Genomic DNA, 57,671 nt, shown 5'->3' with positions numbered 1-57,671 from the left:
GCCCATGCCGATGATCGCGAACCGGCATCGTTCGCTGTCGGGCACCTCATGGCGGGCGATGGCCAATGCCCCTTCGAGCGCGGCGTCGGCGAGATCGGAAAGACTGCGGCTGATCGTCGGCTGCACGGTCAGCGGATCGTCGCTGGTGACGTCCTGGGCCATGATTGCGGCCAGCTGCTCGCGGTAGCAACGACGCAGCTGGGTGGCCGATTCGGCGATCGGCAGGGAACTGACCGGGGCCGTGGACTGCGGATCGGCGCCGATCCGCTCGAGCATGGCCGCCCGGCGCTGGCGGCCGTTCCACAGATGGGTTTCGTATCCCTCGCCGGTCACCGCACGGATCAGCTCCGGACGGCTGAGCATCAGACGACCCATTTCGTCGGATGCGCCGAGCACGCAGATCAGGCGGGAGAAGCCGTCCATGCCGACGAACAGCGATTCGAGACTCCGTCCCTCCTCATGGGACTGCCTGGCCAGTTCGGTCACATGACGCAGGGCGGTGTCCGGAGCGCAGGCCCGGGCCAACGTGCTGAGCAGTTCGTGGCGATAGTAGCCTTCGACCCCGTATTCGGCCAGCTGGGCGAACAGATCCTGTGCCTTGTCGAGATCGGCGATGCCTGCCTTGAGCAGATCGCGCATCGGCACGCGCGTCGTTTCATGTTCCATTCTTTCCATGATATCGGCAGCGCGGCCGAGCCGCCGATACGGTGTCCTCACATAGTGGGACGTGTCGGCGGCTCAGACCTCGCGGAACAGCGGAGCGACGTTGCGCCAGATGCGGCGCGTGGTGCCGGGATGGTTCATCGTGTACAGGTGGACGCCGTCCACGCCCTGTGCCACGAGATCGCTGATCTGCTGGGAGGCGTAGATGATGCCCGCGCGACGCAGCGACTCGCGGTCGTCGCCCCACTTCTCCAGCATGGCGTTGAGCGCCTTGGGGATGACGGTCGCGTTCTTGCGGGCCATGTTGCGTACGGACACCGCGCTGGTGACCGGCATGATGCCCGCCTCGATCGGCACGTCGATGCCGGCCGCGCGGGTCTTCTCGACGAAGCGCAGGAAGTCCTCGTTGTCGTAGAACAGCTGGGAGATCAGGTTCGTAGCACCGGCGTCCACCTTGATCTTCAGGTTGCGGATGTCCTCGTCCAGCGAGGGACATTCGATGTGGCCTTCCGGATAGCAGGCGCCGAAGATCTTGAGGTTGGGCCGGCGGTCGCGGATGTAGGCCACCAGATCGCTGGCGTGCTCGAACTCCCCCACCTCCTGCTGGCCTTCGATCACGTCGCCGCGCAGGGCAAGTACGCCGAACACGCCGGCGGCGTCGAACATCTCCAGCGCCTGATCGACCACCTCATGGTCGGAGTAGAGCGCGGTGAGATGGGCGACCGTGGGAATGCCGTATTCGGATCGGACGGTGTTGGCGATGCGGGCCGTGGCCGAACGGTCGGAATGGGTGCCGTGGCCGTAGGTGACGGAGATGAAATCCGGGTTCAGTCCTTCCAGGCCGTCAAGCGTGTCGTAGATGGTGCCCACCGGCGCGTTGCGCTTCGGCGGAAAGACCTCAAGGGAAAACTGCGGGGAATGCAATGGAATGCTCCTTGTATGTCCGTGGCTGGGTGATGCCGTGCGATCGAACGGACCATGACCGCACGGCATGGATCATGGCCAAACGAGCCGAAAACGCCGAGGGGTGAGGACCCGGCGGCGTTGCCACCGTTGGTCTTCACCCCTCAACGAGCGATCATTCGGTCATGCGATCGTCGCTATCGACGTATGCCGTCACTGGCGAGTCTCACTTGGCAAGCGTCACTTGGCGAGCTCGGCGCGAACCTGCTTGGCGGCGGCCACGAGATGCTCCAGGCTCGGCCAGGTCTCGGCGTTGCCACGGGTCTTCAGACCGCAGTCGGGATTGATCCACACCTTGTTCACGTCCATCTTCTTCAGGATCTCATGGATGCGGTCCACGATCTCCTCCTCGGACGGAATACGCGGGGAGTGGATGTCGTACACGCCGGGGCCGGCCTCGGTCTCGAAGTTGGCGTCGTGGATGGCATCGAGCACCACCAGATCGCCACGGCTGGCCTCGAAGGAGATCACGTCGGCGTCCATCGCGTCGATGTCGCGGATGATGTCGTTGAACTCCGAGTAGCACATGTGCGTGTGGATCTGGGTGCCGGGCTTGACACCGGAGTGCACCAGACGGAAGGCGGGCACGGCCCAGTCGAGGTACTTGACATGCCAGTCGGAACGACGCACCGGCAGCTTCTCGCGCAGCGCGGCCTCGTCGATCTGGATCACCTTGATGCCGGCGGCCTCGAGATCGAGCACCTCGTCACGGATGGCGAGGGCCAGCTGGGTGGTCTGCGCCTCGTGGGTGATGTCCTCGCGCGGCCAGGACCAGTTGAGGATCGTCACCGGGCCGGTGAGCATGCCCTTGACCACGTGATCGGTCTTGGACTGCGCGTAGGAGCTCCACTTGACGGTGATCGGGTTGGCACGGCTCACGTCGCCCCACACCACCGGAGGCTTGACGCAGCGGGTGCCGTAGGACTGCACCCAGGCGTTCTTGGTGAACAGGAAGCCGTTGAGGTTCTGGCCGAAGTATTCGACCATGTCGTTGCGCTCGAACTCGCCGTGCACCAGCACGTCCAGTCCGATCTCCTCCTGATGGCGCAGCACGTCCTCGATCTGCTTGCCGATGAACTCGTCGTACTCGGCCTGGCTGATCTCGCCCTTGCGGAACTTCGCACGGGTGGAGCGCACCTCACGGGTCTGCGGGAAGGAGCCGATCGTGGTGGTCGGCAGCAGCGGCAGGCCCAGCTCGTCCTTCTGGATGGCCTGACGTTCGGCGCGGGCGGGCTGACGCACGTACTCGTCGTCGCTCAGCGCGGCCACGCGGGCGGCGACGGCCGGATCGGCGGCCACGCGGGTGCCGTCGAACAGGGCCTGATTGGCCTTCAGCGCCTCGGATTCGGCGCGGGCGGCGTCGTCGGCCTCGACGAGATCGGCGATCTCGCGAACCTCGCCGAGCTTCTCGACGGCGAAGGCGAAGTGCTTGAGCACCTCGGGGGCGAGCTTGTCCTCGCCTTCGGTGCTGAACGGCACGTGCAGCAGGGAGTCGGAGGTGGAGACGGCCACGTTGGCGGCCTTGGTCTTCAGCGCGTCGATCAGGCCGAGGCTCACGGCGTAGTTGTTGCGCCAGATGTTGCGGCCGTTGACCACGCCGGCGAAGAGGGTCACGTTCTCGGGGGCGCCGTACTGCTCCACGGCGGCGAGGTTCTCGTCCTTGCCTTCGAGAAGGTCGAGGCCGATGCCGTCGAAGCCGAGGTCGAGGGCGGTGGCGTAGCTGTCGGCGATGTGGCCGAAGTAGGTCTGCAGCAGCACCTTGACGTCGCCCTTGGCGGCGAGGATGGTCTTGTACAGCGTGGTGAAGAGCTCGAGATCGCCCTCCTCCTTGTCGAACACGAGGTAGGGCTCGTCGAGCTGCACCCACTTGGCGCCCAGCTCGTTGAACTTCGCCAGCACGTCGGCGTAGGCCTTGGCGGCGTCGGCCACCAGCTCGTCGGTGAGGTTCAGCTCCTCGCCGTCGAGGCCGCGGGCGAACTTGAGGAAGGTGTAGGGGCCGATCAGCACCGGCTTGGTGTCGATGCCCAGCTCCTTGGCCTCGGCGTACTCGTCGAACGGCTTGGTGCCGGACAGGGCGAGCTTGGTGTCCTCGGTGATTTCGGGCACGAGGTAGTGGTAGTTGGTGGTGAACCACTTCTTCATCGGCTGGGCGGTCACGTCGCCCTTCTCGCCCTGGTATCCGCGGGCGATGGCGAACAGGGTGTCCTCCTCGTTCAGGCCGAGGTCCTTGTAGCGCTGCGGGACGGCGCCGAGCAGGATGGCGGTGTCGAGCATCTGATCGTAGTAGCTGAAATCGTTGCTCGGAATCAGATCGATGCCGGCGGCCTGCTGGAGCTTCCAGTGCTTGGCGCGCAGCTCCTTGGCGGTGGCGCGGACGTCCTCCAGCGAATTGGCACCCTTCCAGTACCCTTCGATCGCCTTCTTCAGCTCACGATTCTGTCCGATTCGGGGAAAGCCGATGACGGAAGTGGTGACAGACATAATCCTCCAATATGGTTATGCAATGGTTATGCAAACAACAGAAAAACCGCATAAAGGCTAACAAAGTTTTCCTTATATGCGGTTATCCAGCAAGCTTGCATGTCGCTATAAACGGCGTTTATGGAGAGGTGGGACGGCGATTTGACATCCCGGCCCGTTCCGCTACACCCCGGATGGCCCTTGGATGGCCTCGAACGGCGCCGGTGCTACTCGCAATCCTTGGGCGTCAGTACGGCGAGCAGCATCGCGTCTCGTACCTGCCACTGGTCGAAGGGCTTGTCGCTACCGAAAATCACAACCGAAGCCGTGGACAATCCCAGATTCAGGATGTTCAGCAGCGCCGGATCGGAGCTCGGATCGGCCAGCCACTGGCTGGTCACCGACACCGTGGGCTCGTGGCCGACGATCATGAGCCGCCTGGTTTTCGGCCGCACATGCGTCATCTCGTCGAGGATCGCCTGCATGCCGCCGGCGTACAGGCTCTGCCGCATCTCGACTTTGGGCCGGTCGCCGAAGTACTTGAGCAGACGTTCCGTGGTCTGCCTCGCGCGGGTGGCCCCGGAGCAGATGATCTGATCGGGGATCAGCGAGGCGACGGCCAGCGCCTTGCCCACCTTCGTCGCCTGCTTAAGTCCCTTGTCGGAGATCTCGCGGCTGATGTCTCCCTCGGCTCCGGCGCTTTTGGCGTTCGCATGACGCATGATCATCAGCTGGTACTTGTATTTGCCCGCCTTCTTGGCGACCTTGTTCAGGTTGACCACCATGTCTGGCCCTTTCTCCGGCGGCTGCTTCGCCGGCTACCGTACAGTCATTCTATACTGCCTCGGTCATCCTGCGCACCGCTCACAATGGCAATATTTGCCACCTGCTGGTCAAGATCGTGCAGTACCTTGCGCAGCTTGCGGTCGGAGATGTCACGCAGCTCCAGTTCGGCCAGCCGCTCCCGCTGCTGCTCGGCGGTCAGATCGTCGATGTCGGAATAGACATCCTTGGTGGGCCGTTCGCGCTTGTGCAGGGCGTCGACGCCGGAGGCCATGGCCCGTGCGGTGATCAGGAATCCGGTGTGGCCGATCATCTCGTGGTTCGGCCGCACCGCCAGCCCCTGCGCCTTCCAGCCGCGCTCCAGGGTCTCGGTGATCTCCGGCTCGGTCCAATGGCCGGATTCGCGCATGGCCTCGGCCACGCGGCTCATCTGGGTGGTGGTGGTGACGTAGCAGGTGATCACGCCGCCGGGGGCGATCACCCGCCATGCCTGATCCAGCCGGTTCCACGGGTCGAGCATGTCGAGGAAGATGCGGTCGAAATGGTCGTCGGGCAGGCCGGGGGCCACGGAGTCGAAGTCCCCCACCATGAGGTTCCACCATGCCGGGCGGATACCGAAGTACACGGTGGCGTTGGCCTCGCAGACGCGGGCGAACTCGGAACGCATCTCGATGGTGGTCAGCTCGCCGTCCTCGCCCACGGCGTCCAGCAGGTGCAGGCCCATGGCGCCGCTGCCGCCGCCGGATTCCAGCACCCGCATGCCGCGGCGGATGTCGCACACCTCGATCACCTGGGCGATGTCCTTCGGATACATGATCTGCGCGCCGCGCGGCATGGACAGGATGAAGTCCTGCAGTCGCGGCCGCATGACGGTGTACTGCCATCCGCCGATCCTTCTCGCCGTCTTCCAGGGCTTGCGCGGGTTGCGACGATACGCCTCCGCCGCGGATTCGGACTGTCCCTCGGCGGTGACCGTGGTCACCACGCTGCCCTCCGGCAGTCCGATGATGTCGTCGTGGAACAGCACGCCGCGTTCGGTCTGCACCGTGCCTCCCGGCACCAGCTGTTCGGTGATCCTCTTGCCCTTGCGGTCGGTGAGCTGCACCTTCTCCCCCGCCTGCAGCGGTCCGCGTCGCACCATGTGGTCTCCTCCATGCGTCAGTCAGCGTGTTCGTGCGTGTCGATACGTGATGCCGTGGCCATGCCGACGGTCATGCCCCACCATAATAAACGATGCGAGGCAACAGTGACGGTCATCGCCGGCCGCCACCGATCCGTCCCGATATCCGGCTCCGATACGATGTCCGACTCCGCCGGCTCAGCGGTGCGCCGATCCGGCGAACGCCTGCCACCGGCCGTCCCGGTGCTCCACGGTCAGCGGCAGACCGAAGATGGCGGAGACCCGCTCCTCGGTGAGCCCATGCTCCAGATCCCCGGTGTAGATGATGGTGCCGGGTGCCGGGTCCCCGCCCTTCACCCTGGTTTCGTGGGCCTGACGTTCGTCGCCGGACAGCCGGCCCATGATGGCGATGTGGTCGAACCCCTCGGGGATCTCCTCCAGACGGTGCGTGACGAGCACCATGGCCCTTTCGTCGGACTCCGCGCCGAGTTCGGAGAGCGCCCCGACCACCAGCTCCCTGCCGCCGAGGTCGAGTCCGGTGGTCGGCTCGTCGAGGATCGCCAGTTCGGGATCGGCCATCAGCGCGCGGCAGATGAGTATGCGGGTGCGCTCCCCCTCGGACAGCTTCCACATCTGCTTGCCGGCGAGATACTCCACGCCGAACCGACGCATCAGGCCCCTCGCCCTGGCGTAGTCCTCCTCTCCGTAGGTGTCGCGCCATTTGCCGGTGGTGGCGGTGAGCGCGGTGACCACCGCGTCGAGCGGGTCCTCGTCCGGCGGGAAGGCGCGGGAGAGTTCGGCCGACGACAGACCGATCCGGTTTCGATAGGAGAAGACGTCCACCTTGCCCAAACGGTTGCCGAGGATGTCCACCGTGCCGTCGCTGGGGTGCAGACGGGTGGCCATCATCTGGATCAGAGTGGACTTGCCGATGCCGTTGGGACCGAACAGCACCCAGCGTTCGCCCCGCCGGATGGTGAGATTGACACCGGTGACGATCACCCTGCCCTGACGGCGGAATTCGACGTCGGTGAGCTTCAATGCGATATCGGGAGCGGTGGAGGGGGTATGGGACATGGTATGCGGGTTCCTGATCGACGATGGATATGGGGCGGATGGATATGGAGCTGACGGATATGGGGCTGACGGATGGGTGTGGGATCGGAGCGAAGGATGCCGGAAGGATATCGGGGAGAATACGAGGAGGGGGAATCCCGACGGCTGGGCGATCGGGACTCCCCCTCGGTATCGAGCCGGACTCGCAGGGCTACTTGCCGAGCACCTGCTTGTACACCTCGATGGTGTTGTCGGCGATGGTCTCCCAGCTGAACACGTCGCGGGCGCGGGCGTATCCGGCCTCGCCCATCTTCTTGGCGAGCTCGGGATCGCGCATCACCTTGTTGATGGCGTCGGCCATGTCGTGCACGAACTTCTCCGGGTTGGTGGGCGTGCCGGTGCCGTCGTGCAGCTGGTCGATCGGGACCAGATAGCCGGTTTCCCCGTCGACCACGACCTCCGGGATGCCACCGGTGGCGCTGGCCACCACGGGCAGGCCGCATGCCATGGCCTCGAGGTTCACGATGCCCAGCGGCTCGTAGATGCTCGGGCAGATGAACGCGTCGCAGCCGTGCTCCAGCGCGCTCAGCTCGTTCTTCGGCAGCATCTCCTCGATCCAGATGATGTTGCCGCGCTCCTTGTCGAGCTCGGCGAAAGCGTTCTTCACCTCGGCAGCGATCTCCGGGGTGTCCGGGGCGCCGGCGCACAGCACCACCTGCACGTCCTTGTCGACGAAGTGCAGCGCCTGCAGCAGGTACGGCAGACCCTTCTGGCGGGTGATGCGGCCGACGAACAGCAGCGTGGGCTTGCTGCGGTCGATGTGGTAGCGGTCGAACACGCCCCAGCCCGGATCGTCGGCGGCGGGCGTGGCGAACTCGCTCATGGTGATGCCGTTGTACACCACATGCACCTTGTCGGGGTCGACGTTCGGGTAGGCGGCGAGGATGTCCTTCTTCATGCCGCCGGAGACGGCGATGATCGCGTCGGCGTGCTCGTAGGCGTCGCGCTCGGCCCAGGAGCTGAGGTTGTAGCCGCCGCCGAGCTGCTCGCGCTTCCACGGGCGGAACGGTTCGAGGCTGTGCGCGGTGATCACCAGCGGGATCTCGTGCAGCTGCTGGGCGAGTCGGCCGGCGAGGCAGGCGTACCAGGTGTGCGCATGCACCAGATCGGCGTCCACGTCGTTGGCGATCTGCAGGTCGACGCCGAAGGTCTTCAGCGCGGCGTTGGCGTTGGCCAGTTCGGTCGGCGTATCGTAGCCGACCAGAGTCAGGCTGCCCTTCGGATCCTCTCCGGGAATGGCGGGAACGTCCTCGGACTTGCGCGGACCGTCAAAGGCACGGACGGTGACGTCGATGCGCTCCGCCAGCACCTTGGAGAGCTCCTCGGCGTGCACGCCGGCACCACCATAGATGTGCGGCGGGTATTCGCGGGTGAGGATATCGACTTTCATAGGCGTCTCCTTAGAATGTGAGCAAACACTTCCAGTATAAAAGTGGCTCGCCGATTTCCCGGTAATTTCCCGGTATGAGGCGGCATAAGGGACGAAGCCGGGCGTGCCGGCGGATACGGCGGGCGCGGCACCGGCCTGAAGTCTGAAGGCCCGCGAATACGACAAGACCGCCGGAGCAGATGCCCCGACGGTCTCGGCTGGGTATCGGACGGGATCGATCCCGCCGATCACACGGCGGTGCCGTTGGCGTCGACGTTGGGATTGTCCTTGGGATTGCCGGCCACGAAGAACAGGCTGAGCACGCCCACGGCGAAGACCGCGGCCACCACGATCACCGACCAGGTGGGCATGTTCGGAATCCACATGACCACGAGGAACGCGATGGCGGACAGCACGATCAGCGCCCAACACAGGAAACGGAGCCAGCCGCGCACCCCGTGGGGGGCACGCAGAGCCTTCGGCTCACGCATGTACCCGGCGTGAGCGCTCTCTTCGGCGTCCGGAACGAGCGTGGCGGCGGAGGGCTTCCACTCCCCCGTCTGGCCGTTGCGCAACCTGATCGACTTCTCCTGCAGCGAGTACTCGTCGACCATGCCCTCGCGGGACTTGGCCACCTGAGGCCTGGTGTTGCGGGAATTGCCGCGGCGCGCACGCTTGGCGTTGGCGCGCCGTTCAGCTCGATTGGACATGCTGGCTCCTTTATCGCCGTTTCGCTTGACTACTTGGTGAGTATATACCCGTAGTCCCGTCGGATCAGCGAGGCAGCGCCATCGGACGCTGGGAGGCGACGATCGGCGCGGGAAGCTCGGTGCTGCCGGTGAGGTAGCGGTCCACGGCGGCGGCGCAGCTTCGACCTTCGGAAATGGCCCAGACCACGAGGGACTGGCCGCGTCCGGCGTCACCGCAGGCGAACACGCCGTCCTGACTGGTGGCGAAGTCGTCGTTGCGGGCCACGTTGCCGCGCCGATCGAGCTCGACGGGCAGCTGGTCGACCAGCGTGGTGGTGTCGGGGTGCAGGAAGCCGACGGAGATCAGCACCAGATCGGCGGGCAGCACGCGCTCGGTGCCGGGCTGGCGGGTGAACGGACCGTTCTCACCGGGGGCGACCTTCACGATCTTCAGACCGGTGATGTGGCCCTTCTCGTCGGCCACGAAGCCCTCGGCCGTGGTGTCGTTGAGCACGTGCACGTCCTTCTCGTCGGTGATCTCGTCGCCGAGGTACTCCACCGAGTCGGTGTCGTAGATGTAGGTGCCGCCTTCCTCCATGGAGGAGGTCTTCTGGTAGAGGCGGGCGAAGGTCGGCCACGGCTGGTTGTCGGGACGCTCGGTGGGCTCCTGGCTCATGATCTGCAGCACGGTGACGGACTTGGCGCCCTGACGGATCGAGGTGCCGAGGCAGTCGGAACCGGTGTCGCCGCCGCCGATGACGATGACGTTCTTGCCCTTGGCGGTGATGTCATGCACCGGCTTCTTGCCCCACACGCGGCGGGTGGCGTCGGGCAGGAACTCCATGGCGAAGTGGATGCCGTCGAGGTCGCGGCCGGGCAGGTTCATGTCGCGCGGCACGGTGGAGCCGATGGCCACCACGACGGCGTCGTAGCGGGAGCGCAGATCATCCCAGGAGATGTCCTTGCCGATCTCCACGTTGGTCTCGAAGCGGGTGCCCTCGGCCTCCATCTGCTCCACTCGACGGTCGATCAGGGACTTGTCGAGCTTGAAGTTCGGGATGCCGTAGCGCATGAGGCCGCCGATCGCGTCGTCACGCTCGTAGACGACCACGGTGTGGCCGGCGCGGGTGAGCTGCTGGGCGCAGGCGAGGCCGGACGGACCGGAGCCGACGACGGCCACGGTCTGGTCGGTGAGTCGCTGCGGGGGCATCGGCTTGACGTAGTCGAGGTTCCACGCCTGATCGATGATGGTCTGCTCGTCGAGCTTGATCATGGTCGGAGGCTGGTGGATGCCGAGCACGCAGGCCGCCTCGCACAGCGCGGGGCAGATGCGGCCGGTGACCTCGGGGAAGTTGTTCGTGGAGGACAGACGGTTGTAGGCGTCCTCCCACTGGCCCTGACGGACCAGATCGTTGAACTCGGGGATCAGGTTGCCCAGCGGGCAGCCGGTCATGCAGAACGGCGTGCCGCAGTCCATGCAACGGGCCGCCTGCTCCTGGGTCCACGGCTGCAGACCGGATTCGGCGTGGACGTCGAGCCAATCCTTGATGCGCTCGGCGACCGGGCGCTCGGCGAGCTCTCGACGGGAACGGACCTTCAGAAAACCTCTAGGATCGCCCATGTCAGCGCACTCCTTCCATTACCTGCTCGTAGACCTTCTCCCAGGCCCCCGGAGCGTTGAAATCGACATTATCGGCCTTGGCCTGCTCCATGGCTTCGGTCATGGCCACGAACTGCGTGGGCACCACGTGCGTGAAGCGCTTCGCGGCGGCCGGCCAGTCGGCCAGCAGCCCCTCGGCGAACTTGGAGCCGGTCTCCTCGGCGTGCTTCTTCACCAGATCGTGCACGAGCTGCTCGTCCTTGCCTTCCAGCGGCAGGAACTTCAGCGAACCGTTCTTCGCGGCCGAGGGGTTGACCTTGGCCATGTCCAGATCGAGCACGTAGGCGTTGCCGCCGGAGAAGCCGGCGCCGAAGTTGCGGCCGGTCGGTCCGAGCACCACCACGGTGCCGCCGGTCATGTACTCGCAGCCGTGGTCGCCCACGCCCTCGACGACGAACGTGGCGCCGCCGTTGCGCACGCCGAAGCGTTCGCCGGCGCGGCCCGCGACGAACAGCTCGCCGGAGGTGGCGCCGAAACCGGTGACGTTGCCGGCGATCACGTTGGTGTGCGGATCGAAGGTGACGCCGTCCTCGGCACGGACGATCAGGCGGCCGCCGGAGAGACCCTTGCCGGCGTAGTCGTTGACCTCGCCGTAGACGCGCAGCGTCTCGCCTCGGGGGATGAACGCGCCGATCGACTGGCCTCCGGAACCGTGCAGGGTCATGTCGATGGTGTCGTCGGGCAGACCCTCGGCGCCGTAGCGCTTCGTGATCTCATAGCCGACCATGGTGCCGACCGTACGGTTCACGTTGCGGATAGGCATTTCGATGCGCACGGGTTCGCGGTTCTCCAGCGCGGGCTGGGCAAGCTCGATGAGCTTGTTGTCCAGCGCCTTCTCCAGCTCGTGGTTCTGCTCGATGGTCTGGTGCAGGATCGTGCCGGGCACCGGGCCGGGCTGCATAAGCACGTTGCTCAGATCGATGCCGCCGGACTTCCAGCGGTCGATGGCCTCGTTCTGATCGAGGCACTCGACGTGGCCCACGGCCTCCTCGAGCGTGCGGAAGCCGAGCTGGGCGAGGATCTCGCGCACCTCCTCGGCGATGAACATGAAGAAGTTCACCACATGTTCGGGCTTGCCGCGGAAGCGGGCGCGAAGCTCCGGATCCTGCGTGGCGATGCCCTGCGGGCAGGTGTTCTTCTGGCATGCGCGCATCATCACGCAGCCCTCGACGATCAGGGCGGCGGTGGCGAAGCCGAATTCCTCGGCGCCGAGCAGCGCGGCGATCACCACGTCGCGACCGGTTTTCAGCTCGCCGTCGCACTGCACGACGATGCGGGAGCGCAGGCCGTTGAGCACGAGGGTCTGCTGGGTTTCGGAAAGACCGATCTCCCACGGGGTGCCGGCGTGCTTGATGGCGTTCATCGGGGCCGCGCCGGTGCCGCCGTCGTGTCCGGAGATCAGCACCACGTCGGCATGGCACTTGGCCACGCCGGCCGCGATGGTGCCGACGCCGAACTCGGAGACGAGCTTGACGTGGATGCGGGCCTTCGGGTTCGCCATCTTCGCATCGTTGATCAGCTGCTTGAGATCCTCGATGGAGTAGATGTCGTGGTGCGGCGGCGGGGAGATCAGTTCCACGCCGGGGGTGGCGTGACGGACCTTGGCGATCCACGGCGGGACCTTCGCGCCGGGCAGGTGGCCGCCCTCGCCGGGCTTGGCGCCCTGAGCGAGCTTGATCTGCAGGTCGGTGGCATGGACCAGATAGTCGCTGGTCACACCGAAGCGGGCGGAGGCGATCTGCTTGATGCGGCTGTAGCGCTTCGGATCCTCGATGCGGTCGTCGGATTCGCCGCCCTCGCCGGAGTTCGAGCGGGCGCCGATGGAGTTCATGGCGATGGCCAGCGTCTCATGCGCCTCCTGAGAGATCGAGCCGTAGCTCATGGCACCCGTGGAGAAGCGCTTGACGATCTCGGAGGCGGGCTCCACCTCGGAGATGTCGATGGGCTTGCGGTCGTTCTTGAACTTCATCAGGCCACGCAGCGTCATCAGACGGTTCGACGTGTCGTTGATGTGGTGCGAGTACTTCTTGAACATCTGGTAGTCGCCGCGCTGGGTGGACTGCTGCAGCAGGAAGATCGCCTCGGGGTCGTTGAGGTGGTCCTCGCCGGTGCGACGCCACTTGTATTCGCCGCCGGTGCGCAGGTTGCGGTGCGGCGAGGCGGTCCACTGGTTCGGGTAGGCCACGCGGTGGCGGATCGCCACCTCCTCGGCGATGTCGTCCAGACCGACGCCCTCCACGCGGGAGGTGGTGCCGGTGAAGTAGCGGTCGATCACATCCTTGTTCAGGCCCACGGCCTCGAACAGCTGGGCGCCACGGTAGCTCATGATCGTGGAGACGCCCATCTTGCTCATGATCTTGAGCACGCCGGTGGACAGCGCCTTGATGAGGTTCTTCACGGCCTGGGCCGGCTCGACGTTCACGTAGCCGCGGCGGGAGAGGTCCTCGACGGATTCGAGCGCCAGATACGGGTTCACGCAGGCGGCGCCGTAGGCGATCAGCAAGGCCACATGGTGCACTTCGCGCACGTCGCCGGCCTCCACGGCCATGGAGACCTGCGTGCGGGTGTGGCGGCGCAGCAGGTGGTGCTGCACGGCGCTGGTGAGCAGCAGCGACGGGATCGGACCCCAGGTGTGGTTCGAATCGCGGTCAGAGAGCACGATGAAGTTCTTGCCGTCGGCGATGGCCTGATCGATCTCGCCGAAGATCTCCTCGAGACGCTCCTCGAGGGCCTTGCCGCCGCCGGCGACCTGATACAGGCCCTTGACGACGTACGGCTTGTAGAAGCCGCCGAGGATCGGGGCGCGATCGAGGCGCTTGAGCTGGGCCATGCCGTCGGAGTCGATGACCGGCAGCGGGATCAGCACCTTCTTGGCGTGCAGCTCGGTGTCGTCCAGCAGGTTGGCCTCGGGGCCGATGGCGGATTCGAGGCAGGTGACGATCTCCTCGCGCTCCCAGTCGAGCGGCGGGTTGGTGACCTGGGCGAACTTCTGGGTGAAGTAGTCGAACAGCATGCGGCTGCGCTTGGAGAGCGCGGGCAGCGGGGTGTCGTTGCCCATGGAGCCCAGCGGCTCCTTGCCGGTGTTGGCCATCGGCGTGAGCAGGAGCTTGATGTCCTCCTCGGTGTAGCCGAAGGCGCGCTGGCGGCGCTGCACGGACTGGCCGGAGTGGTTGACGTGCTCGCGGGCGGGCAGATCGCTCATCTCGATCGAGTTGCCCTCAACCCACTTGCGGTACGGGTGCTGGGCGGCGAGGTTCTTCTTGATCTCCTCGTCGGGGATGATGCGGCCTTCGTCGGTGTCGACGAGGAACATCTTGCCGGGCTCGAGACGGCCCTTGGCCACGATGTGGTCCTGCGGGATCTGATCGAGCACGCCGGTTTCGGAGGCGAGCACGATGTATCCGTCGTCGGTGAGCTGCCAGCGGCCGGGGCGGAAGCCGTTGCGGTCGAGCAGGGCGCCGACCTGGGTGCCGTCGGTGAAGACGATGTCGGCCGGGCCGTCCCACGGCTCGATCAGCGTGTTGTTGTACTCGTAGAACGCGCGCACGTCGGGATCGAGGTCAGGGTTCTTCTCCCATGCCGGGGGCAGCATCATGCAGATGGCGTGCGGCAGGGAACGTCCGGCCAGATGCAGCAGCTCGAGGCATTCGTCGAAGGTGCCGGAGTCGGAGTAGCCGGGGATGCAGATCGGCAGCAGCGGCTTGAAGTCGCCGAGCAGTTCGGAGCTCAGGCTGCCTTCGCGGGCCGAAAGCCAGTTGCGGTTGCCCTGGATCGTGTTGATCTCGCCGTTGTGGGCCAGCAGACGGAACGGCTGGGCCAGCGGCCAGCTCGGGAAGGTGTTGGTGGAGAAGCGGGAGTGCACGATGGCGATCTTGGCCTTCATGCGCTCGTCCGTCAGATCGGGGAAGAACGGGGTCAGCTGCATCGTGGTGAGCATGCCCTTGTAGGTGATGGTGCGTCCGGAGAGGGAGGCGAAGTAGATGCCGACCTCGTGCTCCACGCGCTTGCGGATGCGGAACGCCTTGCGCTCCAGATCGAGGCCGCCGAGCCTGCCTTCCTCGTCGGCGATCACCAGGGTCTTGAACGACGGCATCGAGGCCAGCGCCTGCAGGCCCAGTCCGTTCGGGTTCGTCGGCACCACGCGCCAGGCCAGCACCTCGAGGCCCTCTTCGCGCACGATGTTGGCGATGGCCTGCTCCTGCTGGCCGGAGGTGGCGATGTCGCGGTCGAGGAACGCGATGCCGGCCACGTAGTGGCCCTCTTCGGGCAGTTCGGCGTCGATGGTGGCGCGCATGAACTCGTCGGGCATGCTCATCAGGATGCCGGCGCCGTCGCCGGTGTTCTCCTCGGCGCCGACGGCACCGCGGTGATCGAGGTTGATCAGGACCTGAATCGCGTCCTCGACGATCTTGTGTTCGGGTTTCTTGTTGAGGGTGGTGACCATGCCGACGCCGCAAGCATCATGCTCTGAAGTCGGGTCATACATCCCCTCGGGTGCATGGATCGTCAGGTCTAGCGGAGCGTTCAATGTCACCGATATCACCTCTGGATTAGGGCAGGATTCACCTGCGGTTCAATTGCCTTGTTAGATTACAGCCGATCTGTATCTTACTTGCAAACGCCGACGCATATCACAATTGCCAAAAGTTTTAAAGACTTTACAAATAAACGGATTTCAAAGATTTCACATTGTGAGACGGCAGGTCGAAATCATGCGTGAAAACGGCCGTTTCCCAGTTCACTGGCTGGAACGACATCGTCGTCGCCCCATGCGACACGCGGGAACATGACAGTTTCATCACAATTCGCCGTGGCTTTCTCAGGACTCGCGTTCCCGTGCGATACCCCCGAAAGCCACGGCGTCGGCGTTAGGCCGCGTCGATGGCCTCCAGCATCTCCTCGATCAGCGTGTCGTTGAGCAGACGGCCCTTCAGGGTCGGGATCATCCGTCCGTCGGTCACCTCGGCCAGACCCTCGTCGTCGGCCCGCCGCGCGATGTCGCCGGCAATCCCGGCGGCCACGCGCTCGTCCATGCCCCGGTCGTTCCGAAGCCGTCGGACGAGATCGGCGAGGGCGAGCCCCTCCCTCAGCCGGACGGCGAGCATCACGAACTCCTCGATGTCCGCCTCGGCGTCGATGGACTCGTCGTCGGCCCACGGGACCTTGCCGGAGCGTATGGCGGTCCCCCACATCCTCGGATGCGCGATGTCCCACGACCGCAGCCCCCGGCCGGCGCTACCGGCGCCGTTGTAGTGCGAATGCGCACCGGGACCCAGACCGGCCCAGTCCACGTTACGCCAGTATCCCAGATTGTGCCGCGATTCGAAGCCGGGGCGCGCCCAGTTCGAGATCTCGTACCATCGCAGACCGGCTTCCGAGAACAGTTCGTCGGCGATCTCGTACTTCGCCGCCTCGTCATCGTCGTCGGGACGGGGAATCAGCCCAGCCGCGATCTGCCGTCCCATCTTCGTGGTCGGCTCCACGGTCAGCGCGTATGCGGAGATGTGGTCCACCCCCAAATCGATCGCCGTGCGCACCGAGGTGCGCCAGTCGTCGAGACTCTCCCCCGGCGCCCCGTAGATCAGGTCGACGCTGGACCACAGTCCGGCCTTATCGGCCGCGCGGACGCCGGCCTCCACGTTCGCCGGCGTATGCGTGCGGTCAAGCGTGCGCAGTACGTGCGGAACCGCCGACTGCATGCCGAACGAAATGCGGGTGAATCCCCCGTCGGCCAGTTCGGCCACATAGGCTTCGTCCACGGTGTCCGGATTGGCCTCGGTGGTGATCTCCGCGCCGGGTGCCAGCCCCCAGATCCGTCGCACCGCGCCGAGTATGGCCGTCAGATCGGCCGCGGACAACACGGTCGGCGTGCCGCCGCCGAAGAAGACGGTGCTCGCCGCTGGCTCCTCGATGCCGTGGTCCTCCTGCCATGCGCGGACAAGCTCCATCTCGCGGATCACCGTGTTCGCATAGTTGCCGCGGCTGGCTCCGCCGCCGAGATCCGGCGCGGTGTACGTGTTGAAATCGCAGTACCCGCACCGGCGCAGGCAGAACGGGACGTGGACGTAGACCTCGAAGTCGGTCCGGGAGCCAGCGCAGCCGGTGTGATCGGTATGATCGGCCATGGATCAGCCGGCCTTCTGGGCCGCGCGGATCTTGTCCTTGGTGTCGCGGTCGGTCGGCTCGTCGGTGGACAGGGCGGCGATGAACGCCTCCTGCGGTACCTCCACGTGGCCGAGCATCTTCATGCGCTTCTTGCCGGCCTTCTGCTTCTCGAGCAGCTTGCGCTTACGCGTGATGTCGCCGCCGTAGCACTTGGCCAGCACGTCCTTGCGCAGGGCGCGGATCGTCTCACGCGCGATGATGCGCGAGCCGATGGCCGCCTGGATCGGGATCTCGAACTGCTGCCGCGGGATCAGCTCGCGCAGCTTCTTCGTCATCATCACGCCGTAGCTGTAGGCCTTGTCTCGGTGCACGATCGCGCTGAACGCATCGACCTTGTCGCCCTGGATCAGGATGTCGACCTTCACCAGATCGGCCGACTGCTCGCCGTCCTCGTGATAGTCGAGGCTCGCATAGCCCTTGGTGCGGCTCTTGAGCTGGTCGAAGAAGTCGAACACGATCTCGGCCAGCGGCATGCGGTAATGCATCTCCACGCGTTCGGTGCTGATGTACTCCATCGTGCCCATTTCGCCGCGATGCTCCTGGCACAGGTCCATCACCGCGCCGATGAACTCCTTGGGGGTGATGATGTCGGCCGCCACCATCGGCTCGACGATCCTCTTGACCTTGCCGTCAGGGAATTCGCTGGGGTTCTTCACCACATGCACGGAATTGTCCTCCATCGTCACCTCGTAGGTCACGTTGGGGGCCGTGGAGATCAGGTCGAGGCCGAACTCGCGGCTGAGTCGCTCGGAGACGATCTCCATGTGCAGCAAGCCGAGGAAGCCGCAGCGGAAGCCGAAGCCCAACGCCACCGACGTCTCCGGCTCGTAGATCAGCGCGGCGTCGTTGAGCTTGAGCTTGTCCAGCGCCTCGCGCAGTTCGGGGAACTGGGCGTTGTCCACGGGGAACAGACCGGAGTAGACCATCGGCTTCGGGTCGCGGTATCCGGGCAGCGGCTCGGCCGCGGGCTTCACCGCGGAGGTCAGCGTGTCGCCCACCTTGGACTGGCTGACGTCCTTCGCACCAGTGATGATGTACCCCACCTCTCCGGCGCCAAGGGCCTTCGTCGGCATCATGTCGGGGCTGATCACGCCGATCTCGATGGGCTCGTGCGTCATGCCGATGCCCATCATGTGCACCTTCTCGCGCGAATGCAGCTCGCCGTCCTCCATGCGGATGTAGGTGACGATGCCGCGGTAGGAGTCGTATACGGAATCGAAGATCAGCGCGCGGGCGGGGGCATCGGGGTCGCCGTGCGGGGCCGGGACCTCCATGACGATCTGGTCGAGCATGTCGGCCACGCCCTCGCCGGTCTTGCCGGAGACGCGCAGCACGTCGGAGGGGTCGCAGCCGATGAGTCCGGCGATCTCCTCGGCGTGCTTCTCCGGCTCGGCGCTGGGAAGGTCGATCTTGTTGAGCACGGGGATGATGGTCAGGTCATGGTCGATGGCCATGTACAGGTTCGACAGGGTCTGTGCCTCGATGCCCTGCGTGGCGTCGACCAGCAGCACGGCGCCTTCGCATGCGGCCAGCGCGCGCGAGACCTCGTAGGTGAAGTCCACGTGGCCGGGGGTGTCGATCATGCCGAGCGTGTATTCGGTGCCGTCGAACGTCCACGGCACGCGCACGGCCTGCGACTTGATGGTGATGCCGCGCTCCTGCTCGATGTCCATGCGGTCGAGGAAGCGGTCGCGCATCTCGCGCTCGGGCACGATGCCGCTCAGCTGCAGAATACGGTCGGCCACGGTCGACTTGCCGTGATCGATATGGGCGATAATGCAGAAATTGCGAATCAGCGACTGGTCAGTGAAACCTGGCTTGTTCTTCTGTTCGATCACCGAATGCGTCCTCCCCGGCTAAATGAAATACCAATATATAGTAGCGTCTCCCATCTAATTTCCGCGAAAACGCGTGTATCGGCGTGGATTCATGGTATTATTTCCGTTTGTATGTCCGTTTAGCACACGTCGTTTGGAGTATATAGTGGCAAACATTAAGTCGCAGAAGAAGCGCGTCCTGACCAACGAGAAGGCTCACCTTCGCAACGTCGCCTACAAGAGCGAACTGAAGACCTCCATCCGCAAGGTCCGCGAAGCCATCGCCGCCGGTGACAAGGCCGCCGCCGAGGCCGCCTTCAAGGTCGCCTCCCAGAAGCTGGACAAGGCCGCCGGTCGTGGCGTCATCCACAAGAACCAGGCCGCCAACCGCAAGTCCGGTCTGGCCGTTGCCATCAACGCCCTGTGATTTCGCGTTTTTCGCTGTAACGCGGAACGCCATCGGCTGCGTTCCGTAGCAGTCCGAAGGTCCCGAATGGTCCGATGATCGTTCGGGACCTTTTGCTATGCGGATCGTGCGGATCGTTTGCCAAACGAACGGCTATGAGCCCGCGTTGTCATGCGTCGCGCCGCCACTCCCCCGCGCCCAGCGTGGCGAACAGGTAGCGCTTGTACCGGTCGGCATGCAGGCGGCTGCACACGGCGGCGTTCGCGGGCTGCCCGTCGAACCGGTTCACGTCCACCAGCATCGACCCGTAGCTCGGGCCGTCGCTCACGTCGATCTGGCAGTGGTAGCGGTCGCATTCCGCGATGCACTCGGGATGCAGAGCCGCCGCCATGGCCGCCGGATCCGCCATGTCCAGATACTCGTCGCCGAACCGCTCGACGTTCATCGCCATCAGCACGCGGTTGCAGTCGATCGCGAACCGGCCGAGCGGGCCGCTTTCCCGCAGTCGGCGGATGTCGTCCGGATCGAGCATGGACTCCCCCAGGCACGCATCCCAGCCGACGAACGTCAGGTGCTCGAATCCGAACTCCAGTACGATCCTCGCGGCCTCGGCATCCTGCCAGACGTTGAATTCCGCCACCGGGGTCACGTTGCCCCGTCCCAGCCCGGCGCTGCCCATGACCGTCAGCCGGCCGATCCTGGCCATCGCCTGAGGATCCAGACGGATCGCCACGGCAAGGTTGGTGAGCGGTCCGAGGGCCACCACGTCGATCTCCCCCGGTTCGTGGGACCGCAGTTCCTCGAGCATGCGCAGCACGCCATTGCCCGGCGCGGGACGGAGCCGGGAGGGCCTGAGACCGAGATCGCCCATGCCGTCGTCGCCGTGCGTCTCATGCGCGTAGACGAGCGGCCGGAGCAGCATCGACTCGCATCCCACATAGACCGGCGGCTCGTAGGTGCCGGCATGCTCGATGGTGGTGAGCGTGTTCGTGATCGCCTGATCGACGTGGACGTTGCCGGAGACGGTGGAGAACATCAGGATCTCGTACCTCGGATCGTTGAGCGCCATGGCGATGGCCATCGCGTCGTCGGACCCGCAGTCGGTGTCGATGATCAGTTTTCTGCGGGCCCCGGGGGTGATGCGGGTTCCGGGGACGTCATGCACGCTGGCGGTCGGCATCGGTCTGCTCCTCCTCGTCGGTTTCACGGTCGGTTTCGTGGTCGTCCGGGGTTTCGGGATGGATGATCGGCCGCTTCAGATACCGGCTCTGCGACGGCAGATGGGTCTGCCGGCGTTCCACCGCCCCCGGGAAGGTGATGTTGAACACCACGGACAGCATACGCAGCGCGAACACGACGATCACGACGACGATGTCGAGGATCATCTCCCCGTTCAGCCCCAGATTCCAGTGATCGGTGGCCCGCGCCGCGAATACGGTGAGCAGGCAGCCGACGAACGACGGTACGGCGTACAGGTGCTTGTCGCGCAGGATCGACGGGACCTCGTTGAGCAGGATGTCGCGGATGGTGCCGCCGGCCAGCGCAGTGAACATGCCGAGGAACACGGCCGTCATGCCGGAGGAATGATAGGCCAGCGCCTTGGCGGTGCCATTGACCGCGAACAGGCCGAGCGCCAGCGCGTCGGTGGTGATCATCGACCATTTGAGGTGGTCGATCTCGGGATGGACGATGGCCACAATGATGCCCGATACCAGTGCGGTGAGCACGAAGCCCTTGTCGGTGATGCCGACCGGCGGCAATGCGCCGAGCAGCAGATCTCGGGTGATACCACCGCCGAGAGCGGTGACCCAGGAGAGCACGAGGATGGAGAACAGGTCATAGCGCTTGTGGATGGCGGCCAGTCCGCCGGACAGACCACAGAAGAACGTGGCCAGATATTCGATGCCGATGAATACGGCGTTGCTTTCGAGCGCCACCTGTTCCATGCGTTCCCCCTCCTCAGCGACGTGAGCGATCGAGCCGCTAAGAGATTAGCACCTCAGCCCCTCGACATGCGGATTCGTCCGAAGGTGGCCGGTCCATGAAGAGCCACTGCCGTCATAGAAGACGCCAAAGGATGTTATGGGTGAAACGCGTACACTGGTCCGTATGGATGATGTTCTTGATTTTCTCAAAGACCATATGACGATCTGGTGCGTGATGTCCGGCGTGGGCGCGGCGATGGTCTCGCTGTCGGCCGGCATGCAGGGCAAGGCGAAGAAGGCCGGCCTGTATGGCTTGGCCGCAGGACTGTGGTGCATCTCCACAGCCATATGGGCCACCCTTGAAAGCGCCGAGAGAGAGCGCAAGGCCCTGGAAGCCGAATACGACGAATACGAGGATGCCGACGAAGGCGACGGCACCGTTTCCGGATCCGAAGCGGACTCCGCGGTGACAGTCGAATAGTCCTTTCCTCAGATCATCCGACCGCTGGCGTCGGCCACCCTCCCCTCCAATGGGGGAAGGCAGGAAGGTCGTAGCCAGCGGTGCCGGCATACGCAAGCGGCCGTCCTCCCCTGCTTCGGTAAGGGAGGACGGCCGCTTGCGTCAACGCTCGCTCAGCTCAGGGCGTCCTTGAGCTTGCCGAAGAAACCCTTGGCCTTGCCGCCGTTCGCCTTGCCGGGACGGGTCTGCGATGTGACCTTGTGGGCGGCGCCGTCATCATGCTTGGCGGCGAACCGCTCGATCAGATCGCGTTCATCGTCGGTGAGCTTGGTGGGGATGTGCACCACGATGTGGGCGATGATGTCGCCACGCTCGCCCTTGGGGGAACGCAGCTTGGTCACGCCGAGACCCTCCACCTGCACGGTGTCGTCCTGCTGCGTGCCGGCGGGGATGTCGATGGTGCGCTTGCCGTCGAAGGTGTCGAGCTCGAAGTCATGGCCGAGCACCGCCCAGCTCATCGGCACCTCGATCCAGCAGTGCAGGTCGTCGCCGTCACGCACGAAGGTCTTGTCGGGTTCCACGCGCACGTCGATGTAGAGATCGCCGGCGGTGCCGCCGCCCTCGCCCACCTCTCCCTGCGAGGCCAGACGCAGACGGGTGTCGTCGTGGATGCCCGCGGGAATCGACACGCCGACGTTGCGCTTGCTGCGCACGCGGCCGTGGCCCATGCAACTCGGGCAGGGGTTCTCGATGATGGTGCCGTGTCCCTCGCATCGTTCGCAGGGCGCGGACGACATCATCTGGCCGATCATGGTGCGCACCACCTTCTGCACGAATCCGTGGCCGTGGCAGTCGGGGCAGGTGGTCGGCGCGCCGCCGGCGCTGCCGCTGCCCTTGCAGTCCGGGCACAGCGTCATGGTGCGGATGTCCACATGGGCGGTGCCACCGAAGATGGCCGTCTTGAGGTCGATGGTGACATTGGCCAGCGAGTCGCGGCCCGGCTGGGTGCGCGGCACCGGTCCCTGCGAGGCGCCGAATCCCTGACCGAAGAACTGGCCGAAGATGTCGCCCATGTCGAAGCCGGCGGCGCCGGAGAACCCGCCCGCGGCATTGGGGTTGTTCGGGTCGACGCCCTGATCGTACATGCGGCGCTTCTCCGTGTCGGAAAGCACCTCGTAGGCGGAGTTCACCTCCTTGAACTTGTCCTCGAATTCGGGGCCGGCGATATCGGGATGGTACTTGCGGCTCATCTTGCGATAGGCCTTCTTGATCTCCTCTTCGCTGGCGTTCCTGTCGACGCCCAATACTTCGTAATAGTCAGCCACTGATCGATCTTTCCTGTGTGTTCCTGTGTTGTGTATGCGGTCTGTCCGTCGAATATTGTGCCATAAGAGCCGGTCCTAGGCCGGATCGGCGTGCGGCGGGTCCGTCATGCGGCTCCGTCCGGATCGGCGTCGGGGTCCTCCTCATTGGCGATGACCTCGGTGAGGTACCGGGCCACGGCGCGTACCGCGGAGATCGTGGTCGCGTAGTCCATGTGGGTGGGGCCGATGGATCCAACGAACGCCACTGGCTCGCTGCCGGTCGCGGACGAGCCGGTGGCATCGTCGTCCTCGTCCCCCGCGGTCGACTGGCCGTATCCGGAGGTGACGACGGAGGCGTTGAGCAGCCCGGGGGTGTGCGTCTCCGATCCGATCGCGATGCCCACGCCGTGCGACTGAGTCACCTCGCTCAGCGTGGTCATCAGCTTCATCAGCACCACCTGCTCCTCGAGCGCGTCGAACAGCGGGGCGATCACGTTCATGTCGGCCGACTGGCCGTGCGCCAGCTGCGAGGTGCCGGCCATGTAAAGGTTGCTGGTGCGTTCCTGCGTGGCCATTTCGTCGAGGACCTTGGCGATCGCCTCGATCAGCGCCCTCGACGTGCCGGCCGGCTCCTCCTGGGCCGAGGCGTGCACGTCGGCCGAGGCCCTGCGCAACGACTTGCCCATGCTGATCGCATTGACGTGCGAGCCGATGGCGGCGATCTCGGCATCGCCCGGCCTGTCCGCCACGATGATGGTGCGCTGCTCCACCCGTCCGGTGTCGGTGATGATCACCATGAGCAGCGTGACCGTGGAGACCGGTACCAGTTCGATGTGGCGTAGCGCCGACCGGGCCAATGACGGCGAGGCCACCACGGCCACCTGACCGGTGATCTGGGCGAGCAGCTGCGCCGACCGCCTCAGCGTGTCGTCCAGACTCACCGAACCGGAGAGGAACGAACGGATGCCACGCTTCTGCGCCTTGGACAGCGGCACCACCGTGGCGAGCTTGTCCACGAAGTACCGGTATCCCTTCTCGGTGGGGATGCGCCCCGCCGAGGTGTGCGGCTGGATCAGATAGCCCTCATCCTCCAGCGCCGCCATGTCGTTGCGCACGGTGGCCGAGCTGACCCCGAGCTTGTGCCCGCGGGTCAGTGCGCCCGACCCCACCGGCTCCTGCGTACGGATGTAATCCTCGATGACGGCGCGGAGCACCAGCATGCGTCTTTCGTTCGCCACGTCCGCCTCCTTCGATACGGTTGCCGCGGCATGAGAGCGTTTCTGCGTGTCGCGGCATGATCATCGGCTTGCGAAGCCCTAACATCTGCGGCATCGCAATGATCATTGCGTTTTCTCTATTTTTAGCACTCGACGCTCTGGAGTGCTAGCCAAGGGCTTAATCGAACAAAAATAAACAGCCATGAACAGTTTTCTAACAACCAGCGTGAGGAAATGTGCCGTGAAGTCTTTGTGCCGGGTTAGCATAAAAGGGCAAATGAAGCCGATGCGCACGTTCCAACCGAAACGGCACATTCCGGGGTTGGAACGTGCGCATCGGATCCGTCCGATTGGAAGGAAAGTTGATTCATGACCGAATTCAAGGAGACTGAACTGGACGAGCGCGCCATCAAGATGGCCAAGGTCCTTTCGGCCGATGCGGTCGAGAACGCCGGAAGCGGCCACCCCGGTTCCCCGGTCTCGCTGGCTCCCATCGCCTACACGCTGTACCAGCATTTCATCAAGCATGATCCGAACGATCCCAACTGGGAAGGCCGTGATCGCTTCATCCTTTCCGGCGGCCACGCCTCCCTCACCCAGTACGTCCAGCTGTACTTCTCCGGCTACGGCCTGACCCTGGACGACCTCAAGCACTTCCGCGGCGGCGCCGACACCCGCACCCCGGGTCACCCCGAGTACGGCCTGACCCCCGGCATCGAAATGACCACCGGCCCGCTCGGTCAGGGCTTCGCCTCCGCCATCGGCTTCGCCTACGGCGAACGCTTCCAGCGTGGCCTGCTCGATCCCGAGACCCCGAAGGAAGAATCCCCCTTCTACCACAAGATCTGGGCCATCTGCGGCGAAGGCGACATCGAGGAGGGCATCTCCGGTGAGGCCGCCGCTCTGGCCGCCAACCAGAAGCTCGGCAACCTGACCGTGATCTTCGACGCCAACCGCATCCAGATCGAAGGCGACACCAACCTGGTGCTGGCCGAGGACGTGCTCAAGCGCTTCCAGGCCTACGGCTGGTACACCGACGAGTTCAGCTTCATCCAGCCCGACGGCTCCTACAAGGAGGACATCGAGGGTCTGGCCGACGTCATCGCCAAGGCCGAGGCCGCCGCCCCCGACCAGCCGAAGCTCATCAAGGTCCACTCCCTGATCGCCTGGCCGACCCCGGGCAAGACCAACGATCCGTCCTCCCACGGCTCCAAGCTGGGCGCCGAGGCCGTCGCCGGCCTCAAGAAGCTGCTCGGCTACGATCCCGAGAAGAGCTTCCAGGTCGACGAGGAGGCCCTCGCCCACGCCCGCAAGGTCGCCGAGCGCGGTCTCGCCGCCCACGCCGCCTGGGATGAGAAGTACGAGGCCTGGCGCGCCGCCAACCCGGACAAGGCCGCCCTGTACGACCGTCTGAAGGCCGGCGAGCTGCCGGAAGGCTTCGACAAGGCCCTCGACGATCTCGAAGCCACCTTCGAGGTGGGCAAGAACGTCGCCACCCGTGGCGCCTCCGGCTCCGTGCTCAACGCCATCGCCGCCGTCATGCCCGAACTGTGGGGCGGCTCCGCCGACCTCGGCGGCTCCAACAAGACCGATCTCAAGGGTGCGGCCACCTTCGCCCCCGAGGAGTGCGCCACCAAGCAGTGGCCGGTCTGCAACGAGTTCGGCCGTCAGCTGCACTTCGGCGTGCGCGAGTTCGCCATGGGCTGCATCACCAACGGCATCCTGCTCGGCTCTCACACCCGTCCGTTCGGCGGCACCTTCTTCATGTTCTCCGACTACGAGCGCTCCGCCGTCCGTCTGGCCGCCCTCATGGAGATCCCGAACCTGTACGTGTGGACCCACGACTCCGTCGCCGTCGGCGAGGACGGCCCGACCCACCAGCCGGTCGAGCACCTCGCTTCCTTCCGCGCCCTGCCGCAGCTCGAGGTCGTCCGCCCGGCCGACGCCTTCGAGACCGCCGAGGCCTACCGCTACTTCTTCGAGAAGAAGAACACCCTGCCGACCGCCATGGTGCTGTCCCGTCAGGGTCTGCCGGTGCTCGCCGAGACCGCGGCCAAGGCCAAGGACGGCGTGAAGAAGGGCGCCTACGTGCTCGTCGACACCGAGGGCACCCCGGACGTGATCCTCATGGCCACCGGCTCCGAGGTCCAGCTGGCCGTCAAGGCCGCCGCCACCCTCGCCGAGGAAGGCATCAAGGCCCGCGTGGTCTCCATGCCGTCCTTCGAGTGGTTCGAGGAGCAGGACGCCGAGTACAAGGAGGCCGTGCTTCCGGCCGCCGTCAAGGCCCGTGTCTCCGTCGAGGCCGGCATTGCCATGCCTTGGTACAAGTACCTCGGCTCCTACGGCAAGCCCGTCTCCATCGAGCAGTTCGGTCTGCAGGGCGACGGCGCTCAGAACCTCATCGATCTGGGCATCACCGCCGAGCACGTCGTCGAAGCCGCCAAGGCCTCGCTCGCCGAAGTCCAGGCCTGACACCCCGCGCATAACGCGCATCATCAGTAGATTTTCCGGCTTCCCCGCATCGTTCGGGGAAGCCGGGGATACCAACAACAAGGAGATTAGAATATGACTGCTGCAACTCAGCGTACGTCCGATTCCGGCGTTTCCATCTGGCTGGACGATCTGTCCCGCACCCGTATCGAGTCCGGCAATCTGCAGGAGCTCATCGCCGACAAGAACGTCGTCGGCGTGACCACCAACCCCTCCATCTTCCAGAAGGCGCTGAGCCAGGTCGGTCCGTACGACGCCCAGCTCAAGGAGCTCGGCAAGGTCGACGTGGAGACCGCCATCCGCGAGCTGACCACCACCGACGTGCGCAACGCTACCGACATCTTCCGTGAAGTCGCCGAGAAGACCGATTTCGTCGACGGCCGCGTCTCCATCGAGGTCGATCCCCGTCTGGCCCACGACACCGAGAACACCGAGAAGCAGGCCGTGGAGCTGTGGGAGAAGGTCAACCGCCCCAACGCCATGATCAAGATCCCCGCCACCCTCGAGGGTCTGCCGGCCATCACCGCCACCCTGGCCAAGGGCATCTCCGTGAACGTCACCCTGATCTTCTCGCTCGAGCGTTACGAGCAGGTCATCGACGCCTTCATCGAGGGCATCGCCCAGGCTGACGCCAACGGCCACGATCTCAAGCACATCGGCTCCGTCGGCTCCTTCTTCGTGTCCCGCGTGGACACCGCCGTCGACAAGCTGCTCGAAGCCAACGGCTCCGACGAGGCCAAGGCCCTCGAGGGCAAGGCCGCCGTCGCCAACGCCCGTCTGGCCTACGAGCTGTTCGAGAAGAAGTTCGCCGAGGATCCCCGCTGGGCCGCCCTCGAAGCCAAGGGCGCCAAGAAGCAGCGTCCGCTGTGGGCCTCCACCGGCACCAAGAACCCGGCCTACTCCGACTGCAAGTACGTGGACGAGCTCGTCGCCCCGCACATCGTTAACACCATGCCGGAGAAGACCCTGAACGCTCTCGCCGACCACGGCAACGGCGCTCCGACCATCGCCGGCACCTACGAGGAGAGCCACGCCATCATGGACAAGCTCGCCGATCTGGGCATCGACTTCAAGGCCGTCACCGACAAGCTCGAGGCCGACGGCGTCGCCGCCTTCATCAAGTCCTGGGATTCCGTCCTCGCCGACGTGCAGGCCGGCATCGATCGCGTGAACGCCTGAGATTCCCGGAACGTCATATGACCGGTTTCCCGGAGTCATCCGGATTTCCGACATCATATGACCGATGATCATCAAGGGGCCCGGCTCCTTCCCCATGGGAAGTGCGCCGGGCCCCTTTCGTATGGTTTCAACTCGTATGTTCGTTCCGATCCCGACCGCGGTACGGTCACAGCGCCGACAGCCACGCTTTCATGCGCCGCAGGCCCTCGGCCGTGTCCTCGGCCGTGCCCACGTACGATATCCGCACGAATCCCCTGCCGCGCGAGCCGAATCCGGACGCCGGCGTGACCACGACCTTGCCCTCATGCAGCAGTCGCACCGCGAACTCATGGTCGTCCATTCCCGTGGCGGAAACGTCGACCAGCACATAGAACGCCCCATCCGGCATCGTGCAGCTCACCAACGGCATGTCGGCGATGGCGGAAACGACCATGTCACGGTTGGTACGGTACGCCGCCTTCATCGTCGGCAGAATATCTGATCCGTTCTCCAGCGCGGCGACCGCGCCGGCCTGCAGGGCGCCGGGCACGCATGAGACGACGTTCTCCTGCATGATCGTCATCTGATCGACGATCGGCTTCGGCCCGAATGCGCAGCCGATACGCCAGCCGGTCATCGCGAACGTCTTGGAGAAGGAGTCCACGACGATGGTGCGGTCCTTCATGCCGGGCATCGTGGCGATGGACAGGCACCGCACGCCGTCATCGTAGACGAACGCGCGATACACCTCGTCGCTGATCACCCACAGATCATGTCGCTCGACGACGTCGGCGATGGCGCGCAGCTCATCGGGATCGATGATCGCGCCGGTGGGGTTCGACGGGGAATTGAGCAGCAGGACCCGGGTGTTCGGCGTGATCGCCTCTTCGACGTCGCGGGCTCGCATACGGAATCCCCGGTCCGCAAACAGGGGCACCGACACCACGTTCGCCCCCACCATCCGCACCTGACCGAAGTAGTTCGCGTAGCCGGGATCCGGTACGAGAATGTCGTCGCCGGGATCGAGTGTCGCCACCAGCGCCAGATACATGGCCTCCATACCGCCGGCGGTGACGATGATCTCACCGTCCGGATCGTAGGCGACGCCGTCATGATCGGCGCGGTACCGGCACCATGCCTCGCGAAGCGCCACCGTACCGCGATTGGGCGTGTAATGGGTGTCGCCGGCGACCGCCGCCTCATACGCCGCGTTGATCATCGGCCGGGGAGTGTCGAAACCGGGCTCCCCTATCGCGAACGAGATCGCGCCGGGCTCCTCGGCGGCCAGTTCGAACATCTCCCGGACACTGGGATACAGCGCCTCCTGTGCCCGATGCGAAACATGCGGCATGGGGTTCTCCTTCCTCGAGGTTTCCACGATGATACGCACGGAGTCGGCCAGGTCGCCGGACTTCGTCCATTCCTCCCTGATCAGCGGACTTGCTACAGTGGGGAGGTTGACTGCGAGGGAAAGAGGCGATAGGTGAGCAGGTTTTCGGCAAAGCAGCGTCTGGTGATGACGTTCACGTTCTTTTCGATGTTCTTCGGCGCGGGCAATCTGATCTTCCCGCCGTTCGTCGGAGCACAGGCCGGATCCGCCACCGTCCCTGCCGCAATCGGCTTCATCGTCTCCGCCGTGGGTCTGCCGATCCTCGGCGTGCTGGCGGTCACGTTCTCTGGAGGCTTCGACTCGCTCGCCAAGCGGGTCTCCCCCGGCTTCGCCCGTCTGCTGGGCGTGGCGATCATCCTCACCATCGGCCCGTGCTTCGCGATCCCACGCACGGCCACCACGTCGTTTGAGATGATGGTCGTGCCACTTATCAGCGACGGCGGCAGAGCCGGCGCGCAGCTGGCCTACTCGCTGGTGTTCTTCATCCTGTCGTTCCTGTTCGCCCAGCATCCGGAGAAGCTGTCCAAGGTGCTGGGACGGTTCATGGGACCGCTGCTGATCCTGCTCATCGCGGCGTTGTTTGCCGCCTGTCTGATCCACGGCATCGGCACCCCGGCCGACCCGTCGGGCGACTATCGGGGCAATCAGCTGACCCGGGGCTTCCTCGACGGCTACCAGACCATGGATCTGCTGGCCGCCCTGTATTTCGGCATCGTGATCTCGGCCAACATCCGCGCCCAGCGTATCGACGACGAACGGCAGGTACAGCTTGAAACCGCCTACGCGGGGCTCGGCACCGGCGTACTGCTCATCCTGATCTACGGTGCGCTGAGCTACGTGGGCACGGTGTCGGGCGCGATCACGCGCATCGACCCCGCCACGGATACCGGGGCGACCGTGCTGACCAATCTCACGTCGTCGCTGTTCGGCACGGGCGGTACCGTGTTCCTCGGCGTGGTGTTCGTCATCGCCTGCCTGAACGTGTGCACCGGCCTGATCTGCACCTGCGCCACGTACTTCCGCACGACCTTCCCCACCGTCATGGGTCACCGGGTGGGCTACCGGACCTGGCAGGTGGCGTTCACCGTGTTCAGCTTCATCGTGTCGAACGCGGGACTGAGCCTCATCATCAAGGTGTCGGTACCGGTGCTGTCCGCGCTGTATCCGATCTCGATCGTGCTGGTGCTGCTCGCGCTCACCCATCGGATCCTCGGTTCGCGGTTCGTCCGCGTGTACCCATGGACGGTGACGCTGGTGGGCGTCACCGCATTCGCCGGCTGCGTCGCCTCCCTGGCCTCGGTGTTCGGCGGATCGCTGCCGTGGCTGGACTCGGCACTGACCTTGCTGCCGATGCAGAAGTACCATCTCGGATGGGTGGTTCCGGCCGTGATCGGCATGTTCTGCGGCGTGGCCGATTCCCTGATTCGAGGCGAACGCGGTAACGTTTCGGGAGAGCCCGGGGAATCCGGGGAACTTGGGGAACCCGGGGAACCTGTGAGGAACGGGAAGAGCGGGAAGAGTCAGGAGGCACGGTCATGATCATCAGGCACGCAACCATGGAGGACGCCGGGACGCTGGCAGCCATCGAAGGACGGTGCTTCCCCGCGGCCGAGGCGGCGAGCCCCGAGGCGATCCGTTCGCGCGTCGCCTCCTACCCGGAATGCTTCTGGCTGCTGTGCACGGAGGATCGGCCGGATGCCGAGATCGTCTCCTTCATCAACGGGTTCGCCACCGACCAGCCTGATCTGACGGATGACATGTATGACGACGCCTCGCAGCATGATCCGCATGGCGACTGGCAGATGATCTTCGGCGTGGACACCGCTCCCGAGTTCCAGCATCACGGTTATGCGAGCCTGCTGATGCGGCACGTCATCGACGACGTCCGCGCCGCTGGTCGCAAGGGACTGGTGCTCACCTGTAAGGACAGGCTCGTCGGATTCTACGCGCGATTCGGCTACGTGGACGAGGGGATCTCCGATTCGACGCACGGCGACGTCGTCTGGCATCAGATGCGTCTGACGTTCTGAGTTCGGCATTCCCATGTTTTCCCCTGTTTTCACCAAGCTTGGCCAATCCGTTCACTAGGACCCCCATTTCAGCCTGTTCGTGAACGACTGGGCCAAGTAAGGGACTTCGTGATCGGTTCGGCCAACGAATGATGAACGGGTCGGCCAAGTATCAGAGCCGTGATCGGGACGGCCAAGCGAATTTCGTTCGGCGGGGCGTATGTCACACGGATAAACCACCGGGCACACAATTTGGCCTATGCCCCCGGTCCCACTGGTACGTACCGTGCCGAGTCGCTAATGAGACTCTATTTTCGGCATGGAATTGTCTAGAGTCACTGAGTTTGAGACTTCACACGCGGGTTCATCAGTCGCGTGTGTTTCATCTTCTCACGAAAAAACGCCACGGGTATAGCCGTACCCGTGGCGTTCGTGAGGGGCATTCGGGGGAACGTCCCTCGGATGTATCTATATCGAGAGGATACAACCATGATTGTATATGGTGTAGGGGAAACTGGTGAATTGCGCGGAAGGTATTCGGCGTGTCTATTTTCTCACTTTGAATAGCGCTGGTGTGCTGACATTGTGAGTTGATTGGTCCGTCGTGTGGTCCGTGCATGTACGCTAGCCCCTATGTTTTGCCGGGACCCGTTCGGGCTCCGGCCCTCTCGATATGTACAATCGGACCTATCGGAGCGCTAGTAAAGGTAGGTTGCAATATGAGTCTTAGGGAATTGCGCTTGAAGCGCGGATTAACACAGCAACAGCTAGCCGACAAATCCGGTTCGAGCCGCGGCAATATCGCCAACTATGAGAACGGGATAATCGACGTTAGCAATATGACACTTGGGACCGCGCTTAAGATTTGTGACGCTTTGCGGGTGTCCAATCCGCGCAAGCTGTTAGACGACGTTAAGCCGTCGAAAGAAAAAGATACTGAATAAGTGTGCTTGCGCCCTTGGATTTTCTTTATGTTGGCGTACCTGTTGTGGGTATGCTTGAAATCACAAGCGAAAGTGAGGCGATACGTATGGCAACGCTTGCAAAGGAACGTCGCGCCAAGCGCATAGTAAGCGCACGGCTTCGTGACCTATCCGCTGAGAACGCAAGTAAGGACGATGATTTACCTGATGCCGTCATGGTTTTTCACAGCCGTGAAGCGGTTGCTGCTCACATGCGGAGCATAATCGACGGGGTAAAGAATGGCGATTAGTTATGCCGTTTTCCCTGATTATGACGCTGACTTGAGCGGTTGGCGGAGTTACCCCCCCCCATGCTGAATCTGTTTTCGACGTGGTTTATGAGTATTTACTAGTTGATGGGATTGTTCCCGAATGGTTCGACCCTCATTTGTTGACTCATTCCCGCGTGAAACTTAGCAGGTATATGGAATGTCATGTGAAGCCGAATGTTCTCCTTGTGTACAAGGTGACCAAATACCATCAGATTCTACTTTGACGCATATGCACTTATTGGAAGCTGTATATCGGTAATTTTGACACGACATGGCCTAACCCTTCTGTCGAGGCCGAAAGCTGAAGGTGCATTGTTCCACTATGGGTGACATGGAGCACGAACTTACCCGCTGATTTCACTATCAGAGTGCTGCGATTTTACGGTACGCCGATATCTTTCCCTACCGCCATGTGATGAGGATGATCAGAGCTTACTGCCGGTAGTAGCTGAGGAAGTCTGTGAGCTTGGCATTGGCGTCCTTGAGCACCCAATCCATAAGTCGTTGCTATAGACGTTGGATAATCCGTGCTGCAGTGGTGGTGGGAATCATTGATCTTTCGAAAGCGTGACGGCTGGAATCACGGGTGATGATCCAATCCGCTTCCCATATTTCAGCGGCGGCGCGCTTGGTCCCATCTTCATAGTCGGGTTCGTTGGATTCGAGAGCGGCACTCGCCGTATGCTCGTCGTCGGGAAGTACTGAAGCGAGATCCATGAAGACACCGATCCATCGACGTCGCTCAGCATCATCCAGTCCACCGCACTGTCCTATTCCGGCTTTTGCTCTTCCTGCAATGAAATAGAAATCCTTAAGACTACCGGCACTGATGCCGAGAGTCGCCTTGCGCGGGTCAACGAGCAGCAGTCTCCTTGCCGAGGCATGCCCCTCGCGTTGTAGGCCGACTGCATCCAAAAGCACGTTGGTATCCAAGAACAGCTTAAACATCGCGCTCCTCCAACAGCCGTCGTTCATCATCCGGGGTAATCGATGCCAGACCGGCCTGTACGTCGGCAGGCGTGAGCGCGTCCAGACGAGCCATTTCGCGCAGCGCTTCCTCCTGGTTCAACCGCCGAGGCGTCCGGACATCCAACGTCGGACGAAATGGCATGCCCTGATTCCGCACCAACTGCTTGAGGCTCACGTCCACAAACGTGCTCAGACTCATGCCAAGCTCGTCAAGAATGGCTGCTGCCTCTTCCTTCGTCTTGGCGTCGATCGTGAGTGTGGTACGTTCCTTGGTTCCCGCCATGATATTCCTTCCATTGATGCTTATGCCATACACATTTTATATGCCTATTGTGTGCATGACACAAGCATCGTTACTACTGCCGGTAGTAGCTGAGGAAGTCGGTGAGCTTGGCGGTGGCGTCCTTGAGGACCTCGATGCGCGGCAGGTACACGATGCGGAAGTGATCAGGTTCATGCCAGTTGAACCCGCCGCCGCGCGTGATGAGGATGCGTTCGTCGTGCAGCAGGTCGAGGGCGAACTGCTCGTCGTCGGAGATGTTGAACTTCTTCACGTCGAGCTTGGGGAAGATGTAGAACGCGGCCTTCGGCTTGACCGCGGTCACGCCGGGAATGGAGTTCAACGCGTTGTAGATGTAGTCGCGCTGTTCGTAGATGCGGCCGCCGGGCACGATGTAGTCGTTGACGCTCTGATGGCCGCCGAGCGCGGTCTGTACGATGGACTGAGCCGGCACGTTCGAGCAGATGCGCATGTTGGTGAGCATGTTGAGGCCCTCGATGTAGTCCCTGGCCACGTTCTTGTTGCCGCTGAGCACCATCCAACCCACGCGGTATCCGGCGATCATATGCGACTTGGACAGGCCGGAGAACGTCACGCAGAACAGGTCGGGCGCCAGCGAGGCGATGGAGACATGCTGCAGGCCGTCCATGACCAGACGGTCGTAGATCTCGTCGGAGAAGATCATGAGCTGGTGCTCGCGGGCGAGGTCGACGATCTGCTGGAGCACCTCCTTCGGGTAGAGCGCGCCCGTGGGGTTGTTCGGGTTGATGACCACGATCGCCTTGGTCTTGTCGGTGATCTTGGACCGCATGTCGTCGATGTCCGGATACCATTCGGACTGCTCATCGCACAGGTAGTGCACGGCGGTGCCGCCGGCCAGATTCACGCAGGCGGTCCACAGTGGGTAGTCGGGGCTGGGGATGAGCACTTCGTCGCCGTTGTCGAGCAGGGCGGACATCGACAGGTTGATCAGCTCGCTCACGCCGTTGCCGGTATAGATGTCGTCGATGGAGACGTTCGGCAGGTTCTTCAGCTGCGCGTACTGCATGATGGCCTTGCGTGCGGAGAACAAACCCTTGGATGCGGAGTAGCCTTCGCATTCGGGCAGCTGGTGGGCCATGTCGTAGATGACCTCGTCCGGGGTGCGGAAGCCGAACGGCGCCGGGTTGCCGATGTTCAATTTGAGTACATGGGTGCCGGTGGCCTCCATGCGGGCCGCCTCGTCGACCACGGGGCCTCGCACGTCGTAGAGCACGTTGTCGAGCTTGGTGGATTTGGTGAAACGGCGCATGGGATGTCCTTTCGGGGATGAGGCGGGTGTTGGGGAGGATGAATCAGGCATCGGTGAGGATGAGGCGGACGATGACGGGGAGGATGACGATGAAGATGCCGGGGACGCGTCGGCGGTCAGATCGAGGGATCGCCGCGAATCGGGCTGCGACCCGGAGGAGGACCCCCGCTCCATAGGACCGTTTCCGGCGGCAAGCCAATCCTCGCTGACATTCAGCGTAGCGGCGAGGAACCGCATGATGTCGGGACGCGGCGTGGTCTTGCCGCTGACGTACTGACTGATGTGGCTTTTGCCGAGCTTTACGCCACGGGTTGACGCCGCGTGAATGAAGTCGACCTGTTTCATATGGCGGAGGGCCATGGCTTGGTTCAATCGCGACGCGAAGGTTGCGGTGCTCATCGATATGCCCCGATTCCTAAGTTCAATTTCCTTGGATCTGGATCAGATCATAGCACGATGACACGAAACGACAATCCTGAAGTTCAATTTCAAGACGCATTCTTATACCCCCTTACCAGCACCCCTTCGCAACATATTGAACTTTTTATATATAGACGTCGTGTTTCCGATGAAAAAACGGCACGAATCCCCACCGCTTTTCTCGAGCAACTTTTGCTAGTTTTATGAAAACTCAAGAAAAGATAGCTTACAAATATTCGGGATGCGCCAAGCCACTCGAGTGAAGATTCGCATCCGAAGGCAGGCAGCTTCCTGACTCTCCCCCGATCAGTCCGGAGTCAACTCAGTGTCAGTTCAACGGTCAGGGGAACACCCGACGCCGGTATCACCTATCGGCAGCATCTTCGATGACGACCTTGAACACACTCACGCCCCCGACTATCGGTTCAACGAAACGTTGAGATATGCGTTGAACCACCGGGCGACGCCGTCGTCGTTATTCGAGGGGCAGGTTTCATCGGCGATGTTCAATACTTGGGGATTGGCGTTGGCGACCGCCACTCCCCTACCGGCGGCCTTCAGCATGGCGATGTCGATGAGATCGTCGCCGAACGCGGCCGTATGGTTCAACGGTACGTCCATCCGCTCGGCCAGCAGTCGCAGCGAATGCTCCTTGTTGGCGAGCGGGTTCATCAGCATCCACATCACGCCTTCGCTGATGCTGATGTCGAAGTCCGGCGGAATCAGCTCCCTCAGTCGATGGCATTGTTCCGGCTGCGGGAAGATGATGATCTTGTCGGCGACGCCGTCCGGTACGTCCCGGAAGTTGGTCATCCGCCAGGTCTGGGTCTTCCAGAATTCAGTGACGTCGAAGTTGGTGTATCGGACATCGTTCATGACGATGCCGAGTCGAATGCCGGGAAACTCCTCCAGCAGGAACCGGCAGACCTCGCAGGCCCGAGCCGAGGAGAACCCGACCTTGAGCAGGTGACCGTCCTCGGGGATTCTCCCGCTGGTCAGCAGATCATAGTCGGAGCTGCCGGGATCGAAATCGATGAGCGCACCGTTGAGGTAGACGCAGGCGTCCACGGGCAGTCGGTCGACCAGCGGTTTCGCGGTGCTGACCGGCCGGGCCGTGGAAACCGCGAATCGGATGCCGGCGTCGTGCAGTCGGTTCGCGGCGTCGACGGCATATTGCGTCAGAAAACGCTGCTCGAAGGTGGCGCCGTCGTGCAGCAGGGTACCGTCGAGATCGACGACCACGAGATCGAGGTCGTTCCGGTCATTGCGCATCATCTGGTTCATGTGGTGTTTCGACTTCCGATTCCGATGTTCGAGATGGCTGAGATAGAAGAAAAACCCGCGGGCATCAAGCGTCCGCGGGTTTCCGCAAGTTCATGGTTGTCGGTCGTCGGCGATCAGCCGATGCCGTACTTGGTCATCAGACCGAGAACGATGATGATGGCCACCCAGATCAGCGCCACGATCACCGTCAGACGGTTCAGGTTCTTTTCCGCCACACCGGAGGTGCCGGCATTCGCCGTGAGACCGCCGCCAAACATGTCGGAAAGACCGCCACCCTTGCCCTTGTGCATCAGGATGAGCAGCGTGAGCAGCACGCTGGCGATCACCACGATGATTTCAAGAATGATCTTGACGATTGTCACTTGTTACCTCCGAAATTCGACCTTGATAAGGGTACCTCATAGCCCGGAAAATCAGTTTCGCTCCGCCTTCCGCCGGATCCCCTACCGGCGGGCCGATGCGGCCTTGTCGGTGAGGCGAGCGATCGACGCGAACTCGTCGGCGTCCAGCGAGGCGCCGCCCACCAGGAATCCGTCGATGTCCCGTCCCTCCTGCATGAGCTGCGTGGCGTTGGATGCGTTGACCGATCCACCGTACAGGATGCGCACCTGCTGCGCCACGTCGTCGCCATACACCTCGCCGAGATGGGCGCGGATCGCGGCGGCCGCCTCCTGCGCCGACTGCGGGGTGGCCACCATGCCCGTGCCGATGGCCCACACCGGCTCGTAGGCGATCACCATCTGCGCGGCCTCCTTGTCGTTGAGGTCGCGGATCACGTCCTGCACCTGTCCGACGGCGTATTCCAGTTCGATGCCCTGCCGGCGTTCCTCGAAGCTCTCCCCCACGCACAGGATCGGCTTCATGCCCGCGGCGAGCACCGCCCGCACCTGATCGACGATGTTCGCGTCATCCTCGGGATGGTACTTGCGCCGTTCGGAATGACCGACCAGCACATACGTACAGCCCAGTCGGGCCAGCATGTCCGCGGAGACGTCGCCGGTGAACGCGCCCTGATTGGTGACCGAAACGGCCTGTGCGCCGTAGGTGATCTTCAGACGGTCGGCCTCGATGAGCACCTGCACGCTGCGGATCGACGTGAACGGCGGCATCAGCGTCACCTCGCAACGACGGAAGCCGAAATGCGCGTCGCGTAGCGTCCACGCCAGCTTCTGCACGAAATACGTGGCCTCCAGATGATCGAAGTTCATCTTCCAGTTGCCAGCGACGATGGGAATGCGTTTCGATGCCAAGGGCCGTCCTTTCACCACGTTCACCATGTGAATTCACACGAATCGGCATATGGCCATGTGTCGTTTTGCGGCCATATGTGCAGCCATATTAAGGGACTCCCGTCCGGGACCGGATGGATCCGCGAGGATCGTCCGGCCGCGAACGGGAGTCCGTTGATGCGATCGACTACTCAAGCACGCTCAGACCGGGCAGGGTCTTGCCCTCGAGGAACTCGAGGGAGGCGCCGCCGCCGGTGGAGATGTGCGAGAAGCCATCCTCCGGGAAGCCGAGGTTGCGCACGGCCGAAGCGGAGTCGCCGCCGCCGACGATGGTGAACGCACCGGCGTGGGTGGCGTCAACCAGAGCCTGGGCCACGGCCTTGGTGCCTTCGGCGAAGGTCGGAACCTCGAACACGCCCATCGGGCCGTTCCACACGACGGTCTTGGAGTCGACGATCTTGTCGTGGAAGAGCTGGCGGGTCTTCGGGCCGATGTCGAGGCCCTCCTCGTCGGCCGGGATGGCGTCGGCGTCCACGACCTTCGGGTCGATGACCGCGTCGTCGCCTGCCGGGAAGCCGGGGTTGACGACGATGTCGACGGGGAGCAGGAGCTCGACGCCGTTCTTCTTGGCGGTCTCCATGTAGCCCTTGACGGTTTCGATGTTGCTCTCGTCGAGCAGGGAGTTGCCGACCTCGTAGCCCTCGGCCTTGAGGAAGGTGTAGGCCATGCCGCCGCCGATGATCAGGCGGTCGACCTTGCCGAGCAGGTTGGAGATGACGCCGAGCTTGTCGGCGACCTTGGCGCCGCCGAGCACTGCGGTCAGCGGGCGATCCGGGTTCTCGGTGGCCTTGGACAGCGCGGTGACTTCCTTCTCCACCAGCAGACCGGCGGCGGCCGGCAGATCGGCGGCCACGTCGTAGTTGGAGCCCTGGGCGCGGTGGACCACACCGAAGCCGTCGGAGACGAAGACCTCGCCGAGCTCGGCGATCTTCTTGGCGTAGGCGGCACGCTCCTCGGCGTTCTTGCTGGTCTCTTCGGGGTTGAAGCGCACGTTCTCCAGCAGCACCACGTCGCCGTCCTTCATGGCGGCGACCTTGGCGTGGGCGTCCTCGCCGTAGGTGTCGGCGGCCAGTGGAACCTCGATGCCGAGCAGCTCGCCCAGACGCTTGGCGACCGGGGCCAGGCTCAGCTCGGGAACGACCTTGCCCTTCGGACGGCCGAGGTGGGCCATCAGAATGACCTTGGCACCCTGCTCGCGCAGAGCCTTGATGGTCGGCAGAGCGGCCTTGATGCGACCATCGTCGGTAATGGTCGTACCGTCCAGCGGAACGTTGAAATCAGCGCGGACCAGCACGCGCTTACCCTGGAGATTTCCGAGGTCCTTGAGAGTTTTCATTGATATCCTTTCCAGCTGCGGCGCAGCGTTTGAAAGACCGCGGGAACCGTCCCGCGCCTTCCGCGTCCCGTGCGCCATTTGGAATCTTACCCTGTCAGCGGGATAAAGCTCCATAGCAACTCGGGGAATTTCGTCGAATGAGAAACGTCCGCGCACATGGTCATGGGCATGTGCGCGGACGTTTCACCTTGCACGTCTCACATTGTGCAAGTCACTAAGTCACTCTTCGTTGCTCTCCGCGGCCCGCTGCTTCTCGACCTTGTTGGCCAGCTGCAGCAGTCGGCGGATACGGCCGGCGATGGCGTCCTTGGTGACGGGCGGATCGGCCAGACGGCCCAGCTCCTCCAGGCTCGCGTCACGATGGTCGAGTCGGAGCTGTCCGGCGGCGCGCAGGTTCTCGGGCACGTCGTCGCCGAGGATCTTGAACGCCTTCTGCACCTTCTCGCTGGCCTCGACGGCGGCCTTGGCGCTACGGCGCATGTTCGCGTCGTCGAAGTTCGCCAGTCGGTTCGCCTTGCCGCGGGATTCGCCATCGTTGCGCTTGCCGCTCCATTCGCGAGCGGTGCGCGTGGCGCCCATCAGGGTGAGCATGCGTTCGATCACGTCGGGATCGCGCAGGGTCACCCTTTCGGAGCTGCGCACCTGACGGGCCTTGGCCGTGATGCCGAGGCGGCGTGCGGCGCCGACCAGCGCCAGCGCGGCTTCGGAGCCGGGGCAGACGATTTCGAGATAGCTGGCCTTGCCCGGATCGGACAGCTCGCCGTGGGCGAGGAACGCGCCGCGCCATGCGGCCTTGATCTGGGCGATGTTGCCGGAGACGATCTCTGCGGGAAGACCGCGCACGGGGCGCTTGCGACGGTCGAGCAGACCGGACTGCAGCGCCAGGGCGCCGCCGGCCTTCAGCACACGGACGGAATACCGCTCCACGGTGCCGGTAGGGGTCTTGCGCGCCACCTTGATCAGGTCGGCTTCGTGGCCGTAGACCTCCTGAATGGTACGCTGAAGCCATTGAGCTGCATTGAGGGAGTCGAATTGGCTTTCGACGACGATATGACGTTGGATCAGATGAAGACCTCCGCCGAAGCGGATCATAGCGGCTGCCTGCGCCTTCTTGGCGGCGGGCAGCTCATCATCGATAGCGGCGAGTTCGCTTTTGACCTCATCAACCAGAGCCAAGAGCTATCCTCCTTTAAATTGTACAGCTTCATATCGGCATGAAAAGGGTGATCGGCGGCAGGTCGGCACACTTTCGCACCGATCTTCCGGCTTACCCAATCAGCTGGACAAAATCAATGGTTATTTCACCGGTCATCCCGATTATTTCGAGATGTGAGACGAATTGCCGTGGCGGGTCTGGGAGCCGTCCGATCAGTGCTGCTTCGGCAGTTCACGGGCCGATACGCTGACGTTGAGACCGTGGGCCCTGAGCCGTTCGGCCAGCGCGTGGCTCATGGCCACGGAACGATGCTGGCCGCCGGTGCATCCGATCGCGATGGTGACGAAGTGCTTGTCCTCGCGCGAATACCCCTTGATGGCCGTGAGGATGGCGTCGGAGTAGGAGTCGAGGAATCTGGCCGCACCGTCGCTGGAAAGCACGTAGTCAGCCACTGGCTTGTCGTTGCCGTTGAGATCGCGCAGCTGCGGCACCCAGAAGGGATTGGGCAGGAACCGTACGTCGGCCACGAAGTCGGCGTCAAGCGGCACCCCGTACTTGAATCCGAAGCTGAAGATGTGCACGGCCACGGTGGTGGGCCCGGTGCCCAGCAGCGCGTCGTACAGTTTGGTCGACAGCTCGTGGATGCTCAGGCTGGAGGTGTCGATCACGAAGTCGGCGCGCTCCTTGAGACCGCCGAGCAGCGTCCGCTCCTCGTTGATGCCGTCGATGAGACGGCGGCCGTGCTGCAGCGGGTGGGGCCGGCGCACCGACTCGTACCGCTTGATCAGCACGTCGTCGGTGGCGTCGAGGAACAGGATCCGGTATTTGACGCCGAGATCGTCGAGGTGGCTGAACACCTGCGCCAGATCGTCGAAGTATCCGCGGGAGCGCACGTCGATGACGGCGGCGAGCTTGTGGACCTTGGATCCGGACGACGTCATCATGTCGACCAGCGGGACGAGCAGGATGGGCGGCAGGTTGTCGACCACGTACCAGCCCATGTCCTCCACGCTGTCCGCGGCGCGGGATCGGCCCGCGCCGGACATGCCGGTGATCAGCAGGACCTCGAATTCGTTGGCCGGCTGCGGGGTGCCGGTCTGCGTTGCGGCAGCGTTGGGTTCCACGTCGTTCGTCGTCATCACAGCACCTCCTGAAGCGCCAGACGGATGGTGCCGTCGAGGTGCGGCGGCAGGGCGTCGAAATCGGTGCCGGTCATGTACGCCAGCTGCGGAATGGCCTGATACAGCAGCATCTCCTCGCCGCCGATCGCCAGACCGCCCTTGCGTCGGTACGCCTGCATGAGCAGGGTGGGACGCGGGTCGTAGATCACGTCGAGCAGGATGCCGTTGAGATCCCCGGTGTCGTACGGAAGGATCGCCGAGGCGGTGGAGTCGGCGGCGTGGGAGGGCAGCGTGCTGATCACGATGCGTTCGGTGCCGATGATCTCCGGGATCTGCCGCAGGGAGATCACGTCAACGCTCATGCCGAACGTCTGCGCGAGCGGGGCAATGGCATGGGCCTTGTCCGCATGGCGAGCCGCGATGGTCACATGTTCGATCTGCATGGTGGAGCACGCGGCGATGGCCGAGCACGCGGTGTTGCCGGATCCGATGATCAGCGCCTTGGCCGGCAGCGTCGCATACGTGGCGTCGTCGTTCCTGCCGTGCTTCCTCAGGGCGTTGGTGATCGCCAGATTGATGCCCGCCACGTCGGTGTTGTACAGGCGGATGCCCGGGCCGGAGGCGCCGGGTCGCCAGTCGAAGATCGCGGTGTTGGCCACGCCGAGCTTTTCGGCCCAGCGGTTGGCGGTCTGTCCCATGGGCATGATCGCCTTCTTCAGCGGCATGGTCAGGCTCAGCCCGTGCCAGCGCGGATCGAGTTCGCCGATGAAATCCCCGAGGGACAGTTCATCCACCTCGTGGCTGTCGTAGAACCAATCGTCAAGGCCCATGGCCTTGTAGGCGGTGTTGTGGATCAACGGCGACAGTGAATGCGAAATGGGCTTGCCCAGCACGGCGGCACGGTGCCTGATTTCTGTCATGACGTGCATCTCCTTCGTCTCTTGACTTATGCTACCGCTCACATCCTGACAATCAAATCCGATCCGTCCGGCAACGGAGGCTCCCCGCCGCGCCGGATCCGGTCCGCGGACCGCCCCATGGACCGATCCGCGACGCGGTCCGGACCTGACGCATTGCGCTCACCGGTGCAGGGCCTCGTAGATCGTGCGGGCCTTCTTCTCGCCGATTCCCGGCACGTCAAGGAAATCCTTCTCCTCGGCCTCGCGCATGGCCCTGACCGAGCCAAAATGCTTGAGCAGCCGCTTCTGGTATGCCAGTCCGACGCCGGGGATGTCGTCCAGCGCGGAACGCAGCGATCCCTTGGCCCGGGTCTCGCGATGGTAGGTGATCGCGAACCGGTGGGATTCGTCCCTCACCCGCTGCAGCAGGTACATGCCCTCGGACTGGCGTCTGAGGATGACCGGGTAGTCGTCGTCCGGCAGCCAGACCTCCTCGAGACGCTTGGCGAGACCGCACAGCGCCACATCGTCCACGCCGCAGTCCGCCAGCGCGCGTGCGGCCGCCTGCACCTGGGGCTGGCCGCCGTCGACCACGATGAGGTTCGGCTTGTAGGCGAAATGACGGTGATCCGTGTTCTGCTGCACGATGTCCTGACCGGCCGCATCCCACGTCGTGGTCCCGGCATCGGTCTGCGGGGATTCGCCGCCGGATCGTGATTCGATCCCTCCAGCCTGTTCCGCGGCCTTGGCGATCCTCCGTTCGTTGTCGATGCTCTCGCCCGTGTCGCCGGCGATGTTGCCATGGCGGAACCGCCGGGTCAGCGTCTCATACAGGGCCGTGGTGTCGTCCACCGCCCCCTTGCCGTCCTTGCCCCGGATGGCGAACCGGCGGTATTCGCTTTTCTTGGCCACGCCGTCCTCGAACACCACCATGGAGGCCACCTGGAAGATGCCGCCCACGGTGTTGGAGATGTCGTAGCATTCGATGCGCAGCGGCGCCCGGTCCAGTCCCAGCGCCTTCGCGATGTCGTTCATGGCCTTGGTGCGCAGGCCGACGTCCTTGATGCGGCTCATCTTGCTGCGCTGTAGCGCCTGACGGGCGTTCTCCCCCGCCCGGTCCATCAGCGTCTTCTTATCGCCGCGCACGGCCACGCGAATGGTGACGGCGCCGCCGCGCAGACCGGTCAGCCATTGTTCGAGCTCCTCTCGCCGACTCGGCTCGATCGGCACCAGCACCTCCCGCGGCACCGGCGCGATCGGGGCGAGCAGGTCGGCCCGCCCGGTCCGCTCCTGCCGCATGTTGCGGGTTCTGGTGGCCTGCGCCCGCGTCCTCGCGTCCGTGGCGGTGACGGTCTGCGTGCTGCCGAGCGCGTCGCGGCCGGTCGAGATCACCGTCTGTTCGCCCGTCTCTCCGGAGTCGCCCGTCTCGCCGGCCGTTCCAGCATCGCCGGCAGCCGGGGTCTCCCCCGTCGCCTCCGCATACACCTGAGTGATCAGATCGGCGATCAGATCGGCGTCCGACACGTCCTCCACGCGCTCGACGTTCCAGTTGCGTTCGCCGCGGATCGAGCCGGACCGCACGAAGAAGGCGTGGACCGAGGACTCCAGTTCGTCGGTGGCGAAGCCGAAGACGTCGGCGTCGACCTGATCGTCGAACACCACGGCGTTCTGCTGCATCACCGTGCCGAGCATCTGGATCTGGTCGCGAAGACGCGCCGCCTTCTCGAACTCCAGTTCGGCGGCCGCCTGCTTCATGTCGGCGGTGAGCTGTGCGACGTATGACTTGCCGAGCCTGCCGGTCATCACGCCGACGAGCTGCTCACACATCGTGCGATGCTCCTCGGCCGAGACGCCGCCGACGCAGGGCGCCGAGCATTTGCCGATGGAGGCGAGCAGGCAGGGGCGTCCGGTCATCTGCGCCTTGCGGAACGCGTTGTCGGTGCAGGTGCGTACGGGGAAGCTTTTCAGCAGTCGGTCGAGCGACTGCCGCACGTCCCAGACCTTGGCGTAGGGGCCGAAGTACCGAGTGCCACGGCGTTTGCGGCTGCGCGTGATCCACACCCGCGGATACTCCTCGCCGATGGACAGCGCCAGATACGGGTAGGTCTTGTCGTCGCGGAACACCACGTTGAACCGGGGATCGAATTCCTTGATCCACGTGTATTCCAGCGTCAGGGCCTCCAGTTCGGTGCCGACGACCGTCCATTCGAGGCTGCGGGCGGTGAGCACCATGGTCTGGGTGCGCGGGTGCAGCTGGTAGAGCGGCTGGAAGTAGTTCGTCAGCCGGTTGCGCAGGTTCTTCGCCTTGCCGACGTAGATCACGCGGCCTTCGCCGTCACGCCACTTGTAGACGCCCGGTTCGGCGGGGATGTCGCCGGTCTTCGGGCGGAACAGGTCGCGGGAGTCGCCGAGCAGCGGGGCGCCGTTGGCGTTGACCCGGTGGCCGTTGTCCGGGCCATCTCCGTGTCCGTCATCTCCGTGCCCGACGGCACCGAGGGCATCGGCCGCCTGCCTGTTGCGTATGTCGTCCGCGGTCCTCTGCCATACGTCGGGCGAATGTCGTTCCAGCATTCCCGATGCCATCGGCCTACTCCAGTCCCAGCATGGGCTTGAGGAACCGGCCGGTCCACGACTCGTCGCACTCGGCCACCTGTTCCGGCGTGCCTTCGGCGACGACGGTGCCGCCGCCGTCACCGCCTTCCGGACCGAGGTCGATGATCCAGTCGGCGGACTTGACCACGTCGAGGTTGTGTTCGATCACGATGACGGTGTTGCCCTTGTCCACGAGGCTCTGCAGCACGCCGAGCAGCTTGCGCACGTCCTCGAAATGCAGGCCGGTGGTCGGCTCGTCGAGGATGTACACGGTCTTGCCGTCGGAACGCTTCTGCAGTTCGGTGGCGAGCTTCACGCGCTGCGATTCGCCGCCGGAGAGCGTCGGCGCGGGCTGGCCGAGGCGGATGTAGCCGAGGCCCACGTCCACGAGCGTGTTGAGGTAGCGCGAGATCGAGGGGTAGGCCTTGAAGAAGTCGGCCGCCTCCTCGATGGGCATGTTGAGCACGTCGGCCACGGTCTTGCCGTTGTATTTCACCTCGAGGGTCTCGCGGTTGTACCGCTGGCCGTGGCACACCTCGCAGTCCACGTACACGTCGGGCAGGAAGTTCATCTCGATCTTCAGCGTGCCGTCGCCGTGGCAGGCCTCGCAGCGCCCGCCCTTGACGTTGAACGAGAACCGTCCCGGCCCGTAGCCGCGCACCTGAGCCTCGGGGGTCTTGGCGAACAGCTGACGGATCTTGTCCCACACGCCGGTGTAGGTGGCGGGATTGGATCGGGGCGTGCGGCCGATGGGGTTCTGGTCCACGTGGATGACCTTGCGCAGCTGGTCGACGCCCTCCACGCGGGTGTGCTTGCCCGGCACGATGCGGGCGCCGTTGAGCCTGTCGGCGAGCACCGGATAGAGGATGGTGTTCACCAGCGTGGACTTGCCGGAGCCGGAGACACCGGTGACGCAGGTGAACACGCCGAGCGGGAAGTTCACCCTGATGTTCTTGAGGTTGTTCTCGCGGGCCCCCACCACGGTGAGCGCCTTCGTGCGCCTCGCCTTGCGGCGGCGCTTCGGCACCTCGATGGCGCGGCGTCCGGCGATGTAGTCGCCGGTGATGGACCGTTTGGCGTCGACGAGATGGTCCGCGGGGCCGGAGTAGACGACCTCTCCCCCGTGTTCGCCCGCGCCGGGACCGATGTCGACCAGCCAGTCGGCCTCCTCGATGGTCTCCTGATCATGCTCGACCACGATCAGGGTGTTGCCGAGGTCGCGCAGATGGTGCAGGGTTTCGATCAGGCGCTCGTTGTCGCGCTGGTGCAGGCCGATGGACGGCTCGTCGAGCACGTACATCACGCCGACCAGACCGGAGCCGATCTGGGTGGCCAGACGGATGCGCTGCGCCTCGCCGCCGGACAATGTGGCGGCGGCGCGTGACAGCGTCAGGTAGTCGAGGCCGACGTCGTTGAGGAAGCCGAGGCGGGCGCGGATCTCCTTGAGCACCTCGCCGGCGATCATGGCGGCCGAGCCGGTGAGCTTCAGCCCGTTCACCCATGCCAGCGCCCTGCGCACGGGCATGTCGCACACGTCGAAGATGGACCTGCCGTCCACGGTCACGGCCAGCACCTCGGGCTTGAGCCTCTTGCCGCCGCATTCCTGGCAAGGCACCTCGCGCATGTACGACTCGTAGTACTGCTTCATCGCATCGGAGTCGGTTTCGTCGTGCCGGCGCATGAGCGTGCGCACCACGCCCTCGAATCCGGTGGAGTATTCACGGAGCCTGCCCCACCGGTTGCGGTAGGAGACCCGCACCTTGAAGTCGTGGCCGTACATGATGGCCTGACGGACGTCCTTCGGCAGGTCCTTCCACGGGGTGTCCATGGAGAAGCCCATCTCGTCAGCCAGTCCCTCGAGCACATGGCCGTAGTACTGCGAGGTGGTCTTGCTGTTCGACCACGGTTCGATCACCCCTTCGGCCAGCGACTTCTCCGGATCGGAGATCACCAGTTCCGGGTCGATCTCCAGCTTGAAGCCGAGGCCGGTGCACACCGGGCAGGCGCCGTAGGGGGCGTTGAACGAGAAGGTGCGAGGTTCGATCTCGTCGAGCTCCAGCTGATGGCCGTTGGGACAGCTGCGGTGTTCGGAGAACGGCTGTCGGCGGGCCGGATCCTTGGCGTCCACGTCCACGAAGTCGGCGACCACCGTGCCGCCGGTAAGCTTCAGCGCGGTCTCCACGGAATCGGTGAGACGCTGACGCATGCCGTCCTTGACCACCAGTCGGTCCACCACCACCTCGATGGTGTGCTTCTTCTGCTTGGTGAGCGTGATGTCGTCGGAAAGCTGCCTCATCTCGCCGTCGATCAGGGCTCGGGCGTAGCCGTCCGAACGCAGGGTCTCGATCAGCTCCACGAACTCGCCCTTGCGGCCCTTGACCACGGGGGCGAGGATCTGGAATCGGGTGCGCTCCGGCCTGGCCATCAGCGTGTCCACGATCTGCTGCGGGGTCTGGGCCGTGACCAGTTCGCCGCATTCGGGGCAGTGCGGCACGCCGGTGCGGGCGAACAGCAGTCGCAGGTAGTCATACACCTCGGTGATGGTGCCGACGGTGGAGCGGGGATTGCGGTTCGTGGTCTTCTGATCGATGGAGACGGCGGGGCTCAGGCCTTCGATGAAATCGACATCGGGCTTGTCCATCTGGCCGAGGAACTGGCGGGCGTAGGCGGACAGCGACTCCACGTAGCGACGCTGACCTTCGGCGAACAGGGTGTCGAACGCCATCGAGGATTTGCCGGAGCCGGAAAGCCCGGTGAACACGACCATGCGGTTGCGGGGGAAGGAAAGGTCGACGTTCTTGAGGTTGTGTTCGCGAGCGCCCTGGACGACGATCTTGCGGTCGTTGGGCGTGTGGGAGAGGTCGGCGATGAGGGTGCCGTCGGTCTGGTCGCCGTCGTGCAGCCAGGTGATGGGTTCGTCGGTGTTGGCGGTGGTGTCGCCGGTGTTGGTGGAGTGCTGTGGTGTGGTCGGTGTGGTCGTGTCGGTCACGATTCCTCTGCTTCGCTTGGCTTGGGCTTCCGTTGTGTTCGCCCTCTAGGATAGCGCAGCGTGCCGTGTGGTTCGAACATCAGTTCGATGTCGGCGTAGAGGCGTGTGATGGCGTTTGCGTGCCGGCGTGAGGTGCCATGCGGTCAGTAGCCGTGGGCGTGGAGGGTGGCGTCGTCGAAGCCGAAGTAGTGGCCGATTTCGTGCATGACGGTCTTACGGATCTGGTCGACGAGTTCCTCGTGGGTGCGGCAGATGCGTTCGTGGGGGCCTTTGAAGATGGTGATGATGTCGGGCATGACGCCGCCGTAATCGTTGCTGCGCTGCGGCAGGGGTATGCCTTCGTAGAGGCCGAGCAGTTCGCCGTCGGGGTCGTCCATGGTGGCGAGTTCTCGGTCGTCGGATTCGTCGGCCATGGCGATGCCGATGTTGTTCAGTGCCTGGTGGAAGCGCGGCGGGATGCGTTGCAGGGCCTCTTCGATGGCGTGTTCGAATTCGTCGTCGCTGATGCGCATGCGTAGCTCCGTTCTTTCAGACCGTTACAACGTGATACCCGGATTGGCTTCCAGCACTGCTCTGTACACGCGTTGCGCGTCATATTTCGACAGTACGCCGACAGGTCTTTCATCAAGGAAGATGTCACGCGGTACATCGAGAATCTGTGAGCACCTCACGACCGAGGGTTTGGTCAGACATTCACCGGATCGGTGACGGTCAGTCCCCTGAGACGTGCAGCCGCTTCGGATTGCGCATATGCCGGCAGACTTTTGACAGTGGTCATCCTGACACCCCGCTTTCCTAGTGGCTACAAGCATACCCGCTATGGGCTCGTCGAGGATGAACGAACAGCCCAGGGCGCAAGCATGTTATCGGTCGGAGACCTGTTCCTTCGATGGTTCGGAATCATCCAACAGCTTACGAGGATTCGAGATTTTCAAGGCGTCACAGAAACGCAGCGCCGTACCAAGAGACATGTTCTCGATAGGGCGGATATTGTTTTCAAACGCGGCTATTCGCGCTCGATTCACGCCATCAACTTTTTCGGCTAGCTGTTCTTGTGTCATTCCTCGTTTCAACCGTAGTTCTCTCAGACTCATCTCAACCTGCCTTTATTGATTTTCCGGTGACTCTGGTTCTGCCGTTTCCACGACACCGTCACCGCTCATGGAATCCGCCCTGAAACAGTTCTCCATGCGTACCGCACCGCAATAGCAGAATGGAAGGCTGGGACGCATGAGGCTGATACACCAGCACGACATCCACCCTGCCCTCCCAGATATGCGCGTCCATACGACCGTTGTACAGTCCACCACGATTGCCCAGCACATGGGGAACGTATCCGCTAGGCAAGGTTCCCTCATCGATCAGTTCCTGAAACGCTTCCTTCAATTCGGGAATCATCTCGGGATGCTCCATTTTCAGCCTGCGGAAATCGCTTTTGAATTTTTCCGTGGGCTTAAGCCGGTACCTCACTCATCGCCCTCCAGATATTCCATCAGAGAATCCGCATCACCGAACGACGGCAGAGTGTCAGGAACAACGCCCATCGTTATGGCCTGTCCCTCGGTAATGGCCTTCATGGTTTCCTCGTTCGGAACGAATCCGTTTCGATTGGCCGCCACATAGTTCACCAGCAATGCGTTAGCCGCATCTTGGGCCGTGACGCCGTTAATCGCGGCAGCCTGCTCCAGACTCGACATCAACCGATCGCTGATCGTTATCGTTGCCATACCGCACCTCCTGTTTTTCTTGTGTACGTCTTATTTTATCGACCGTGAATGTGGAATCGTTCTCGTCATAAATGATGCCGGAAAGAAGCCAGACCCCTACCGTTACCGCTTATCGGGCGGCTCATCCAACAACTTACGAGGATTCGAGATTTTCAAGGCGTCACAGATTTTAAGCGCCGTACCAAGAGACATGTTTTCAATGTCTAGCACCCCTGTTTCATACCTAGCTATGTGGCTACGATTGCTTAGCCCAGCCTTTTCGGCTAGTTTCTCTTGGGACATTCCGCGCTTAATTCTTAATTCCCTAAGACTCATATCAACCTGCCTTTTATTGACTCTCCGGTGTCTCTGATTCTACGTGGGGATGATGCCGGAACCTGCCGATGCGAATATGGTGTGCGGCCGAATGCCGATGAAGGACGGGCGTGCACGTCTGATTGTCCACCCTGGCGCGGTTTACTACGCAGTGGATTTACGCGGTGGATTTACGCGATAGGACTAGGGATCAGAGGTGAGGGATGGATAGCGAGCTGTTCGAGCGGGCTTCGGTGCCGCGGGCGTATTTCAGCCTGTCGATGCCGGTGGTGATGAGCATGCTGGTCACGCTGGTGTACAACATGGTGGACACGTATTTCATTGCGCATACCGGTGACGCGAACATGGTGGCGGGGGTGTCGCTGTCGGCTCCCGTGTTCATGGTGATGATCGCGATCGGCGACATCTTCGGCTTGGGCGGCAGTTCGGTGATCTCCCGGCTGTTCGGCCAGCATCGGTATGCGGATGGTCGGCGGCTGAGCGTGTTCTGCTTCTATGGTTCGCTGCTGGTCGGCGCGCTGGTGCTGACGCTTGGCCTGGTGTTCCGCGGGCCGATTCTGGCGATGCTGGGTGCGAACGAGGCGACGTGGGTGCATGCGTCGGCGTATTACACGTGGATCATCATCGGTTCGCCGCTGATCATCATGTCGATGACGCCGGTCAATCAGCTGCGTACGGAGGGCCATGCGGTGCCGTCGATGATCGGCCAGATCGCGGGCACGGTGCTGAACATCATCCTCAATCCGCTGTTCATTCATGTGTTCGGCTGGGGTGCGGCCGGTTCGGCGTTGGCCACGGTGCTGGCGAACGTGTGTACCGACGCCTATCTGGTGTGGTTCCTGATGTTCCGCAGTACGAATCTTTCGGTCGATCCGCGGCTCATGCTCATGCGCTATTCGGGGGTCGTGCGGAAGCCGAGCGTGAAAACGTATGGCCGGGCGTTCGTGGAGCGTCCAGTGCCGGTGCGGCGTCGGCGTCTGAACATCTCGTCGCTGGAGGTGAAGGACGTTCTCGTCATCGGCATTCCCTCGGCGGTGACGAACATCACGCAGAGTTTCGGCATCGTGATGGTGAACCTGTATCTGCTGCGCTATGGCAATGATCCGGTGGCGGCGATGGGTATTGCGCTGAAGGTGGTGATGATCGCGGTGTCGGTGTTCGTCGGGTTCGCGTTCGGCGCGCAGGCGCTGATCGGCTACAACTATGGTGCGCGCAACATGCGTCGTCTGGCGTCGATCCTGCGGTTCTCGTATCTGTTCCTCTCCGCGTTCGCAATCGTCATGACCGTGGTGCTCAGCCTGTTCGACCGCCGGCTCATGGCGTTCTTCATCAACGACCTGCATATCATCGACCTGGGTGCCGGCATGCTGCGCGTACAGCTGCTGAGTCTGGTGTGCGTGGGCGTCGTCATGGTGACCACCTGCACGTTCCAGTCGACCGGCAAGGCGTTGGGCGCGTTCATCCTGTCGATCAGCCGTCAGGGCGTGGTGCTGGTGATCGTACTGACGGTCGCCTCCCGTGTCGCGGGTTACGATGGGGTGATCGCCTCGCAGGCCATCGCCGATCTCATCACGATGATCATCGCCATCGTGCTGTTCGTCGTCATGCTGCCGGAGCTGCGGGGCGGGGCGAACACGGATCGGAAGAACACCGACGAAACCGACGAGAGGAGATGATCATGACCGTTCGACTGCTGGTCATGGATGTGGACGGCACGCTGACCGACGGGCGCATCATCATAGGGCCGGACGGCGAGGCGCTGAAGACGTTCAACTGCAAGGACGGGTACGGCATCAGCCATCTGCTGCCCGCGGCCGGCATCACCCCGATGATCATCACGGGACGCGATTCGCGGATCCTCGAGCACCGAGCCGCGGAACTGCATATCGACGAGCTGTATCAGGGCGTGCAGGACAAGCTGCCGCTGCTGCATCGCCTGACGGCCGAACGCGGGCTCACCCCGGACGAGGTGGCCTATATCGGCGATGATCTCAACGATCTCGAGGCCATGCGGTTCGCCGGCGTGACCGCGTGCCCGGCCGACGCGGTGCAGGGCATCATGGACATCGTGACCTACGTGTGCCGGCGGGACGGCGGACGCGGGGCCGTCCGCGAATTCATCGAATACCTGATCCGTCTCAACGAACACCGGTAGTCCGCCATTCCCGGGGCCGTCGGGCCGTTGGAAGAGCCGGGAAATCAACCGCGGTCAACGAATGACTACGGCATCGTGAAGACTCCGCGCCGGACGATTACCGTTGCAGCCATGAACGAACACGAACACCACGACGGCGGCACGACGCTGGCCGCCGTCGACAACGACGCCATGACACTGATGGCCTTGCAGGCCATCACGCCGAAACTCCTGCCCGGCAGCAGGTTCCTCTGGACGACCGACTCGCCGAACACGGCGGTACGGAACACCCTGAACCCGATGACCCGACCGAACGTGCTGCTCATGGACATGTCCCTCGGCCGCGACAGCGGCATCACGGTCTGCCGGCGCATCCGATCGAGAACCCCGCATACGCCGATACTCGCCGTCACCTCGTTCCCCCTGCACCTTTATGCACGGTCGGCGGCCGAAGTCGGGGCGCAGGGCATCGTCTCGAAGTCCGACATGCCGGCGCTCGCCAAGGCGCTGCGCCTCGTGGCCGACGGAGGAACCGTCACCTACGACGACGGGACCGGACCCGATCCGATGAGCGCATCCGACACCGAGATCACGTTCGAAACCGCGGAAACGGCCCACCGACGTCTCGCCACCGACCTGTCACAGGATCTGCCCCTGCTGACCGACAAGGAGATCGAAGTACTGGAGATGATGTCACGCGGATACACCTTCGAACGACTGGCGAAGGAATGGCATATCAGTTCCAGCACCATCCGAACCCACGCCCACAGGGCGGAGAAGAAACTGGGGGCCGCCACGCTGGCGCAGGCCATTGCGATCTGGATGAGCGAGGAAAGGGCATGACGATGAGTAAGAGCGAATACACGGTCGAGCGCACGGGCACGACGGAACATTCCTCCGCACCGGCCACGCTATGGCAGCATTTCCGCCAATGGTGGCATGAGCCGCATTTCATCGGTAAGACAGCGCTCGTCATGCTGACGCTGCTGGCGGTCGGCAATGTCACCGCCATGGCGAATGGCTCCGACTCCGCCATCGGCGTGCAAGTATGCTATCTCATCGCGTACGCGGCTCTGGCGATCTGGCATCGCTGGCCTCGCATCATGGGACCGGTCCTGCTGGCCGCCATGCCGATCGTATGCTCATACACGCTGGTCTATGCTTTGGCGGACCTCTGGCCGCTGTACGTCGCCGCGCTGCTCGGCATCGGCTACCTCATGCCAAGGTGGTTCGCCGCCGTGGCGCCGATCATCGGCATGGGATTCGAAACCGGTTCGGTCGCACTGCTTTACGGAGGATCGTTCCGCCCGGCCATGTTCGGTGCGCTCAACCCGCTCGTCGACGTCATCGAAGGGGTCACCGGAGCGATGTTCGCGCAGGATTCCGCAGGGGCGACGCAGTCATCCCGGCAATCCTCACCACAGGCCGCCGATTGGAGTCTGATGCCGGTCTCCCCCATCGTCGCGTGTCTGCTGGCCGTGACGTCGACGCTGCTGATGTACGCGTTCGTCGCCTACGGCGCATATGCGAGGAACCGCGACCGACTTCGCGCCGACGCCCGCGAGCAGCGGCTGATCAGGGAGCGGCTGGCGAGAACCCGGCATAACCAACGTCTCGCCGGCATGATCCACGATTCCGTGACCAACGATCTATCCCAGGTGGTGATGCTCGCCTATCAGGCGCGCACGCAGTTCGACGCCGATGCCAACCCGCGGCTGGCCGTGACGATGGACGCCATCGATCAGCGCACGCATGCGGCGCTCGCCGGCATCCATGAGGTGATCGACCTGCTGCTGGACGGCGAGCCGAACGGGAGCGGCTCCCCCACAGGCGATGAGGCGAAGGACATGCACGGGGCCGTTGGCGGGCGAGACGAATCCTCTTCGGACCCCATCGCATCACTGAAGCGGATGGCCGACGCCGAGGAGACCAAACTGCATGAACTGGGATACCGCGGCGTCACCCGCTGGGAAGGGGATGCCATCGCGGCGGATCCCACGCGTCTAGCGCTCGTCGAAGGCCTGCTGAAGGAGATCTACGCGAACGTCCTACGGCATTGCACGTCGGGAGACGACGCCTATCATGTGTTCGTCACACTCGACGACGCCACGGTGCGCATCACCGAGGTGAATCCCGTGCGCGAGGCGCCGGAGGCGATGCGGGGGCTGAGTTCGGGACGCGGACTGGGACTGCACCGCAAGGCGGTGGAGGATGCCGGAGGCGAATTCAACGCCGGCGTCCAGGACGGTACGTGGACGTTGGACGCCATGGTTCCGCTGCGATGATCGGCAGTGATCGGCCGGCTTTCATCACCTTCACGGAAGAGCCGGCCGATGCCATGCGTTTCGGCTATCATCGCCAAGTGAAGCATATGATCCGATGATCCGGCAAAGGAGCAAATGATGACCGACAATGCCGAACACACCCTGGTGCTGGTGTTTCACCCCCATTTGGAAACCGAGTCCGTGGCCAACAGGCGACTGGCCGAAGCCGCGAGAGGCGTCGACGGAGTGACGGTGCGCGACGTGTACGCGCTCTACCCCGACGGCCGCATCGACGTGGCGGCCGAACAGGCGGAGCTGCTCAGGGCCGACCGCATCGTCTGGCAGTTCCCCATGTACTGGTATTCCTCCCCCTCGCTGCTCAAGGAGTGGGAGGACGAGGTGCTCGCCTACGGCTGGGCGTACGGCCCCGACGGCGACAAGCTCGCCGGCAAGAGGATCATGTGCGCCGTGACCGCCGGCAGCACCGAGGACGAATATCGGCATGACGGCCGGTTCCGCGCCACCATGGACGAGACACTCAACCCAATGCGCATCACCACCGAATACGTGGGTGCGCAGTGGCTGGAGCCGTTCGCCGTGTACGCCTGCACGCCGGATGGCCTGACCGAGGAGCGCCTCGCCGACGCCGCCGACCGGTACGCGCAGATCCTGCGCGGCTGAGCACGCCTAGGCGATTCCGTCCGGTCCGGGACGTGGACGGCCCTCCCGTCCCGGACTGACCAACAGAACAGACCCCAGACACACGGACCGCAGACGAACAGGTTTCAGACGAACAGGCCGATCATCTGCGTCACCAGCGTGATCAGCAGGATGCAGGCGATGACGAACCATACGCCGCCGATCACGGCGGCAACGATGCCGACGGGTTTGCACCATGCCGGCACGGTATTCCCCCGATGCACCTGCCAAGCCCTCCATGCCAGCAGCGCTGCGCCCTCGACGGCGAGCAGGAAGGCCACACCGAGGCCGATACCCGCTCCGACCGCCAATGCCACCCCCCACGCCAAGGGCGATCAGTCCGATGGTCATCACGGCAAGCATGGCGACGTAGAGCATGATCAGCAGTATGAACAATCCGGCGATGATCATCGGCCTTTCCCCGTTTCTCCGAACCCGCTGACGCTCGTGGTCATGGCGACGAATCCGGCACTCCCATTATCCCGCATGACCACCCGTATGTTATGTCGCTGTGCCGGGCCCGTGTTCACTGATCCGCTGTCACGATCCGGCGGATGCCGGCGCGGATGATCGCCGGATCCTGCAGGGAACGTGATTCCTTGCCGAGGGCGCGATGAAGCATCAGTCCTTCGATCATCGCGTCGATCAGCATCGCCGCGTCCGGCGGGAAGAACCGTTCGAGCTCGAGACGACTGGCCGCCATCCAACGGTCGGTGATGTCTCGGAATGCGGGGTTCCGGGCGGCAAGCGTATAAAGCTCAAGGCCGATGATCAGCGATCGCCGTGTACCGAACAGATCATGTTCGATGTGCAACGCCACCTGCTCGCATGCCTCGTCGGCGTTCGCGGCATGCGCCATACGTCGGGCCAGCGTGGCGGCGGAACGGTCGGCGAACCGTTCGAACGCCTGATGCAGCAGATCGTCGATGCCGTCGAAGTGATAGGTCATCGAGCCCAATGGCACATGGGCCTCGGCCGCCACCGCGCGGTGTGAGGTGCCGGCGACGCCGCGTTCGGCTATCACGTCTAGACATGCCTCGATGATCCGCTGCTTGCGTTCCGGGTCGAACCGGCGCGTCGAAGATCCACTCATGGTCATCCATCCTATGCGACGTGCTTCGGACACGATATGTACGGGATATGTACGATCGTACATATCGCAGGGTACCATCGTCATATGGACACCAACATTTCGCAAGACGTTCCGGCCGTCAATGCCGCCATCCGCAGCATGAAGGAGCTCATGCTCGCCGGCGAGTACTACACCAGCTCCGATCCCGAGCTCGACGCCGAGCGCGAGCGGGCCAAGGATCTGCTGTTCGACTTCAACATGATGCGCCCAACCAGACGGGCCGAGCGGGAGGCGATCATCCGCAAACTGCTTGGTCACGTGGGCGAGAACTGCTGGATCGAGTCGCCGTTCAACTGCGACTACGGCTACAATCTCTCGGTCGGTGATGACTTCTACGCCAACGTGGGCTGCTGCATCCTCGACTGCGCCCGTGTGACCATCGGCGACAACGTATGGTTCGGTCCCAACGTGGGCATCTACACGCCCGAGCACGCATTCGACGCCGAGGAACGTGCCGCCGGCTGGGAGCGTTCCCTGCCGGTCGTCATCGGAGACAACGTGTGGGTGTGCGGCGGTGCCTCGATCGTGGCCGGCGTGACGATCGGATCGAACAGCGTGATCGCCGCCGGCGCCGTGGTGACCCGCGACGTGCCCGAAGGCTCGCTGGTGGCCGGAGTGCCGGCCCATGTGATCCGAACGATCACCGAACAGGACCGCCTCGGCCTCATCCCCGACCGGAAAACACGGCGCGGATGAGTGCCGTCGCGGCCGAGTGAGCGGGCTGGACGTGTGGATATCGTATGGCGTATACGATATCCACCCATCGGGGGTTTTGATCTATGAGCGCATCTTCGTGACTTCTGCATTGCTTGAATGTCCGTCACCTCATCCGTCCGACTGCGTCGTCCGCCTTCATCAGCAAGAGTGGACGGCCTGCGGCCATGCTTCGTCAGTTCGCCTGTCGGCTCGCCTGAGCCCTAAAAACGCTACCAGCGTTTTCTTAACGGGCTCAGCCTAAGGGGAAGCTGTCGGCGGCAGTGCGGGTTCCAGTGGTCGCTGCAACACCCGGCGGTCCGAAAGGGGATTTCCGGGATGGGCAACTGGACGTTCGAGGGCAGGGAGTACGCGTCCCGGAGCGAGATGTGCCGGGCGAGGAGGGAACGCTACGCCGAGCACGTGCGCGCGGGCATGAACTACACGCAGGCCGCGCGCGCGGTCGGGGTGTCCAAACGCGCGGGCAAGATCTGGCGCAACGGCACCACACAGCGCGGACGGCGCGTCGAACCGGTCCTGTCCTGCTACGGTCGGGACATGGACGCAACGACGATCACGGGACTGTCCCAAGAAGTGTGTAACTGACTTTGATCGCCGGTCGTGGGACCGGCGGGAAAGGGGCCTGTGATGAGCATGCCGACTGAGACAATGGAAACCATGAC

Annotated in this window: 49 protein-coding genes and 2 pseudogenes (1 of these 51 running past the window's edge); 15 read left to right on the top strand and 36 right to left on the bottom strand. The window is 63.7% G+C overall.

Features of this window, described 5'->3' with window-relative positions; all coding sequences use genetic code 11:
• The 12 genes from CSQ87_RS08495 to lepA all read right to left on the bottom strand — a co-directional run.
• A protein-coding gene (locus CSQ87_RS08495) for a bifunctional [glutamine synthetase] adenylyltransferase/[glutamine synthetase]-adenylyl-L-tyrosine phosphorylase (protein ID WP_243388895.1) crosses the window boundary here: on the bottom strand, positions 1-666 show its beginning. The gene continues 2,442 nt to the left of window position 1, outside the view; only the first 666 of its 3,108 coding nucleotides appear in the window; its start codon is at positions 664-666; the stop codon falls past the left edge of the window.
• 72 nt (positions 667-738) lie between these two features.
• Entirely contained in the window at positions 739-1,587 is an 849-nt protein-coding gene (gene metF, locus CSQ87_RS08490) for a methylenetetrahydrofolate reductase [NAD(P)H] (protein WP_100513447.1), read from the bottom strand.
• Between the two features lie 219 nt (positions 1,588-1,806).
• Positions 1,807-4,107, bottom strand: coding sequence for a 5-methyltetrahydropteroyltriglutamate--homocysteine S-methyltransferase (metE, locus tag CSQ87_RS08485; RefSeq protein ID WP_100513446.1), 2,301 nt, complete (start codon positions 4,105-4,107; stop codon positions 1,807-1,809).
• 206 nt (positions 4,108-4,313) lie between these two features.
• On the bottom strand, positions 4,314-4,871 hold the full coding sequence (locus tag CSQ87_RS08480; RefSeq protein WP_100513445.1) for a SixA phosphatase family protein: 558 nt from the start codon (positions 4,869-4,871) through the stop codon (positions 4,314-4,316).
• A 44-nt stretch (positions 4,872-4,915) separates the two neighbouring features.
• Entirely contained in the window at positions 4,916-6,007 is a 1,092-nt protein-coding gene (locus CSQ87_RS08475) for a tRNA (adenine-N1)-methyltransferase (RefSeq protein ID WP_100513499.1), read from the bottom strand.
• Positions 6,008-6,187: 180 nt separating this feature from the next.
• Entirely contained in the window at positions 6,188-7,066 is an 879-nt protein-coding gene (locus CSQ87_RS08470) for an ABC transporter ATP-binding protein (RefSeq protein ID WP_100513444.1), read from the bottom strand.
• A gap of 190 nt (positions 7,067-7,256) precedes the next feature.
• The gene (gene glgA / locus CSQ87_RS08465; protein WP_100513443.1) at positions 7,257-8,495 is read right to left on the bottom strand and encodes a glycogen synthase; all 1,239 of its coding nucleotides are present in this window, start codon (positions 8,493-8,495) and stop codon (positions 7,257-7,259) included.
• A gap of 227 nt (positions 8,496-8,722) precedes the next feature.
• Positions 8,723-9,184, bottom strand: coding sequence for a hypothetical protein (locus CSQ87_RS08460; protein WP_100513442.1), 462 nt, complete (start codon positions 9,182-9,184; stop codon positions 8,723-8,725).
• Between the two features lie 64 nt (positions 9,185-9,248).
• Positions 9,249-10,784: a glutamate synthase subunit beta gene (locus CSQ87_RS08455; RefSeq protein WP_100513441.1), complete on the bottom strand. Its 1,536-nt coding sequence runs from the start codon at positions 10,782-10,784 to the stop codon at positions 9,249-9,251.
• Position 10,785: 1 nt separating this feature from the next.
• Positions 10,786-15,357 carry a glutamate synthase large subunit gene (gene gltB, locus CSQ87_RS08450; protein WP_100513440.1) on the bottom strand — a complete coding sequence of 1,524 codons (4,572 nt, stop codon included), beginning with the start codon at positions 15,355-15,357 and terminating at the stop codon, positions 10,786-10,788.
• Between the two features lie 334 nt (positions 15,358-15,691).
• The gene (gene hemW / locus CSQ87_RS08445) at positions 15,692-16,948 is read right to left on the bottom strand and encodes a radical SAM family heme chaperone HemW (RefSeq protein WP_100513439.1); all 1,257 of its coding nucleotides are present in this window, start codon (positions 16,946-16,948) and stop codon (positions 15,692-15,694) included.
• Between the two features lie 3 nt (positions 16,949-16,951).
• On the bottom strand, positions 16,952-18,826 hold the full coding sequence (lepA, locus tag CSQ87_RS08440; RefSeq protein WP_100513438.1) for a translation elongation factor 4: 1,875 nt from the start codon (positions 18,824-18,826) through the stop codon (positions 16,952-16,954).
• A gap of 145 nt (positions 18,827-18,971) precedes the next feature.
• On the opposite strand from lepA, the gene rpsT reads away from it, so the two are divergent.
• Positions 18,972-19,232, top strand: coding sequence for a 30S ribosomal protein S20 (rpsT, locus tag CSQ87_RS08435; RefSeq protein ID WP_100513437.1), 261 nt, complete (start codon positions 18,972-18,974; stop codon positions 19,230-19,232).
• Between the two features lie 148 nt (positions 19,233-19,380).
• Here rpsT and CSQ87_RS08430 read toward each other — a convergent pair whose 3' ends face one another.
• Together CSQ87_RS08430 and CSQ87_RS08425 are read right to left on the bottom strand one after the other, a co-directional pair.
• Entirely contained in the window at positions 19,381-20,391 is a 1,011-nt protein-coding gene (locus tag CSQ87_RS08430) for a nucleoside hydrolase (RefSeq protein WP_100513436.1), read from the bottom strand.
• Positions 20,369-21,157 carry a trimeric intracellular cation channel family protein gene (locus CSQ87_RS08425; protein ID WP_100513435.1) on the bottom strand — a complete coding sequence of 263 codons (789 nt, stop codon included), beginning with the start codon at positions 21,155-21,157 and terminating at the stop codon, positions 20,369-20,371. The genes CSQ87_RS08430 and CSQ87_RS08425 overlap by 23 nt, the downstream gene beginning before the upstream one ends.
• Positions 21,158-21,293: 136 nt before the next feature.
• On the opposite strand from CSQ87_RS08425, the gene CSQ87_RS10950 reads away from it, so the two are divergent.
• The gene (locus CSQ87_RS10950; protein ID WP_165776806.1) at positions 21,294-21,617 is read left to right on the top strand and encodes a hypothetical protein; all 324 of its coding nucleotides are present in this window, start codon (positions 21,294-21,296) and stop codon (positions 21,615-21,617) included.
• A 152-nt stretch (positions 21,618-21,769) separates the two neighbouring features.
• Here CSQ87_RS10950 and dnaJ read toward each other — a convergent pair whose 3' ends face one another.
• Together dnaJ and hrcA are read right to left on the bottom strand one after the other, a co-directional pair.
• Positions 21,770-22,921, bottom strand: coding sequence for a molecular chaperone DnaJ (dnaJ, locus tag CSQ87_RS08415; RefSeq protein WP_100513434.1), 1,152 nt, complete (start codon positions 22,919-22,921; stop codon positions 21,770-21,772).
• A 104-nt stretch (positions 22,922-23,025) separates the two neighbouring features.
• Positions 23,026-24,120 carry a heat-inducible transcriptional repressor HrcA gene (hrcA, locus tag CSQ87_RS08410; RefSeq protein WP_100513497.1) on the bottom strand — a complete coding sequence of 365 codons (1,095 nt, stop codon included), beginning with the start codon at positions 24,118-24,120 and terminating at the stop codon, positions 23,026-23,028.
• Between the two features lie 366 nt (positions 24,121-24,486).
• On the opposite strand from hrcA, the gene tkt reads away from it, so the two are divergent.
• Positions 24,487-26,589 (top strand): transketolase, encoded by a 2,103-nt coding sequence (gene tkt / locus CSQ87_RS08405; protein WP_100513433.1) that lies wholly within the window; start codon positions 24,487-24,489, stop codon positions 26,587-26,589.
• Positions 26,590-26,682: 93 nt separating this feature from the next.
• Positions 26,683-27,786, top strand: a complete 1,104-nt coding sequence (gene tal / locus CSQ87_RS08400; RefSeq protein WP_100513432.1) for a transaldolase — start codon at positions 26,683-26,685, stop codon at positions 27,784-27,786.
• Between the two features lie 166 nt (positions 27,787-27,952).
• Here tal and CSQ87_RS08395 read toward each other — a convergent pair whose 3' ends face one another.
• Positions 27,953-29,116 (bottom strand): pyridoxal phosphate-dependent aminotransferase, encoded by a 1,164-nt coding sequence (locus CSQ87_RS08395; protein ID WP_100513431.1) that lies wholly within the window; start codon positions 29,114-29,116, stop codon positions 27,953-27,955.
• 132 nt (positions 29,117-29,248) lie between these two features.
• Between CSQ87_RS08395 and brnQ the strand changes: the two are divergent.
• The 4 genes and pseudogenes from brnQ to CSQ87_RS11335 all read left to right on the top strand — a co-directional run.
• Positions 29,249-30,574 (top strand): annotated as a pseudogene (brnQ, locus tag CSQ87_RS08390) (branched-chain amino acid transport system II carrier protein); the annotation flags it as partial.
• A gap of 116 nt (positions 30,575-30,690) precedes the next feature.
• Positions 30,691-31,185, top strand: coding sequence for a GNAT family N-acetyltransferase (locus CSQ87_RS08385; protein ID WP_100513429.1), 495 nt, complete (start codon positions 30,691-30,693; stop codon positions 31,183-31,185).
• Positions 31,186-31,883: 698 nt separating this feature from the next.
• On the top strand, positions 31,884-32,108 hold the full coding sequence (locus tag CSQ87_RS08380) for a helix-turn-helix transcriptional regulator (RefSeq protein ID WP_100513428.1): 225 nt from the start codon (positions 31,884-31,886) through the stop codon (positions 32,106-32,108).
• A gap of 349 nt (positions 32,109-32,457) precedes the next feature.
• Positions 32,458-32,622, top strand: coding sequence for a type II toxin-antitoxin system YafQ family toxin (locus CSQ87_RS11335; RefSeq protein WP_117434929.1), 165 nt, complete (start codon positions 32,458-32,460; stop codon positions 32,620-32,622).
• Between the two features lie 283 nt (positions 32,623-32,905).
• Here the strand turns inward: CSQ87_RS11335 and CSQ87_RS08375 are convergent, their stop codons facing one another.
• The 17 genes from CSQ87_RS08375 to CSQ87_RS08295 form a co-directional block, all read right to left on the bottom strand.
• Complete coding sequence (locus CSQ87_RS08375; protein WP_100513427.1) at positions 32,906-33,346, bottom strand: PIN domain-containing protein; 441 nt, start codon at positions 33,344-33,346, stop codon at positions 32,906-32,908.
• Positions 33,339-33,650: a type II toxin-antitoxin system RelB/DinJ family antitoxin gene (locus CSQ87_RS08370; RefSeq protein ID WP_100513426.1), complete on the bottom strand. Its 312-nt coding sequence runs from the start codon at positions 33,648-33,650 to the stop codon at positions 33,339-33,341. Before CSQ87_RS08370 ends, CSQ87_RS08375 begins: the two co-directional genes overlap by 8 nt.
• Positions 33,651-33,723: 73 nt before the next feature.
• Entirely contained in the window at positions 33,724-35,298 is a 1,575-nt protein-coding gene (locus CSQ87_RS08365; protein WP_423734787.1) for an aminotransferase class I/II-fold pyridoxal phosphate-dependent enzyme, read from the bottom strand.
• A gap of 477 nt (positions 35,299-35,775) precedes the next feature.
• Complete coding sequence (locus CSQ87_RS08360; RefSeq protein WP_100513496.1) at positions 35,776-36,633, bottom strand: HAD family hydrolase; 858 nt, start codon at positions 36,631-36,633, stop codon at positions 35,776-35,778.
• Positions 36,634-36,755: 122 nt separating this feature from the next.
• The gene (gene secG / locus CSQ87_RS08355; protein WP_100513424.1) at positions 36,756-37,004 is read right to left on the bottom strand and encodes a preprotein translocase subunit SecG; all 249 of its coding nucleotides are present in this window, start codon (positions 37,002-37,004) and stop codon (positions 36,756-36,758) included.
• Positions 37,005-37,085: 81 nt separating this feature from the next.
• Positions 37,086-37,892: a triose-phosphate isomerase gene (gene tpiA, locus CSQ87_RS08350; RefSeq protein WP_207761126.1), complete on the bottom strand. Its 807-nt coding sequence runs from the start codon at positions 37,890-37,892 to the stop codon at positions 37,086-37,088.
• A 166-nt stretch (positions 37,893-38,058) separates the two neighbouring features.
• Complete coding sequence (locus CSQ87_RS08345) at positions 38,059-39,267, bottom strand: phosphoglycerate kinase (RefSeq protein WP_100513422.1); 1,209 nt, start codon at positions 39,265-39,267, stop codon at positions 38,059-38,061.
• A 219-nt stretch (positions 39,268-39,486) separates the two neighbouring features.
• On the bottom strand, positions 39,487-40,443 hold the full coding sequence (whiA, locus tag CSQ87_RS08340; RefSeq protein WP_100513421.1) for a DNA-binding protein WhiA: 957 nt from the start codon (positions 40,441-40,443) through the stop codon (positions 39,487-39,489).
• 192 nt (positions 40,444-40,635) lie between these two features.
• Positions 40,636-41,562, bottom strand: coding sequence for an RNase adapter RapZ (gene rapZ / locus CSQ87_RS08335; protein WP_100513420.1), 927 nt, complete (start codon positions 41,560-41,562; stop codon positions 40,636-40,638).
• Positions 41,562-42,464, bottom strand: a complete 903-nt coding sequence (locus tag CSQ87_RS08330; RefSeq protein ID WP_100513419.1) for a shikimate dehydrogenase family protein — start codon at positions 42,462-42,464, stop codon at positions 41,562-41,564. The genes rapZ and CSQ87_RS08330 overlap by 1 nt, the downstream gene beginning before the upstream one ends.
• Before the next feature lie 159 nt (positions 42,465-42,623).
• Positions 42,624-44,858: an excinuclease ABC subunit UvrC gene (uvrC, locus tag CSQ87_RS08325; protein ID WP_423734786.1), complete on the bottom strand. Its 2,235-nt coding sequence runs from the start codon at positions 44,856-44,858 to the stop codon at positions 42,624-42,626.
• A 172-nt stretch (positions 44,859-45,030) separates the two neighbouring features.
• Positions 45,031-47,946 carry an excinuclease ABC subunit UvrA gene (gene uvrA / locus CSQ87_RS08320; protein ID WP_243388898.1) on the bottom strand — a complete coding sequence of 972 codons (2,916 nt, stop codon included), beginning with the start codon at positions 47,944-47,946 and terminating at the stop codon, positions 45,031-45,033.
• Between the two features lie 221 nt (positions 47,947-48,167).
• Positions 48,168-48,536 (bottom strand): metallopeptidase family protein, encoded by a 369-nt coding sequence (locus CSQ87_RS08315; protein WP_100513416.1) that lies wholly within the window; start codon positions 48,534-48,536, stop codon positions 48,168-48,170.
• A gap of 351 nt (positions 48,537-48,887) precedes the next feature.
• Positions 48,888-49,118 carry a helix-turn-helix transcriptional regulator gene (locus tag CSQ87_RS08310; RefSeq protein WP_100513415.1) on the bottom strand — a complete coding sequence of 77 codons (231 nt, stop codon included), beginning with the start codon at positions 49,116-49,118 and terminating at the stop codon, positions 48,888-48,890.
• 58 nt (positions 49,119-49,176) lie between these two features.
• Positions 49,177-49,494: a type II toxin-antitoxin system RelE/ParE family toxin gene (locus tag CSQ87_RS08305; protein ID WP_100513414.1), complete on the bottom strand. Its 318-nt coding sequence runs from the start codon at positions 49,492-49,494 to the stop codon at positions 49,177-49,179.
• Positions 49,491-49,751 carry a hypothetical protein gene (locus CSQ87_RS08300; RefSeq protein WP_100513413.1) on the bottom strand — a complete coding sequence of 87 codons (261 nt, stop codon included), beginning with the start codon at positions 49,749-49,751 and terminating at the stop codon, positions 49,491-49,493. The genes CSQ87_RS08305 and CSQ87_RS08300 overlap by 4 nt, the downstream gene beginning before the upstream one ends.
• 102 nt (positions 49,752-49,853) lie before the next feature.
• Positions 49,854-50,066: a helix-turn-helix transcriptional regulator gene (locus CSQ87_RS08295; RefSeq protein WP_100513412.1), complete on the bottom strand. Its 213-nt coding sequence runs from the start codon at positions 50,064-50,066 to the stop codon at positions 49,854-49,856.
• A gap of 203 nt (positions 50,067-50,269) precedes the next feature.
• On the opposite strand from CSQ87_RS08295, the gene CSQ87_RS08290 reads away from it, so the two are divergent.
• The 5 genes from CSQ87_RS08290 (at position 50,270) to CSQ87_RS08270 (ending at position 55,145) form a co-directional block, all read left to right on the top strand.
• A complete protein-coding gene (locus tag CSQ87_RS08290) occupies positions 50,270-51,742 on the top strand; it encodes an MATE family efflux transporter (RefSeq protein ID WP_100513411.1) in 1,473 nt (490 codons plus the stop codon).
• Between the two features lie 2 nt (positions 51,743-51,744).
• Complete coding sequence (locus CSQ87_RS08285) at positions 51,745-52,221, top strand: KdsC family phosphatase (protein WP_207761125.1); 477 nt, start codon at positions 51,745-51,747, stop codon at positions 52,219-52,221.
• A gap of 111 nt (positions 52,222-52,332) precedes the next feature.
• Positions 52,333-53,043 carry a response regulator transcription factor gene (locus CSQ87_RS08280; protein WP_100513409.1) on the top strand — a complete coding sequence of 237 codons (711 nt, stop codon included), beginning with the start codon at positions 52,333-52,335 and terminating at the stop codon, positions 53,041-53,043.
• A complete protein-coding gene (locus tag CSQ87_RS08275; protein WP_100513408.1) occupies positions 53,040-54,485 on the top strand; it encodes a sensor histidine kinase in 1,446 nt (481 codons plus the stop codon). The genes CSQ87_RS08280 and CSQ87_RS08275 overlap by 4 nt, the downstream gene beginning before the upstream one ends.
• A gap of 114 nt (positions 54,486-54,599) precedes the next feature.
• Complete coding sequence (locus CSQ87_RS08270; RefSeq protein ID WP_240541840.1) at positions 54,600-55,145, top strand: NAD(P)H-dependent oxidoreductase; 546 nt, start codon at positions 54,600-54,602, stop codon at positions 55,143-55,145.
• A 104-nt stretch (positions 55,146-55,249) separates the two neighbouring features.
• On the opposite strand, the gene CSQ87_RS08265 is transcribed toward CSQ87_RS08270, so the two are convergent.
• Positions 55,250-55,480, bottom strand: a complete 231-nt coding sequence (locus tag CSQ87_RS08265; RefSeq protein WP_133122377.1) for a hypothetical protein — start codon at positions 55,478-55,480, stop codon at positions 55,250-55,252.
• A gap of 209 nt (positions 55,481-55,689) precedes the next feature.
• The gene (locus tag CSQ87_RS08260; RefSeq protein ID WP_100513405.1) at positions 55,690-56,256 is read right to left on the bottom strand and encodes a TetR/AcrR family transcriptional regulator; all 567 of its coding nucleotides are present in this window, start codon (positions 56,254-56,256) and stop codon (positions 55,690-55,692) included.
• 84 nt (positions 56,257-56,340) lie between these two features.
• Here CSQ87_RS08260 and CSQ87_RS08255 point away from each other — a divergent pair, with 84 nt between their 5' ends.
• On the top strand, positions 56,341-56,991 hold the full coding sequence (locus CSQ87_RS08255; RefSeq protein WP_207761123.1) for a sugar O-acetyltransferase: 651 nt from the start codon (positions 56,341-56,343) through the stop codon (positions 56,989-56,991).
• A 384-nt stretch (positions 56,992-57,375) separates the two neighbouring features.
• Positions 57,376-57,552, top strand: a pseudogene (locus tag CSQ87_RS10945) (IS30 family transposase); the annotation flags it as partial.
• Positions 57,553-57,671 lie beyond the last annotated feature (119 nt).

Source organism: Bifidobacterium simiarum, from assembly GCF_002802905.1.
GTDB classification, from domain to species: domain Bacteria; phylum Actinomycetota; class Actinomycetes; order Actinomycetales; family Bifidobacteriaceae; genus Galliscardovia; species Galliscardovia simiarum.
The sequence above is the reverse complement of the archived record's forward strand: the minus strand, read 5'-3'. Positions and strand labels throughout refer to the sequence as shown.

What these genes read in the sequence shown, in the direction of transcription:
- CSQ87_RS08460 (WP_100513442.1), bottom strand. Translation starts at nt 9,184, where the DNA reads ATGTCCAATCGAGCTGAACGGCGCGCCAACGCCAAGCGTGCGCGCCGC.
- CSQ87_RS08290 (WP_100513411.1), top strand. Translation starts at nt 50,270, where the DNA reads ATGGATAGCGAGCTGTTCGAGCGGGCTTCGGTGCCGCGGGCGTATTTC.
- CSQ87_RS08470 (WP_100513444.1), bottom strand. Translation starts at nt 7,066, where the DNA reads ATGTCCCATACCCCCTCCACCGCTCCCGATATCGCATTGAAGCTCACC.
- CSQ87_RS08330 (WP_100513419.1), bottom strand. Translation starts at nt 42,464, where the DNA reads ATGACAGAAATCAGGCACCGTGCCGCCGTGCTGGGCAAGCCCATTTCG.
- CSQ87_RS08310 (WP_100513415.1), bottom strand. Translation starts at nt 49,118, where the DNA reads ATGAGTCTGAGAGAACTACGGTTGAAACGAGGAATGACACAAGAACAG.
- CSQ87_RS08345 (WP_100513422.1), bottom strand. Translation starts at nt 39,267, where the DNA reads ATGAAAACTCTCAAGGACCTCGGAAATCTCCAGGGTAAGCGCGTGCTG.
- CSQ87_RS08425 (WP_100513435.1), bottom strand. Translation starts at nt 21,157, where the DNA reads ATGGAACAGGTGGCGCTCGAAAGCAACGCCGTATTCATCGGCATCGAA.
- CSQ87_RS08380 (WP_100513428.1), top strand. Translation starts at nt 31,884, where the DNA reads ATGAGTCTTAGGGAATTGCGCTTGAAGCGCGGATTAACACAGCAACAG.
- CSQ87_RS08395 (WP_100513431.1), bottom strand. Translation starts at nt 29,116, where the DNA reads ATGCCGCATGTTTCGCATCGGGCACAGGAGGCGCTGTATCCCAGTGTC.
- tkt (WP_100513433.1), top strand. Translation starts at nt 24,487, where the DNA reads ATGACCGAATTCAAGGAGACTGAACTGGACGAGCGCGCCATCAAGATG.
- CSQ87_RS08255 (WP_207761123.1), top strand. Translation starts at nt 56,341, where the DNA reads ATGGACACCAACATTTCGCAAGACGTTCCGGCCGTCAATGCCGCCATC.
- hemW (WP_100513439.1), bottom strand. Translation starts at nt 16,948, where the DNA reads ATGGCCGATCATACCGATCACACCGGCTGCGCTGGCTCCCGGACCGAC.
- glgA (WP_100513443.1), bottom strand. Translation starts at nt 8,495, where the DNA reads ATGAAAGTCGATATCCTCACCCGCGAATACCCGCCGCACATCTATGGT.
- CSQ87_RS08455 (WP_100513441.1), bottom strand. Translation starts at nt 10,784, where the DNA reads ATGGGCGATCCTAGAGGTTTTCTGAAGGTCCGTTCCCGTCGAGAGCTC.
- CSQ87_RS08375 (WP_100513427.1), bottom strand. Translation starts at nt 33,346, where the DNA reads ATGTTTAAGCTGTTCTTGGATACCAACGTGCTTTTGGATGCAGTCGGC.
- CSQ87_RS08430 (WP_100513436.1), bottom strand. Translation starts at nt 20,391, where the DNA reads ATGCCGACCGCCAGCGTGCATGACGTCCCCGGAACCCGCATCACCCCC.
- tal (WP_100513432.1), top strand. Translation starts at nt 26,683, where the DNA reads ATGACTGCTGCAACTCAGCGTACGTCCGATTCCGGCGTTTCCATCTGG.
- metE (WP_100513446.1), bottom strand. Translation starts at nt 4,107, where the DNA reads ATGTCTGTCACCACTTCCGTCATCGGCTTTCCCCGAATCGGACAGAAT.
- rapZ (WP_100513420.1), bottom strand. Translation starts at nt 41,562, where the DNA reads ATGACGACGAACGACGTGGAACCCAACGCTGCCGCAACGCAGACCGGC.
- CSQ87_RS08275 (WP_100513408.1), top strand. Translation starts at nt 53,040, where the DNA reads ATGACGATGAGTAAGAGCGAATACACGGTCGAGCGCACGGGCACGACG.
- CSQ87_RS08270 (WP_240541840.1), top strand. Translation starts at nt 54,600, where the DNA reads ATGATGACCGACAATGCCGAACACACCCTGGTGCTGGTGTTTCACCCC.
- CSQ87_RS10950 (WP_165776806.1), top strand. Translation starts at nt 21,294, where the DNA reads ATGGGTGAAACGCGTACACTGGTCCGTATGGATGATGTTCTTGATTTT.
- CSQ87_RS08260 (WP_100513405.1), bottom strand. Translation starts at nt 56,256, where the DNA reads ATGAGTGGATCTTCGACGCGCCGGTTCGACCCGGAACGCAAGCAGCGG.
- CSQ87_RS08295 (WP_100513412.1), bottom strand. Translation starts at nt 50,066, where the DNA reads ATGAGTCTTAGGGAATTAAGAATTAAGCGCGGAATGTCCCAAGAGAAA.
- CSQ87_RS08370 (WP_100513426.1), bottom strand. Translation starts at nt 33,650, where the DNA reads ATGGCGGGAACCAAGGAACGTACCACACTCACGATCGACGCCAAGACG.
- CSQ87_RS08300 (WP_100513413.1), bottom strand. Translation starts at nt 49,751, where the DNA reads ATGGCAACGATAACGATCAGCGATCGGTTGATGTCGAGTCTGGAGCAG.
- CSQ87_RS08365 (WP_423734787.1), bottom strand. Translation starts at nt 35,298, where the DNA reads ATGGCCCTCCGCCATATGAAACAGGTCGACTTCATTCACGCGGCGTCA.
- CSQ87_RS08360 (WP_100513496.1), bottom strand. Translation starts at nt 36,633, where the DNA reads ATGATGCGCAATGACCGGAACGACCTCGATCTCGTGGTCGTCGATCTC.
- CSQ87_RS08315 (WP_100513416.1), bottom strand. Translation starts at nt 48,536, where the DNA reads ATGCGCATCAGCGACGACGAATTCGAACACGCCATCGAAGAGGCCCTG.
- CSQ87_RS08480 (WP_100513445.1), bottom strand. Translation starts at nt 4,871, where the DNA reads ATGGTGGTCAACCTGAACAAGGTCGCCAAGAAGGCGGGCAAATACAAG.
- CSQ87_RS08285 (WP_207761125.1), top strand. Translation starts at nt 51,745, where the DNA reads ATGACCGTTCGACTGCTGGTCATGGATGTGGACGGCACGCTGACCGAC.
- CSQ87_RS08280 (WP_100513409.1), top strand. Translation starts at nt 52,333, where the DNA reads ATGAACGAACACGAACACCACGACGGCGGCACGACGCTGGCCGCCGTC.
- hrcA (WP_100513497.1), bottom strand. Translation starts at nt 24,120, where the DNA reads ATGCTGGTGCTCCGCGCCGTCATCGAGGATTACATCCGTACGCAGGAG.
- CSQ87_RS08385 (WP_100513429.1), top strand. Translation starts at nt 30,691, where the DNA reads ATGATCATCAGGCACGCAACCATGGAGGACGCCGGGACGCTGGCAGCC.